Genomic DNA, 57,671 nt, shown 5'->3' with positions numbered 1-57,671 from the left:
CTAAATTTCCTCCCGAAGATAAACCGATTTTTGAAGAAGCGATTTCAAAAGTTCCCGCTCTTGTGGAATGCTATTTCCGTTTCGGCATGGGAAAGTGCATGGAACGCTATAACGGAAAGTGATTTTTTTGTGCTATTTGTCCTTTTTTGTCAAAAAGGATGTATGCTTATAAATACGGATGAGGACGAACTTTAAAAAGGAGAATCTTCATGGAAATTTATAAGCTTTTGCCGAATAAGGACGGACTTATCGCTTTCCAGAAAGACGGACAGACGATTTTGGTTGATACGGGTTTGGCGGATTCTTTTGGCGGAGCGAATGCGCCGCTGGAAATTTGCGGTGTGACGGTGCCTTTTCAACGTGATCTTTCGGAATTGCCGCTTTGTGGAAGGAATCCGGAAATCGTTTCTCGGATTTTAGACGGTGTGGCGATAGATCGAATTTTGGGACTTTCTGGGCTTTCTCCTTTTAAAATCATTGTCGATGCATCGGCGCATCGCATTCAATTTGATACCGAGGATATATCGCTTTCCCACGACTGGCATTCTGTGGAAATAGAAATGGTGGGAGGATGCCTATTTGTTTCGATTTGGCTGAATGGAGTTCCTCGTAAACTTCTTCTGGATTCGGGAACGCCGACTTCTTTTGCGGATTCTTTATGGTTGGACGCTTGTGTACGCAAAGCGGATCGTCAGGATTTTCATTTGCTGTCTGGCGCAGAAACGGCTTCCGTTTATCGGGCTCTTTCAAAAATCGCGGGATTTACATTTCCCATTCGTTACAGCGTATTGTCCGATGCCTTGCGGAAAAAAATCGAAAGCCAGAATCATTTGCCGGCAGGAACGGTAAACGGCATTTTGGGCTCTGCGCTTTTGGAGAATCATCGTGGCTATCTCGATGTGGCTTCGGGCATTTTCAAAGTGATGCAGTAATTCCTTCCCACAGAAACGAGACATTCCGCTTCCTTTTGGCCGCGTTTCTCGTTTTACTTTTTTCCAGCGACAAAATTTTCTATCTTTTTTGTGCAAAAAGAGGTCCTTATGAAACTACTTCCCGAAGCTTTGACATTTGACGATGTTCTTCTTGTCCCTGCGGAATCCTCGGTCTTGCCGACCCAAACGGAAATCAAGACGCAGCTTGCGCCCAATATCAAATTGAATATTCCCATTATCAGTGCTGCGATGGATACGGTGACGACCGCCCCTCTTGCCATTTCAATAGCCTTGCAGGGCGGTTTGGGAGTCATTCACAAAAATATGTCGATAGACGCCCAGGCAGAAGAAGTTCGTAAAGTGAAACGCTGGCAGTCCGGAATCGTTTTGAACCCGGTGACTCTCGATGCGGATCAGCCGTTGAGCGACGCCTATCAGAAACGTTTGGAAACCAAGGTAAGCGGATTTCCGATTCTTTCCAAGGGCAAGGTCGTCGGTATGCTCACGAGTCGGGATCTTCGCATGATTTCGGATCGCAATGCTAAAATTAAAGACGTGATGACGAAAAATCCCATCACGGCGTCCCCGAAAATCAGCTTGGCCAAAGCGAAGGAAATCTTGAACGAGAACCGGATAGAAAAGCTTCCTCTGGTTGATGCGAATGGCACTTTGAAGGGGCTTGTCACCATGACGGATATTCAGAAGCGTGAAATCAATCCAAATGCGAGTTTGGATAAAAATGGACAGCTTTTGGTTGCCGCGGCGGTCAGTACTTCGGCGAATACTTTGGAACGTGTTCATGCTCTTGTCGATGCCGGAGTGGATATGGTGGTTATTGATACCGCTCATGGTCATCATATCGGCGTTCGCAATATGGTGAAAACGGTTCGCAAGAAATATCCGAAGCTCACGATTTGTGCGGGCAACGTGTGCACGCCGGAAGCGGTGATGGAACTTGCCAAATGTGGAGCCAATGTGGTTAAAGTGGGAATCGGTCCGGGTTCCATTTGCACGACTCGCATTGTGGCGGGAGTGGGCTATCCCCAGTTCTCGGCGGTCGTGGAATGCGCCAAGGCGGCTCGCAAAGCGGGCGTGAAGATTATTGCCGACGGTGGAATCAAGTATTCTGGCGATATCGTAAAAGCGCTGGCTGCGGGCGGCAATGCGGTGATGCTCGGCAGTCTCTTTGCCGGAACTGAAGAAAGCCCGGGCGAAGTGATTCTGGCGGATGGACGCAGTTACAAGAGTTATCGCGGAATGGGTTCTCTTGGCGCGATGAAAGCGGGTTCTGCGGACCGGTATTTCCAGGGCAGCGTGACCGAGGAGAAGAAGTTCGTCCCCGAAGGCATTGAAGGCCGCGTTCCTTACAAGGGACCGCTTCGCGATACGATTTATCAGTTGATCGGCGGCATCCATTCGGCAATGGGTTACGCTGGAGCTGCAAATCTGGACGAGCTTTATAAGAAGGCGACCTTTGTGCGCATTACGGGTGCGGGTCTTCGGGAATCGCATCCGCATGACGTGACGATTACGAAGGAAGCTCCGAACTATCACGCCTAGTCTGTGGGAAGCTACAGAAATTTAAAACAGTTCGCAGCGATGCGGGCTGTTTTCGTTTGTATGAAATCGCATAGTCATCGTAAGTTTTTTTTGGGGGGGGATTATATACGATCTTCCACCAAATACTCTCAATTAAAAATTTTTTCAAAGTGTGAACATCTTTTTCGCAAAGTGGAACTCTTTTTTTTCAATACAGGAATTTCTTTTTCACAAGGAAAATTTCTTCTCGCAGACTGCGAGGTGCTCGCTTACGCCCATGAGCCTTGGAAGCTCCGCTTCCTTTAGGCGAATTGTGCAAAGCCCCATGAGTCTTGGGAACTTGTTCCCTTAGACGAATTGTCCCTTCCAGGGATACTTCAACTACGGAATCGGAGATTCCTAGTTTCAGGGATGCCTTGTAGGCCAGCGGGCGGAAGGGATAAGGGGGCTTCAGAGTTGACGCGTTGCGTCCGCGGCTGCGGCTCAGTAATGCCTGCAAGCAAGCTTGCGGCGCAACATTCGCCTTGCACGCTTTTGCGAAGGCTCCCTTCCAGGGACAATTCGTCTAAAAGAGTAAAACTCTTAAGACTCATGGGCAGCCCCTTTTCCCTTCACCCTATCCCCCGCCACGCTTGGCGGTGGGAAATTTTAAATTCTGGGGCGGAATGAGATATGTTACTTCGCGAAAGGGGATATAGTCTTTTTCACAAGCTGAACTCCCTTTTAAAGAGAAACGTTTTTTCATAAAGTGATTTTTCTCGCAGGTTGCGAGGTGTTTTGCATTTTGGCTAGCCGTTTCTCCTATATTTCCAACTCCCCACTACCTTCTGATCACTAGTCGCTAACCATGGTTCGACTAGTTCGACAAGCTCACTAACCGACGGTCCCTGAGTTTATCGAAGGACATCAACCAAGCAAATCGAGGTGGAATTTTATATATAAAACCCTTTTTTTTCAATGCGGGAACTTTCTTTCACAAGGGGAATTCAGTTATCAGTTATCAGTTTTCAGTTTTCAGTTCCAACTTCCAACTTCCAACTAACCACTTCCCCCTAATCCCTAACATCACCCCCGCGGGTGCGCCTTTTTAAAACTTTCCTTGAGTCGTTCTGCGGAAATATGCGTGTAAACTTGCGTGGTGGCAAGGCTTTCGTGCCCGAGCATCTCCTTGACGCTCATCAGGTCGGCTCCGTTTTCGAGCAGGTGCGTAGCAAAGCTGTGGCGCAGTACATGAGGACTCGCTTTTCCCTCCCAACCGATGCTCCGAAGTAAATCGTGAATGTCCCGACGCAGAGTGCGGACATTGTGCGCTTCTCCCTGCTCATTTAAAAATACGGCTCCTTTTGCGGAAACAAGGCGACCCGCTTCGGCAAGTTTTAATTTGTACGTATTAAACCAGTCGATGGATTCTCGCGTCAGGGGAACTTCCCGCTCTTTGTTGCCTTTTCCGATAACCCGGACGGTGCGATTTTGAAAATCCAAGCGCAACCAAGTAAGGCTCTGGCATTCCGAAATGCGCAGTCCGGAACCGTAGATAAGTTCCAGCAGAACGCGCGCCCTGATCATCGGTAGTGGTGGATTTTCAATCTCCTGAAAGTTGATTTTGGCCAAATCTTTTTGAGAAAGGAAAGAAACCAGTCGCTTGGGCTGCTTGGGCATGGGAACGGATTCTGCCGGATTGCTGTCGAAAAGATGCTTGCGCACCAGATAGTGCCCAAAGCTCTTCAGGCAGGCGATGTGCAAATCGATGCTGGAAATTTTCAGAGCTTCCTGTTGCCGCAGATTCCAAACATAAGTGCGGATTGCATGGGCTGTGAAGGAATGCAAATCAGCATTGGGAGGCAATGTCGCAAGAAATTTGGCGAGGGATTCCCGATAGGTGTTTGCCGTGCGGGGGGAAAACCTGCGTTCGAGCAAAATATACCGGATGAAATTTTCTGCGTGTTCCGAAAGCAATGCCATTCCGTTTAAATCTACAAGTTTTTTCACTCCATGTTTGACGAAAATTTTATCTTGTGGAAGATGTTCCGCAAAATTTTGAAAACGGTTTTGCTTGCTTGCCTGTTCGCTGTTTTGGATGCGTGGTCCATGGAACGTGTCGTTGGAGCGAATGCTTCTTTGGACATTCATGCGGGCGCACGTTCTGCCGCTTTGGGTGGGGCTTCCATCGCTTTGGAAGGGGATTTGCTGGAACTGACGTCGAATCCGCAGCAACTCTCGAATGCGGAAAATTCCTGGGTAGCGTTTAGCCACGTTGCTTACTATGAAGATACGCGCTATGATTATGGAGCGGTGCAATTTCCTTTAGGGGAGTTGGGCGGCTTGGGCATCGCGTTTTCCCGATTCGGAGCGGACGATATTCCTTGGATTGCGGAAGGCGATCCGATTCCCGAAGGTTCGGACTATAAGACGCTTTCGATTGCCGATTATGTTTTTTCGCTGGCGTGGGGACGGCATTTTTTGAATGGACGCTTGAACGTCGGCGTGGGCTTTCACGGGCTCTATCGGGAACTGGATCAAAGCGGTTGGGGCTTTCGTGGAGATTTGGGCGCAAGCTATCGCATTTTGCCGAGATTTGTCGTTTCGTCTTTTTTAAAAGGCTGGACCTCGTCGGCAACGACCTGGGAAGAAGGAACGTTTGAATACAGTTCCCCCGAGTGGTATTTGGGCTTGCGCTTTGAACAGCCCGTCTCCTATTTTTACGGGACTTTTGGCGCTTATTGGCAAAGTGCCGGTATTTTGCATCGGGAAAATCGGGATGAGGATTGGGATGGCGGCGTTCGCGGCGGAAGATTTTGGGAGCATCCGCTGGATTGGTTGGGCGGAGGGCGTGCCGGTTTGGAGTTCCGGTTTGATTTTGGTTTGTCGCTTCGCGCAGGGCTTTCAAGCCTTTCGGAATGGGAAAGTTGGACTGCAGGCGCTGGATTTGCTTTGTCGAACTGGCTCCGCGTAGATTATGCGTTTGAATCCCATCCGACACTTTCCGCGGTGCATCGCGTCAGTTTGGAAGTTTCTCCGGGACTGTTTCTTTTCCCCAAGAAAAAAACGGCGAAAGCGCCTGTTCAAGAAGAAAAGTCGATGGAAGAAAAGGAAGCGATTTCGGAATTGGAACCGATTCCCGAAGAGGAAACGCCAGAAGAAGATTCCGCTGGTGGAATTTATTGGGAAGAATAGAGGTATATTAGAACTATGAGCGAATTGAATAATTATCGTGCTGCCGGTCTATTTGATCTGCTTTCTGCGCCTGTTACGCCTATCGGCGCTTTTGATGCGGAACAATTCAAGAAAGATGTGGAGCCTTTATTGGAAAAAGGATCGGTTTTTATTGCCGTCGATTTGAGCGGCCTGGATTTTCTTTACAGCGACGCTTGCAGTGCATTTAACATCGTCCGTCAGGAACTTGCCAAAAAGAATGGCGTTTTTGCGGTTCTTACCGATCACGATATTGTGGAAGATTGCTTGCGAAAAGCCGGTTTGGACAAGACTTTGACCATCTTTCGGAAAGAGGCCGACATGATGGCGTTCTCGATGAAAGAGGATATGTTGAAAAATGAGGAAGGCGAAGTGAAGATGGCTGCGGAGGTCAAGAGCGAAAATCGTCGTCCTTCCGGATCGATGCATTCGGTTCGTCGTCGTGTGACGGGACGCTTCACCAAAAGTTTCAATGCGATTCATAAGGATACGACCATCAAGGGTATGGACAATCCGTTCAAAGAAGAAAAACGCGGTTCTTCTGTGTGGACTTGGACTTTGCTGGGAATTGCGGCTGTTGCTGCCGTTGTTGTTTATATCGTTCTGCGCTAATGGATTCGTTTCGCGAATACAAATCTTTCAAGTCGGAATGGAAGTCGAAAAAACGGATCCCTATTTTGCGGGTTCTTTTCGTCTTGATTTTGCTTTATGCGGGCTATGCCAGCGGAACATTTTATAAAGCCTATTCGGCTGTCGAAAATTTTTTTCGGCATGAAGAAGAAAAGGCATATATAGATGTTTCTTGGCGGGAAGGCTGCTCCATGACGACGGGAGAGGCGTTTGTCATCAAGAAAAAGTTTTGGGGAGGTTGCGCTTGGACGGTGCCTTCTTCGCGAGCGTCGGTTTATTTGCCGGACAACCCCTTTCTCCGGTATTTGGCCAGCGTTCCCGGGACTTCGTATCCGTTGAAGATTTACTGGATTGCGGACACTTCGGATTTTTGGAATCCGGGCATGGTTGGAGTGAAACGGGATTCTCTTTTGTCTTGGTATTATCATTTCAGGATGGAAGATTCTTCTTTTGCTTGGGTGACGGCGGATGGTTGCCGTTATCCTGGCGCTTGTCCGCGAAATCCGCTTTCTGGCGGCGCTCTGCCGATTCCCGATGATTTTGATTTTCACGGGCGAGAGAATCTGCTTTTGAAAGATCTTTTTATGGGAATTGGAGAAGCTCCGGTATTTCCGATTCTTCCGGCCAGGGTTCTTTCGGTGTCCGAGGACTCGCTGGGATACAAGTTATTTTTGGATCATGGCGGAAATTTGTTTTCGCGGATTTCCGGGTTGCCGTATTTAAAACCGAATGTGGTTGTCGGCGCGCAGATTGAATCTTCCGAGCCGATAGGAAGCCTTTCGCCCAAAGACGAATCCTTTTTCTTTTTAGAAGTTTTGCGCAATGGCCGTTTTGTTCGCTGGGATGAGTTTTATAGGGAAACGCATCTGGTCGAGGAATGCGACGTGGAACGTTTTCGGATGGATTTAGGGATTTAGCATGAAACGTCTGCTGTTGCTTTCTTTATGGCTGTTGCTTTCCTGTTCTCAATCGGATGATGGGCCAATCAGCATTTATCCGGACGATTTTGAATTGAACGGTTACGGTTATGTTCTTTCTGCGCAGCTGGATTCCGGGCACCGCTTTCATCTTTACGGCGATTCTTTTGCGCTTTCTTTGGACAGTATGTGGACTTTTGGAAACTGCTTTCTGAAAAATATCGAACTGAATCTGCAATACCCGAATGATACGGTTGCGACAATTCAAGTGAAACTGGCTTTGGGAAATACGGGAAAAACGGATTGTCCGCAGCCGTTTTTTCGACCGGATACGGTGCTGCAAATCGCATTCCCCGATTCTTGGAAAGAAAGGAATATCCGGGAAATTCGGGTGGAAGGAAATGCGCACAACGAATTGTTTGCGGAAAATGTAGATACGTCGGCAGCGGCTTCGGCTACATTCAAGGATTCCATTTTGGTTCGGCGTGGAACTTTACAGGCAGAAAGCCTTTCGGTGTATTTGGATTCGGCGTTTGACGATCCGTATGCTTTGCCGCGTCGAACATTTGATGAAAAAGCAGGCGTGCTCGCGGTAAACGATTCGATTCAAGTGGATTCTTTTGCGTATCGTTTTGTACAAGCGAAGTGCCTGGAAATTCATGACTCCTGCGAAACCATTCCCGATACCATTTGGAATATCTCTTGGCGACTAAAGGATACGAATGCGGTTTCGATTCGGGCTGTGTGCGCGGATACATCTTCGGATTCCCTGGTGTTTTGTCTTTCCAAAAATTGGGAGGTGGATTCATCGTCTTTTGAAGATTCCGTTCGGTTGCGACTGGATACGACGTGGTTCAATTCCAAATATTTTGTCCGGCAAATTCCTCGGTGCGCCGCTTTGCAGGAAGGCGATTTTTCGGGAAATGCGTCTGCCGGAAGATTTTTTAATGCGAAGTATGTTCTTTTTATTCCATCGGCGGAAGAATCGGGCTGCGGCCCAGCAGCCTTATCGGAATGGATTTTCTACAGTTTGACCCAGAACAAAGAAATGCTGGATTCGGCTCAAGCGGAAGGCTTGCGCTTGGCTTGGAAAAATGCTTCTATCGGACATGAAGAGGAAAAAGAATGATGCCCATTGAATATACTTTTTCTCCGGAAATTTTGGAAGAAGATCGAACGGTGATTTTGGAGAGTTCGCTTTTTCAAACATGGCTTGTTCGTTCGCAAAAAAAATTTGTGGTTTCAAAAATCCATTTTTCTTCGGTGGATTTTCGACAGAAAAAACATTCGCCGCTGTTTATCAAATTGACGGCGACGGCCTTGCTGCCCGATGGAAAACCTGTCCATGGAATTGTTTTGATTCGCGGCAATGCGGTGGGAATTTTAGTCGTGCTGTGGTGCGAAGGCAAACCGTATTTGCTTTTGGTGCGTCAGCCTCGATTTGCCATCTCGGAACCGGAATCCTTGGAAATTCCCGCCGGCATTTTGGATTGGTCGAGCGATTATCGCCAAGTGGCTTTGTCGGAATTAAAAGAAGAAGCGATGATGGACGCCAAAGATGAAGAACTCATCGATTTGACGGGATTTTACACAGATGGAAAATTGGACGGTCATGCGGGCAGCTGTGGACTTTTGGACGAAAGAATCCGCTTGTTTGCGATTGAACGGACGGTTTCCTCTGAAGAATTGAAACGATTGGACGGTCGAAAGCAAGAATATACGGATGAAAACGAGTGGATTCGCACCGTTGTCCTTCCTTATGAAGAGGCGGGCAAGTCGTTTATCGATCACAAAAATTTGCTGGCGATGTTCATGTATGAACGTTATTTGTCGGCGCAGGGCAGGCACTTGTAAGGGCAAACCGATTTATTTCGGTTTCGGCTTCCGCTCGGATGTAAGCGTAATCGCCAAAAGGAATTTCCGCAGAAAATTCAAAATCTGAAAAACGAGTGGCAGAGATGTCGATTTGGCGTTCTCGAATTTCCGTTTTCTTTTTTCCAAAAAAACATAGCGTTTTTAAAGCCCCAAAGTCCGTTGAACTTTTGAAGTAAAAAGTGGCTCCGCTTGGAGAAAGCTTCCACCAAAGTGCAGGACCGTTTGTTACATACAAATTCATCCCTCGATGGAGGCTTCTGGGCGATTCGCTTTGAATAACGGTGCGGACGTAACCGAAAACGTGGGCATGGGAACGCTTGAGCTTGAACAAAGGAATTTGAACGCCTGTGTATTCATTCAAATCGCCGTGGGCGTCGTTTCCGCCAAAGGGAAGAATGTAGTTCCCTTTTTCCAATTCGGATATCCAAAATTTTCGTCCAAGAATAAAACCCTTGTCTCGGGAACCATTCCAAAATTCCAGTGCGACAATCGGATTCTTTGAATTTTTTTGCAGATCGCATTCCTTCCATTCGCCTCGTCGAAAAATAAAGCGCTCCAGTCGTCCCATCGGTTCTTTGGGGTGGGCGGCAATGCAGGGGAGTTCGACTTGAGAAACGATGTTGGCAATCGAAAGCGTGGGCGCATTATTCAGCCATTTTCGTCCGCAGTCCCCTTCGCCAGGGATGTAAAAAGCGTTTCCGGGAACTAAAAGATGGACGTTGCGATTTTCGGCATTTCCTGCGGAAATTTCTTCTCCCGCAATCATTTGGGGATAGGGAGGAAGCTCGGCAATTTTTTTTTGGAGGTTCTCGTAACGCGCGTTGGCATCGGTGCGTTGCATATAGTCGGATTCGCTAAAAGCAAAGTCGTAGGAATGGTCCGTGCAAAAAACAAAATCCAAACCGACAGCCTTTGCCGCTTGTTGTAAAACGGCTGGGGATGCGCCAAATTCAACGGGATCCGCGGATAGGCTGGTGTGAACGTGAGTGTCTCCCGCAAGATAATCCTTGGGCTTGGGGACGGGTTCTTTGAGTACGGTAATGCAAAGCGGCGAGGGATTTAATCCGGTGAGGTTGAATCGGCGAATGCGCTTTTCAGATTTGCCGAATTGCACATGGAGCACGGCGTCCACTTTGTATTTCCCCGGAGGAATTTTCCCGCAATCTACGCTCCGAAAATAGAATGGCGAGCTGATGGATTCGCCGATGCGTTCCTCTTTTTGAAAACGTTCTTTGTCGCAAGAAAATGTCGCCGTTAAAGAATGTACAAAAACGGGGAACCGGTTGGCTTCCCGGATGACGACGAAAAGCTTGACGGGTTCATCGGGAACGATTTGGAAAGGCGCGTCGATGAGGATTTCCGGCTCTTTCTTGTAAAGAAGGGACCAGGGAAGCTTGAACTTGTAATGGATTTCCGCATATTCCGGCATGGCCGCTCTTGTTATTTCTGGTTGATGACGCCGAAACTGAATCGGAATTGCAGCATGAGACCGCCTAAATCCCATTTGGCTTTGTCGGTATCGGTGTCCGGGACTACTTTGGAAAACGGATCGTCCGACTGAACGATAATGCGGGAGTATCCGATATCGCCGTAGATGTTGATGCTTTTCCAGGTGGCGACGAGATAGCCCAAACTGACTCCGAATCCATTTCCCCACGGCTTTGTTTCGGCTTCGATATGCCCCCAGCTGGAATATATTTCTGTCCCGGGAAGCATCCAGTACCAGCGTACGGCAATGCTAAAAAGGCTCGCGTTAGAAAGGCTGATCAGATTGGGAGAAAATGCCATACGGTATTCCAGATACAAGGGAAATCCTTGCAGCGTATAGCTGTAATCGTGGATTTTATCTTTGCGGTCGGTGACGATGACGGATTCGTTGTCGTAGATGAATCCGAAACCCGCGCTGATAAAATGCCCGGTTCGCCATTGCCATTGAATGCCTGCGGTAATCGGGAAGCAAAAATTCACGTTTTGAAAATCCTGCTTGGCGACGTAGGCGGATTCCGCTTCGGTCAAAGCATCTTCCCGAAATTTCTTGTAGATGGTGTCTATCTGGGATTGAAATTTATCGCGGTTGTCAAATCCCAAAAATGAAATGGACGGCTGAATGAAAAAAGAAAGAATGCTTTTGTCGTCTCCGGATTTGGATGATGACGTTTCTTGGGAACGGGTGGAATCCACCGTGAACGCAATGGATGAATCCGCGGCGGAAAGGCTTGCGCAGAAAAATGCCAAGGCAAGCAGAAACTTTTTCACTCGTCGTCGTCCTCTTCTTCGTCATCCGGGTGGGCATCCGCTTCTTCTTTCGCTTCTTTTTTGGCGAGCAGTTTTTCGGCCTGTTCTTTTTGAATCCGTTTCTGGAATTTCTTTTCCAATTTGGCGATGTATTTCTCTTGGCTTTCTACCGATTCCAGGCGCTTTTGAATGCTGTCCGGAACAGTCGTGCGGTAATTTTCCAAATAGTAGCGTGCGGATTCAAATTGGTCGAGTTCTGCGTAGCTTTCCACGAGCAAATAGAGAGCTTCCGGTCTGCGCTTGCTCTGTGGGAAAAGATCCAGAAATTCTTTCATGTAGATGACGGTAGATTGGGGGTGGCCGAGTTTGCGATATAGGCGGGCTGTCCGAAAATCCCGTTCTGCACGGCGCTCCAGCAACAAGAGCATGTAATGATTCACGGAATCCAGCAGCGGAGATTCCGGATAGTTGGAAATGAATTTTTCAAAATCTTTCATGGCGAGGGTCGTGTTGGTTTCGTCCCGGTCGATGTTGTATTCGATATTGAACGAGGAGACCGCCTTGCGAAATTCTGCGGTTTCTATGAACGGGGAACTGGGAAAATTGTTGATGAAACTGCCGTATTCCCCTCTTGCTTCGAGCCATTCTTCCAGATTGAAATAGCTTTCGGCAAGCAGAAATTGCGTCTGCTCCATGTAGCCCGTGCCAATGCAAAGGTTCAAAATTTCTTCGAGAGGTTCTTTTACCCGTCCGTAGCGTCCGGCTTTAAAATCCTTGTCTGCGCTGTCGAAACGGTTCTTGCACATTTGCGTGCGGTCTCCGCCCCCTTCCGGGGCGCAAGCAGAAAAAAGAAACGCGAATATGGCGAAAAATCCTAAGAGCGAGATGTATTTGTTTGTGCGCATTGGTCCGTCTTGGAAAGAATGGAACGGTTAACAAGTTACTAAATTAGCAAAAAAATGAGTTTAGAAATTTTATGATTCTGGTTCGGTATGTGCTGAAAGAACATATAGCGCCCTTTTTGCTTGCGCTGTTTGTCATCACATTCCTTTTTGTCGTGGATTTTCTGGTGACTATTCTCGACAATGTTCTGTCGAAAGGGCTGCCGATTTCTACCGTGCTGGAAATTTTTGCGCTGAATATCGTCTGGATGCTTTCCTTGTCGATTCCTATGGCGGTTCTTGTAGCCTGCTTGATGGCTTTCGGGAGGCTTTCTGGGGATCAGGAAATCACCGCGATGAAAGCGGCTGGGGTTTCGCCTTTGCGGATGATGCGACCCGTGTTGCTGGTGGGCGTTTTGATTTCGGAACTTTTGATCCTTTTTAACAATTGGATTTTGCCCGAAGCGAATCATAAATCGGTCGAATTGATGAGTGCCGTTTCGCGGAAAAAACCGCATGCGTTTATCGATGCAGGAAAACTCACGACGCAATTTCCCGGAGTGCAGCTTTGGGTCGATAGGATTGATCCGGTGACGGGAACGCTCTATGGAATCCAGATATTTGAAACCGAAGGAATGGGACCGCCCCGGGTTGTTTTGGCGGACAGTGCAACGATGGATTACGCCGATCACGGCGCCACGCTGATGCTTCGCTTGAAAAGCGGAGAAAATCACATGGTGGAAAAAGACGATCCGGCACAGTATTTCCGCATCCGTTTTTCGTCGGAGGATTTTGCCGTCAAAAATGTCAATGACCGTTTGGAACGCCGGGATCGCAAGCATCGAAGCGATCGGGAAATGCCCGTGGAAATGATGTTGGACGTGATACACGAAGCGGAAAAAAATGAACGGGCAATTGTTCAGGAATCGCGAGGTTCGCTATTTCCAGATCTCAACCGGTTGCGTTCCCTTGTTCTGGGGGATTCGATTATTCCTCGAAACGAAAATTGGGAATTGACTTCGGATTCTTTGCGCCACGTTCGCGCTTTGCGGGATGTTTCTATTGCGGAACGAACCCGATTGCGTTTGGTGCATCGCACATCGGAGCGTGTGCTGAATGAAAGGAAACGGCAAGCGCAGTATTGGGTCGAAGTGCACAAAAAATTCAGTACGGGAGTTGCTTGTTTTGTCTTTGTACTGATTGGCGCACCTTTGGGAATTATGGCTCGCAAGGGGGGCATTGGAACGGGAATCATTTACAGTATCGCTTTTTTTGTGCTGTATTGGGTGTGCCTTATCGGAGGCGAAAATCTGGCGGATCGCTTGATCGTTTCGCCGGTTTTGGCAATGTGGATTTCAAATGCGATCATCGGAACCGTCGGCGTTATTTTCATGTGGAAAATGTATCGGGACCGCTATTCGGGCACGTCGCCGCTGGGGCAATTCAAAAATGGCGTTCTTGTTCTGTGGCGAAAAATCCGCCGAAAAAAATCCCTGTCGGAGAATACGCCATGAAATTTTCCCGCTACTTGATCGGCAATTTTTTGCGGATGTTCCTGCTGGTGCTTTTGGGCGCCGTCTTCATGTTCATCGTCATCGATTTTGTGGGGAATATCCGGACGTGGTTGCTTCGGGATATGGCGGATGTTCGAGAATATTACTTGGCGTATTTGCCCTATATCGTGTATCTGGTTACGCCTGTTGCTCTTTTTATCGGAGTGGTCGCTTCCGTTGGCAATATGTCGCGCCATTTGGAAATCACGGCGATTCAGCAATCCGGGCGCAGCCCGTTTCGCGTCCTTGTCCCTGTTTTTGGCGTGGGCGTTTTGGTCACCCTTTTTTCTTTTTATCTCGATGCCAAAATTCTTCCCGACGCCAATCACGAGCGTTATAAAATTATGGAACCGCTTTCGCAGCAGCGTCGCGATCCGAGAATCAAGGACAAAAGGGATTTCGTGTATATTTCCGGCGATAGAACCAGCTGGTTTATGCGCTCTTATGGAGGCACGACCAAAGTCGGAAGAGATGTCGTTCTGCTGATTTACCGCGATGGCGATCTTTACGAGCGTTATGATGCCAAGCGTTTGCGTTGGATTGAACCGGATACGAGCGAGCCGAAATCGCAGGGTGCTTTAAATAAAGTTCGGAAACACGCCGTCCGTCGGGAAGAAGGAAAATCGGTGGAAAAATCGGAAAGGACGGAAGTCGCTCCGGATTCGTTCGCTGATTCTTTGAAACAGGATTCCCTTTTGGAAAATGAAGAAATTTCTTGGAAACAGAAGTTGCTGAAATCGGCTGGAGCATTTTGGGAATGGGCGGCGAACGGATTTAAGGCCGACGACGATTCTGTCGCTTTGCTGGAAGAGGGCTATTGGCGTTTGGAAGAGGGTTTTCGGCGTACGTTTTTGAAAGAAGGTGTGGTGCAGATTCGGCATTTTGTTCGAGAAAGCTTGAAAAATAAGACGACGTTGCTTCCCGAAGATTTTTTGGATGAACGCCAGCGCGGCGATGAAATGGACGCCAAAACCATTTTGCGCAAGATCGAAGTGCAAAAGAGATCGGGAGAAAATACGAACAAATTGGAAACGGCGTATTTTTTCAAGTTTTCCGGTTCGGTGATGAATTTTATCGTACTCCTCATTGGAGCCGCTCTGGCTCACCGCTTTAGTCGGAATGGAGGGCTTTCTCAAAAGTTCGGGGTTGGTATTCTTTTGGTGTTTAGCTATTATGTAGTTATCAGAATCGGTCTGAAGATGGGAGAAAATGGTGCGCTTTATCCGATGCTGGGTGCTTGGATTGGGCATATTGTTTTTGCGATGATTGCGATATGGATGCTGTATCGATCATTCCGTCTGTAAAATGGATTGTGGGTGAAAGTTATGTCTGATATTTTATATGTCGTTTCCGGTTTGCTAGTCGGCCTTGCGTTCCAAGGAGGGCTCTTTCTATTTGCTATTCCGTTTGCTCTTGTGGCTCTCGTTTTGGCTTGGTTGAATCGACCGAGTTTGCCGGTTGCCGGAGGAAAAAGTCCGACGGAGGCGAGTCCCATTTTGCGCCGCCCAACGATTGCCGATGCGACGACAGTTGGCCGTATTTTGCGCCCCGCCGCAACCCAGATTGCTCCGATTCTCTCTTCTCGGGATACGTTTTCCGCTTACCCTGGTGAGGGAAATTCTTCTTTGGACAAACTGAAAGGGAATGAAATCTGGAAAAAGATTGATGACGAGTTGGATTCGGTTTTTCGCCCTATTTTGCGTGCTTTAAAAACTTTGTTGCCCAAGGCGCATTCGGTGCTGCTTTTTTTCAAGACGGGAGACGGAAAATCGTTCGCGATTCGCCAGTTCGCTTCGGATTCGGAAAATTATATCCATAAATTTTGCTTGATCGCAGACGGTGCCGGTGTCGTCGGGCTGCTCTCTCGCCAGGATACCAATCGGATTTTAGAAGGGAATTTGCCGAATGGAAAAAGCCTCGGCTATTATGTGTCTTCGTCGCTTCTTCCTGTGCACTCTGTCGCTGGCGTTCCTTTATGCAACGGGAAAAAGCAGCGCATAGGTGCTTTGGTTGTCGATTCTTTGGAGCAAAATGTTTTTACTCCCGAGATTATCCCGATTTTGGATTCTTTTGCGTCGATGTTCTATATGCTTTCCTACAAGAGTTACGTGTCGGCGGCGAATTATCGGGAAAAGAAGAAATTTTACGAGCTTGCCGCTTACCAGCAAAAATTCTTTACGACCACTCTGCTCAAGGACACCTATAAGGAAATTTTTGAATATGTGAATCAGAATTTTATTTCGGATCGCATCATGATTCTTGTGTTTGATGATCCGGAACATGAGCAGGGAACGGTAGCGTTTTGTCGCGGCGAAGAGGAAAAATGGTTTGAAGGACGCCGTTTTTCGCTTTCGGACAAAGGCATTTTGCCGCTTGCGATGCGAACCCATTACCCGACGGAACGAGTGCTGAATCGCCGGGAATATGTTCCTCGGTTGAATGACGATGAACCGCAAAGCAATATGCTTCACTATCTTTTTGTGCAGCCCTGCTCGATGACAATGCGAAATTTTGCGCAGAATGAACCATCGGAATTGGCGATTTGCCTAGAACGCCGAAGCGAAGAAAAGTTTGAAACGCTGGAAAAGGATTTGCTCCGCTTTATGGTGAATATCGCGTATTTTGCCTACCAGCGGGGAATGCAATTTGAACACGAACAGTTTGAAATTTACCACGACGCTTTGACGGGGCTTTTGAACCGTCGCACGATTGACGAACGCATCTTGGAATTGGGCAGGACCAATCAGGAAAAGAATGTGGGCATCATGATGATGGACATTGACCATTTTAAGCATATCAACGACACTTATGGGCATCAGGCGGGCGATGCGATTCTCAAAGGAATAGCCGCGCGCATATCATCGGTTGCGGACAAGGGTGAAAATCTTTTGGCCCGTTATGGCGGGGAAGAATTTTTTGTCGCGATTCCCGGAGCGACTTCAGAGATTTTAAAAGAAACCGCGGAACAAATCCGGATGGCGGTCTGCTCGTCACCTTTTGATATCCACCAGACTGCGCCGATTCCCGTTTCTGTAAGTATCGGTTGCTATTTGGCTGAAAAGGGTTTCCGTGGAGAAATCAGTCGGGCCGTTCGCTATGCGGATGACGCTCTTTACCGCGCCAAGGAAACCGGTAGAAATCGGGTTGTCGAATACCAGGAACGGCCTTTTGATTTGAATGAAAGCGTCAAGTCGGATGCCGGTTCGGAAGGAACTTCGGATGTTCACGATTCTTGATTGGATTGTTCTTGTCTTTTACATTCTCTTTTCTGTCGGCGTCGGTATGTGGGCGTCCCGGGGAAGCAACAAAGGATTTGGCGAATATATGCGTGGCGGCGGTTCTATGCCGTGGTTCGCTATAGGCATTAGTTTAATTGCCACATCGGTGAGCGCAACGACTTTTCTCGGAAATCCGGCGGAAGCTTATTCTGCCGATATGAGTTTTCTGATGAATAATATCGGGGCGTTGATTGCCATTATTGTTGTCGGCGTTGTTTTTATTCCTCGGATTCGCCGCTCTGGAATTTCGAGTGCTTATGAACTTTTTGAAGTTCGCTTCTCTCCGATTGTGCGGCGTTTGGCGGCGATCTTTTATAGCCTGCACTTGCTGCTTCGGATGGGCATTCTTTTGTATGCGCCGTCGTTGGTTCTGGCACCGATTTTAGGAATAGACATCCATTTGGCCATTTTAGTTACGGCGGTCGTCGCCACGATTTATACTTGGTATGGGGGATTCAAGGCGGTCATTTGGACGGATGTTCTGCAATTTGCCGTGCTTTTTGGCGGCGGCATCATCGCCCTTTATATTTTGTCTCAAGGTGTCGGCGGTTTCTCGGAAATGTGGAATCTGGCGTCTGCTTCGGGCAAAACCCGATTTTTCGACGCTTCAAATTGGAATCCGGCTAATGCGCGCAACTTGCTTTCGGCTGGGCTCGCGTATGCCGTTATTGAAATTTCGATTCGGGGTTGTGACCAGCAATTTGTGCAGCGTTATTTGAGCTGTGATTCCATTAAGTCGGCGAATGCGTCAAGTATTCTCAGCATGATTCTTGGCGTGTTTGTTTCTGTTCTTTTCTTTTGGGTTGGTGCCGGGCTTTTTGTTTATTACCGGGTTTCGGGCGTAGGAGAACTTCCTGCAGGCGTTCCGTTGAATGGCGTTTTTCCGTACTTTATTGTTCATGTGATGCCGTCTGGGGCGACGGGACTGGTGATTGCGGCGATTTATGCGGCAGCGATGAGCAGCTTGTCTAGCGCTATCAACGCCTTGGGCAATACGACGGTCAAGGACATTCTACTCGTTCGTTCCGAGAATGCGGCGGCTTTGGCTAAGGCAAAAAAGTGGACGATTCTTTGGGCGGTACTCAGCACGCTTTGTGCATTCATTGCTGCGGATATGCAGAGTTCGTTGCTTTCAAATGCCCTTTTCTTTACGGGGCTTTTTACGGGTCCGCTTTTGGCCCTGTTCCTGCTCGCCTTCTTTTCGCACAAATTAACATCTTCAGCGGTGATCGTCGGCGTTCTCTTTGGAATGGCATCCATTTTGCTTTTTAATCCGATTCCATTTATACCCGCTTACCATCCGCCATTTGAAGGGGTTTTCTGTTTCTTTTGGAATCCGGTGATTTCTTGTGTTTCCACTCTGGTGGTGGTATCTATTTTGCGATTTGTGTTCCCCAAACGAACAATGAAAAAAGAGGAAATTGGATGACAGATGCAGAAGATTTGCGTTGGATGGACGCCGCTTTACGGGAAGCGGAAAAGGCGTACGATTTGGGCGAAGTTCCTATCGGTTGCGTGATAGTCAAGGACGGTCGTTGCATTGCCCGCGGTTACAATCAAGTGGAAACGCTGAAAGACGCGACGGCTCATGCGGAAATTATCGCCATCGGTGCGGCTTCTTCGGCTTTGGAAAATTGGCGGCTTTCCGGGGCGACTCTTTATGTGACTTTGGAACCTTGCCCGATGTGTGCTGGAGCCATACTGAACAGTCGGATTTCTCGGATTGTGTACGGCTCGCCCGATACGCGTTTCGGCGGTTGTGGAACGACAATTGATGTGATAAAAAATAATGCGCTCCATGCCGAAGTTCAGGTGACGGGAGGCGTCAAAGCCGAGGAATGTCTGGGAATTATCAAGGCGTTCTTTATGGAAATGCGCCAAAAGAAGGGAGATTCCGGCGCAAAGCTCCCCAAAGAATTGCTCTCTTAAATTATTTTTAGATTATGAATCGTTTTGCGTCCGTCTTTTTTTTAGCCGTGATTTCTGTGGCGTTCATCGCCTGTAAAGATTCCGTTTCTTTAGGATTTAATACGCAGAATCCGTCGCCGGAAGATTATGAACTGCGGAGTTCTTTGCGGGTCTTTTTGGAATTGCCCGATACGGTTTCTGCCGAAGCGCAGCAGTCGATGACGGCCAATGTTCAAGTCCGCATCCATTCCGAATTACTTTCGGCTTATGATGACGGATCGGGACGCTTTTTGTTGCGGGTGGATTCCGCTTCGTATTTTGCGGACAATCGGTCTGTAGAAGAGGTCGATCACATTCGTCGGTATTTGCAGACTCAGGCGGTGCAATACAAGATGGGAGTCGATGGGGAAATGAGTTCCGTACGCTTTGACGAAATGGTTGCCTGGCCGGATATCGGCGACGTGGATATTCGTCGCATCTTTATGAAAGTACAGCCGGTATTGCCTTCTAGTCCGCTGGCCAAGGGCGATTCCTGGGAACGCCAACAAGTGATTGCCAATGACAAAGGCAAGCAGAGCATTGTTTATAAAAGATTTGAATTGGACGATGTTTTTTATCGGGATGGCGGGCGAATTGCCAAGCTAAAAATGAACATTCGCTATAAACAGAAAAGCGAAGACGAAGCGCAAATTATGGAAAGTCCGGATTTTATTCTCGGTTCGGGAACGATTCTTTTTGATATCGATGCGGGTAAAATTCTGGAAGGGGAATTGAATATCAACGGCAAAATTCGCGTGATAGAAAGAAGTCGGGACGACACGATTCCGGAATTGCGGGTACTTCAAAAAATTTCGTTGAGGAGACTTCGCGAATGAAAAAATCTCTTCTGTTCCTTGTCCTCTTTTTTGCGTTTTCCTTTGGAGTGACGCCTTTTCCGGCAGCGAAGCATCACAAGGTGACCTTGCAGGCAATCGCATCGCCATATTTATTGGAAACGGGCTTTGTTTTGAGTGCGGACGATACTCTTGAAATCGAGCCCGGCGTAGAGGTCTTTTTTAGTGAATATGCCAAGCTCTATTTGCGGGGAATGGTTCGGATTGCCGGAACGGCACAAAAACCGGTTTCTTTTTTGAGTGCCGATTCTGCGGAATCCTGGAATGGACTGTATATTTCGACGGGAGAGAATTATTTTCATGTCAAACATTTGCGCATTGAAAATTCTTTTCGCAACACGGTCATCCGCTCGCAGGGGCTTTTTGAAAATGTCACTTTTGTGAATAATTACTATGGGCTGTGGGTTGAAAATTCTCCCCATTTTGAACTGGCGAGTTGCGAATTTGTCCGCAACCGGTTTGCGCTTTCGGTGGGTGTGGGAAATGTCCGATTTCGCAATACCAAAATCCATAACAACGTTTTTGGGCTGTATCTGTATTCGGGAACCTCTTTCGATGGCGATCCGAAAGCCGTTTCGAATAATTTGGAAGCGGATATTCGCAGGGAATCCGATGAGCTTATCGGCAAGGGCCGCAAAATTTCAAAAAGTGTCTGGCAACGGATTGAATCGGAATTTTAAGAGGTATTGACTGTGGACGAAAAATTTCGCCGAGCTATCCGAAGAATGACGGGCACGAGCCTGTTGGGTCTGGGTTTTCGCCTGGATCGAATTTCGGAATTGGCAAGCCTTTCGCAGTCGATGGATATTCGTTGGTCGATAGCCCTTTATGAACATTTGGACGCAGCGGAATCCAAACCGGAAGAAATGATGTCGGGGAGCGAAATGATTTCCTACGGGAATGCCGCATGGAAATTGGCTTCGGAAGATTTTCCCGCCATCCTCGAAGAATATCGGCAGAAGTTTGAAGAATTTCGGGCGAAGTGGATGCAGCGTTTTGCAACGGATGAAATTTCCCGTCTGCTTTCGCAGAATCAGTATGTTTTAAAAGATGACACGGGCTGGTTTTATTCTGCTCCGGCGGAAAAATTGAAAACCCTTTACTATTCGACGATTCACTTGATGGAAGGAGATGCGGAAAAATTACTGGTCAATTTTTCGGGAAGGATTGAACACATGCAGGATATACTCTCCCGTATGTGGTATCGGGAAAGCGCCGTCGATGCCGTTTCCAAGATACTGCCTTCTTTAGAGGCCGCATTGCGTTCGAGCGAATATGAACTGGTCGCGAGGCTCCGGGCATCCCTCACCGAAATTTCTCGGAAACGTTTTTTGGCGGAATTTAAACCGGCCAGAGAAAAGGCTCGCCACTTTCAGACGATGCGCGCTTGTGCTAAAAATGTGGGAGCGAATGCGTCGAATATCGCCTATGAAAACGCTTTTCTCGCTTTTACGGATGATTTCTGCGATTATGTTCAGGGCATTGCGCTTTTCATCGGGAAGTGGTATCGCGACAAATGGCTTTTGTATCTGCGTGGATTTTCGCGTGGACAGTTGGATCTTTTTACTCATAAAACCGTGGGATGAAAATGAAAAAATCATTTTGGACTTTAATTCTTTCTGGAATCGGGGCGATAATTCTCGCAGGGAGCGCTTTTTATTTTGGAGCGCCTCTTTTTGGCTGGCTGATTATGGCGGCGATTTTTGTCATCTATCTGATGTCGGCGTGGAAAATTTTTCGCGGGATTGCCTCTGCGGAAGCGGAACGGAATCTTGTGGAAAAATGCAGGGAGGCGTGTGATGCCGGCAAGGAGCCTTTTGAAAGCGACGTTCAAGCGGATGGTCTGCTGTCCGCCAGAATTCGCTTTATGAAGAATTTGGTCGCTCGGCGTGTTTCCTTGACGGCGCAGGATTTGCCCATTTTAAAATCGACCTGGAGCGCAGCGGAAGATTCTCTTGTCAAAAACAACAGCGGGATTGTGGTGCTGCTCGGCTTGATGGGAACGTTTTTTGGATTGATGCTTTCCATCAATGCGGCAGGAGGAGCCATTGACGCTTCGGCAACTTCGGAAACGACGCTGGGAATTATCCAGAATATCTTTGCGAGCATGAAGGGCATTTTCGGTTCTTCGCTTTGTGGGCTTTGGGCGGCTCTCGTTCTAAACGCGGTCCATGCGACCTACCAAAAGGAACATGACGATTTGATTGGCGAATTGGACGAATTTACGCTTTTCTATTTGATCCCGAAGACGGCTCCGACCCAAAATTCCGCCGTGGATGAAATTCGTCATCTGATGGATGCTTTGAAAGCTTCGGATTTGGCTCGTGCTGAAGATTTCCGCGGAATGATTGAAGCGTCGAAATCGGCAGAAGCTTCCCGAACGCAAGCACTCGCCGAAAGCATGAATGTATTGCAAACGGCTCAACAGCAGGCGTTCGCGGAATGGCAGCAACAGCAAAAACAGAATTTGATGGACTTGCAAAATTCCTTTGCAGCAAGCGTTTCCAAGGTTGGCGAACAGGCTGTTGGCGATTTGGCATCAGCACAGAAAACGGCGCTGGAAGGCATGCTGTCTGTTGTTCAAAAATCTGCCGAAGACTTGTCCGCTATTCAAAAGAAGACGTTGGAAGAATTTTCTGCGTCGGGCAAAAACGCTTCGGCGGAACTTTGTGCTTCTCTTTCGCAGGTTACGGCAGGGCTTGCCGAAGAAATGCAAAAATTGTCCACGAGCGTTCGCTCCATTGAATCGGGAGTGGTCGATGGATTGGAAAAGGAAATTTCAAATCTTTCTGACAGCGTGGCGACATCGATTTCAAATCATCTGGAACAGCAGATGACAAATTCCGAACAGCAATGGAGTTCGTTTATGCAGTCCCTGAAGGAATCCATGGAACAGGTGGCGGCAGCTGAAAAGAATGGGCTTGAAATTCTTCATGGCGTCGCCGAAGAAGTGGCTTCGCGGGCGAACGACTCTTCTGTCGGGCTTTCCGAAACGGTAACTCGCGAAATCGAAAATCTTTCCCAAAAAGTGCAATCGTCGTTTACGGAACTGGCCAAGTCTTCGGAAACGCTTGTGGCTTCCGAGCGGGATTTGATTGCCGGCATTGAAAACCGGGTGCAAAAGCTCAACGAATCCACGGATTCGCTGGGAACGGGAATTGAAGAAACCGCAAAGTTGATGCGCGTCAATCAGTCGGAATTGGCTGCCAATTTGGAAATGTTTGGCAAAGGAATCGAAGCGGTTCTTTTGAAACTTTCTGGCGATATTCCCGAACGGGAAAACGAACAGAATTTTATCGAACAGTTGAACGCGTCGTTGCAATCCTTCCAGGAACGCTCCGGCGAAGTGCTGCTTGAAAACGCCCTTAAAACGCAGGAAATCTTGTTGGAAATTTTGGATCAGGTTCAAAAGACTCCCGCAAAGAAGGCTGAGTAATTCATGCGTAAACCGAGTGAAGAAAAACACTGGCTTGTTTTTACCGATTTGACGGCGGGTCTGTTGGCGTTGTTTATTCTGGCCTTTGTCGCCATGACGACGATGAAAGAAAAAAAAGCCGAAGCTTTGACCCGAACGGAACAAGAAGTGGTTAGCTGCCAAGAAGAGATGCGTCGGGTTGCCAAAGAACGGAACGCCCTGCTTTCTCAAAGTTTAAAGGCTCCGTTGGAAAAGGGAATCATCGCTCTTGAAAACGGAAACATTTTAATCCAGACTTCGGTTTTGTTTCCGCGAAATGGAGCGGACTTGACCAGCGAAGGGGAAAACGTCATCAGTTCCATTGGCGCGGGCTTGCAAGATGTGCTGGACACGGGCGATGCCATTATGGTTTCCGGATTTACCGACGATACGCCGACCAATTCGCCGACTTACACCAACTGGAATCTTTCGACGGAACGCGCCGTCAATGTGGTAAAGGCTTTGATTCGACAAGGCTTTCCCGCTGAACGCGTATTTGCCGCAGGCTTTGGCGAAAACCATCCGCGAGTGCCGAATACCAGCGAAAAAAATCGCAGCCTGAATCGCCGCGTAGAAATAGGCGTGACTCCGATTCGCCGCTCCAATACTTTTGAGGTTCCGCAGGAATGAGCGAAACCGTTTTAGCCGAATATGCAGCTTTGAAAAATAGGGTGGACGATCTTCGCAAAAAGGAACGTCTGCCTTATTGGCGTTTGGTTTATGCGGATTTTTCTCTTTCGCGAATTGCGGAATACCTAACGCTGGAAAAATCGGGAGAAGCGCAGGAATTGTTGTGGCGTTTAAATCGCTGGGTCGAGGAGCATGAACGGGAACTGGATCGGACGGCCAAACCTGAACCCGCTAAAATTTCCATTTGGAATGCGGATTTTGTTCAAAAGTTGCTGGATGCTTTGCAGGCGAAAATTACCGCAAAAAATCACTTGATTCCGGTGGCGGAAAGAATTTCATTTTCTAAAAGTATGGAGCTGGCGAAAAAACGGTTTGCCGAAGGAAATTTGGACGGCACTTATTCGGAACTTTTTTCGTTGCGAAATCTGCTGATTGCTCGATTGCGCCGTTCTTACCGGGCTCGCGCCGCAATGCTGCTTTATAGTCGACAATCGACGGCATTTGGGCGTTTGCCTACGGGTGCTGTGGTCGGTTTGTATAATTCGGAGCGAACTCTGGAAAATGCTCTTTCTTTGGTGGGAGAGCGTGACGCCATTTGGGTGGAAGACTTTTTGGAACTCTACAACTCCCTTTCTAAAATTACGGAGCGTTTGGCTCCTGCGGCGAGAAAGCGGAGGTAGAAACGCTAAGCGGCGTCATATAAAATGAAAAGACTGTGTTGGCTGTTTTGTTTCATGTGTGTCATCGGTTGTGCTACAACGGAAATTAGCGGATTTTCAAATCCTAACGTTGATTTTAGTTTGTACAAAAAAATAGCGGTCTTGGGAAATGTTCGCGATATTGCATTTCGGAAAATACTTGAATATGATTTGGCAAATTCTTTTGATTCGGAAAAAATAGATGCAATCCCAGTGATATCAATTGCATCTCCGATAAAAAATTATACCAAAAAAGAATTTGTCAAAATAATGAGGAAAAATAAAAGGCTCTGTTCTCCCAAAGTGTTGCTAAACTCCTTAAATCTGTCATAAAATGACATTGTGGGGTCTCTATATTTGTTCGTGAGGAACAAGAATGGCAACCGTCAACGTAGTATACCAAATGTACAGGGAACTCTCCCCGGCCGAGCGGAAGGTTTTCGCCCGCCTGGTCTACGGCAGGAAGGTGCTCGACTCGGTCGACATACCGGGGGCAGGCGACATCGACTCGTTCCTCACCGAACTTCGTTTCGGGGGCAAGATACCCTGCTGCGTCCACTGCGGCTCGGAGAGCGTGAAGCGGAACGGCCACAAGGACGGCAAGCAGCGCTATCTCTGCAAGGACTGCGGGAAGACCTTCGGTGCGTCCACGGGAACCGTGTTCCGTTCGGCCAAGAAGCCGCTATCGACCTACCTGCAATACGTCCACTGCATGATGCGGGGCATGTTCGTGCGCGAGACCGCCGGAAGCTGCGGCATGGGCGTCGCGAACGCCTTCTACATGAGGCACAAGATTCTTGACGCGCTGCAGAGCATGCAGGATTCGGTAACCCTTGACGGCGTGGCCCAGGCTGACGGGACCTTCTTCGCCATATCCTTCAAGGGGAACCACAGCAGGTCTGTCCGTTTCACGTTGCCGAGGATGCCGCACCACCGCGGCACGCCCGCCTCGAAGAGAGGCCTTTCAAGCGAGAAGGTGTGCGTCGAATGCGCGGTGAACGGAAGCGGGCTCTCCATCGCCTCCATAACCAACCTCGGAAAGGCGTCGTGCGCCGACATATCGCGGCTGCTGGACGGCCGCATATCCGAGGGTTCCGTCCTCTGCACCGACAAGAACTCGGCCTACGTCGACTTCGCCGACAGGAACGGCCTGGAACTGGTCCAGATAGACTCCGGGAAGCACGTCAAAGGGGCATTCAACATCCAGCGAGTGAACTCCTACCACAGCCGCCTGAAAAAGTTCATCGGCCACTTTACCGGTGTCGCCACGAAATACCTGAACAACTATCTCGTATGGTTCAACCTGACGCACATTGCCGAGGGAGACGACGACTTCCTCGAGAAAGTCTGGCAAAGGCACAACGCACGCGCCCGTTACTCGGGCACGAAGCGCTCCTATATGCTCCGCCCCGCCATCCCCGTTGCCGCGTAGGCTTTCCCGATGCCTGCTCTTGCATGAAAAACATGTCCGGTCGTATTCACTACCGTCTGAAATCTGTTGAAAAAGGAACAGCCCCGCAGCAGCGGGGCTGTTCAAGTCTTTCCTGATGAAATGTTCTGTTCAATCTACGCCCTACCCGTCGCAATGCGACGGGGTCGAGCAATACAATGGGCGAACAGAGCCAAATAAAATTGATGCGTTGTTGTCCGTTGAGGTTATTTCTTCTTCTAAAGAGACCAGTTATGTCCAAATAGGAAATGTTTTTTCCCCAGTTTCTTCCCCACAAATAAGTTTTGAAATTATTTTAAAAGATGTAAAATCCGGTAAAATTGCATTTAAGTTGACCGCAAATTCGGAAGGGGATTCTATGTCGGCAATTTCCAAATCGCTTGCTGAAAAAATTGTTGAAATATATATGGCAGAACTTTTTGATGATTCTGGTGTATTTGAATAATTCATAAAAAAGACCAGCCAATGGCTGGTCCCGAAAATTTCCGTCTATTCTTTTTTCAAAATCGTTTCCGCTTTTTTGAATTCTTCCTTTACCGAGTTCAAACCGGTTCCGCCTTCGATGTTTCGTTTGCTCACGGAATAAGCGAACGTCAGCCGCTTTTTAACGCTCTTCGGATTGGGAACGCCTTTCGCGGCCCATTCTTCATCGGGCAAGTCCGTAAACTGCTTTCCGAGTTTTGCCGCTTCGCCAACCAAACTGCCGACAATGCGGTGGGCGTCCCGGAAGGGAATGCCGTCTTCGACCAGAATGTCGGCAAGGTCCGTGGCCAGCAGGGCGGGGAGCATCCTGTCTTCCATATTTTCAAAATTCCATTTGGCGGTGGCAATGGCCTCGTTCATGACGCGCAGGATTACATTGACGGTGTGAACGCTGTCGAATACGGGTTGCTTGTCTTCTTGCAAGTCGCGACTGTAAGAAAGTGGTGCGCCTTTTACCAAGGTGAATAGGGCGCTGAAATTGCCAAGGGTGCGTCCCGATTTCCCGCGGATGAGTTCCATCGAGTCCGGATTCTTTTTTTGCGGCATCATGGAAGACCCGCTGGAGAAGGCGTCCGAAAGATTCAGGTAGCCGAATTCGCTCGAACTCCAAATCACAAAATCTTCGGCGTAGCGGCTGAGGGTATTGGCGATAATGGCGAGGTCGCTCAAAAATTCCAAAGCCATGTCGCGATGGCTGACGGCATCAATGCTGTTGGCACTGGGTCGTTCAAATCCGAGTTCTTTGGCGACAAGAGAACGCTGGTAGGGGAATGCGGATCCGGCCATGGCTCCGCTGCCTAGAGGCAATTCCACATGGAGCTGTAAAAAATTGTCTAGGCGTTTCACATCGCGAGAAAGCGCAAAGAAAAGACTCATCAGGTAATGGCTGAAGAGAATCGGTTGAGCTTGTTGCAGGTGCGTGTAGCCGGGCATCAGTTTGCCGAAATTCTTTTTAGAAACAGCGAGAACGGTCTTTTGCAGTTCCACGACTAGTGCGCGAATTTCTGTTGCCCGATGGCGCATATAAAGTTTGAAATCCGTGGATACTTGGTCATTGCGGCTTCTGCCCGTGTGGATTTTTTTGCCGAGGTCGCCGATGCGTTCTGTCAGAACCCGCTCTACCGCCATGTGAACATCTTCGTCTGTCGGCAGCCAAAGATTTTTCCCTGCACGAATGTCGGCGAGGATGGATTTCAATCCTTTGCTGATTTTTGCATAATCCGCTTTGCTCAAAACGCCGGATTCAACCAGACCTTTTCCGTGTCCGAGAGAGCCTTGAATATCCTCTTCCAAAAGTTCCTTGTCGAAATCCAGACTGAAGCTGAGATCTATCATGCTTTGAGCCATGCCGCAATCAAAGCGACCGTCCCACATCATTTTTTTGCCGTCTTTCTTGGCCATGTAAAATCCTCGTTTTTGCACAAAGATAAAAAATCAGAATTTTCTCGTTGGGATTGGGCGGGAGAACGCGAGCGCTTGATGGTTTTAAACGGCAAAAAAATCGGCCTTTGCTCTGGTTCTTGAGAAAGGCCGATTCGTTGATGGGAGTTAGCAGTAAACTTTATAGGGCAATGCTGGCTTGAGGTTCGTAAAGCTCTTGCTCGGTAAGAGAACAATCCTTCGCTGGATTTTCTGCGGAGTCCTTGATTTTTTGAAATGTATTGCGATAGACGATTTTTCCATTGATTTCGATGGCATCCCTAGAAATGCTTGCCATAAAACTGCGCCCCTTGCGATTTTTGAGGCGTACAATGTAATGGGCGGCTTTGGATGTCGCTTTATGGATGAATGCCGTCCAGTCTTTGCTGTATCGGAAGATGTCCCGAATATAATGCCATTCCACTTCTTGAGCCTTGTAACCGAAGAGGCTGCAAAATTTTTGATTGGCGGCGAGCAGACGCCCGTGAACGTTGATTTCGCAAAATGCGGATTTTTCGCTTTTCATACGGACCTCCTATTCTTTATAACGGTGTGAAACATCGATGCTTTCTAATGCCGCCGTGGACAATCGAACGTCATCGATGCGAAGGGAAAGATTTTCTTTGCCAAAATAAATGGGGATGCTGCTCGGGGCGGAAAGAGTGGCAAATGGAGTCGGAGCAGAAGCGACTTGTTTTCCGTTGATAAAAAGATTTGTGGAGTCGCCATTCCAGGAGGCGGCGAGATAGTACCAGATATTGTTTTGAACAGGCATTGTGGAAATGGCCGCATTCTTGCAAAGCAGGGAATCTCCGTTCCCCGAAGCCATAAAGAACGCGAAGGCGGATCCGCTGATATTGCAGGTGTCTTGCACTAGAGCTACGCTGAATACGGCGTTTCCCTGGAATCCGAGTTTGCCGACGATATTTTTAATTGCGGCGTTTTCCGCTTTGAAGTCGTCGATGTTTACCCACGTTTCGATGCTGAAAGCTTGTGCGCTATCCAGAACGCCGTTGTCGTTTTCAATGACGGCGAAATCCCCGGCATCATTTAGTTTTAAAGCGTTTCCGCTGTTACGTCCCTGAGAAATTTCCGCATTGCCGTAGAGCAAAGCTTTGCCCGAGATGCTGCGAATATCGCTAATGGAATTATCGCTTGCCAAATAATCAAAAGTCCAATAGCCGGCGATTTGATATTCTGTTGAAAGCGGCAAAATCCAGGAGTAAGAAGACTGGGGTTGCGTATTTGCCGTGTCCGCCGGAATGGCGTATTCCTGATTGAGAACAAAACTTTTGTCGGGGGAGTTTACCGCAATCGATAGGGAAGATTGGGGAACGTCCGTCAGAATAAAATAGCCGCTGCTGTCCGTGCGAGTGAGCCATGGGGAACCCGGAATTTGTACGACCGTTTGCCCGGCGGGAATTTGCTCTCGTAAATAGACGTGTCCCGAAATGTCGAAGGTTTTGGAGAGACTCGCTTCCCGACGAATGGAGTGCCCGTTTAGGGAAACCGTATCGTAAAAGGCGAAACTGTCGGCGATGGCGCTGATGCCGTAGAGTCCTCTTTCTTTGACCGTCATCGAAAAATTTCCGGTGCGGTCCGTTGTGTCCGAGAAAATCGTCGAGTTGTTGCCGGTGATGGATTGCATTTGTATGGCGGCATGAGCCGCAGCAGTTCCGTTAGGAAATTTTAAAATGCCGGCGATCGTGTTGGTTTCTTCGGAGCTGCCACCTGCGACATCTGTAGAGCAGGAAATGAAAAAAAGAACAGCGAGAACGGAGAGGAGCGTTTTGAAAAATTTTTGCTTTTTCATGGCGAGCCCTCCTCGGCTGTAGAAAGTTTATGCGTCAGCGGAAAAAATTGGATGTTGAGGCGGTAAACCCTATCTGTCGTGGCGCTTTCGGTGGCGATGTTGGTGATGCGCCTGCGAAAGTCGGCAATTTCGTTTCGGATTCTGGTCAATGCGGATTCGGGAATGCCCAGAGTCAATCCCGAAATGTCTCGCTCTTGAACAGGAACGGCGTCCAGAGATTGAACGGCGAGTTCTCCCATTTGGCGGTGCATATCGCGCACTGCTAGGGACGGGATTTCCAGATTGCCTGTGGAAATTTGTCGGTCCGTTTGTGTGAAGCGATTGTCTTTTTGGGTTAAAAATCCCGCTTCGGTTAAAATACGAATGGCTTTTCGGATTTCGGTTGAGGATTTCTTGAAAGTTAATTTGTCTGCGATTTCAGGAATTTTAGCTGATGGCATTTGCGGAAGAGCTTCTCGAAGAACCGGGGACAGCCAGGATTCGTAATAGTCGTATTGCTCTTCGCCGACGATTTTGATTTTATTTGACTTGGCGATTTCCCGCAGAACTTTGAACTTGGCTTTTTTTTGTGAAGCGTCCTTGCTTTGATTCATGGCGACTAAAGCGCGGAAGTATTCCACGTCTTTTCCGATAAGGCCTGTCGCATGGGCAACGCGTTCTGTTCCCGCTTCGGAAAGATTGGCTTTGCCTTCCATCACAAGTTTTATAAAAACCGGGGAACTGTAACCGGCAAGGCGGGAAAATTCGCGATAGGAAAATCCATAGGGCTTGCGCTCGGCGTAGAAGTCCTGGAGAAAAAGGCGAAAATCCGTATAGTGCATTACCGGTTTCATCAAGATGAATATAGCCATTTTTATTTCAAAAGGCAAATGTTTTATGATACAAAAAATGCTTAAAATGGAAAAATTTGCATATTTTTGAAAAATTATTAAAAATATCAAAATTTTTATGATACGATTGCGAAAACTATTTTCATTCTCCGCCGTGTTTTTGTCGTAAAGAATCTTTTAAATGTCTTCAAGCAGCGTGAACAGAAGAAATTTTTGTCTAAAATGCGTTCATAGGCAAAACGGCCTTCCTGTTGTTTTGCTTTTAAAAGTGGCGGAGGATAAATGGAAAAAGGGGCGGTCCTTGCCAAATTTTACGGAAAGTTTCAAAAAAAGTCATTTTCCCTCTTGACTCGTCCCTTAGGGCATGGTGTATCTTTACATCGTAACCGTTTCGCGAAAAGGATACAAAGTGAACAACAACAAATTCAAAATCGGAGAATTTTCAAAACTCAATCGGATTTCGGTAAAAACGCTGCGCCATTACGATGAAATCGGGCTTCTGAAACCCCACGAAGTGGACGATTGGACAGGCTATCGCTATTACGACGCCTCCCAATTCCAGAAAGTTTCCGCGATTCTCTACTTGAAAAAATTGCGATTCTCTTTAGAGGAAATTCGCGAAATGTTCGAGAGAAACGCGGCGACGCCTTCGTCGGAAAAAATCCTAGAAAAAATTCAGGAATGCGAGCGCGAAAAAGCTCTTTTGGATTGGCAGCTCCGCGAACTATTGGAATTGGAAAAGCACCTCCGAAAAGGAATCTCCATGAAAAAAATTTCTACGAAAACTTTGCCGGCAATGATCGTCGCCAGCTTCCGAAAAGTCCTGAAGAATTACGACGAATTGAGCGATTTGTGCTGCAATGTCATTGGGCCGGAAATGGTGCGTTGCGGGTGCACATGCAACAATTACCCTCATTGCTATACCGTTGAACACGATCCGGAACATCGGGAAACGGATATTGATGTGGAGTATTGCGAAGCGGTGGACGCTCCCTTTGCGGATTCGCCGATTTTAAAATGCAAACGCGTCGCCGAAGTAAAAACCGCTGTATGTATAGAGCACATCGGCAGCTATCATCTGTTCCAGCAATCGATGGGCGCTCTTGTCGAGTATATCGAAAAGAACGGTTACAGGATAGTTGATTTACCACGCTTTTGCTACTTGGACGGTCCTTGGAACAAAGAGGGCGAGTCCGCCTATCGCACGGAAATTCAAGTGCCGGTAGAAAAGGCCTGATGCGTTTTTAGAAAATTCTGAATTCCTTCTCCAAATTTATCTGTCGGGATTTCGGGGACTTAATCGCCCCGGAAATTCTTGGATTTTTTGGGTGGGGGCAGTCTCCCCCTGGCTACAGCCCCGGTGCTTTATTTCCGAACGTTGAGATTGTCACCGGGTCTTCCGCACACCCCCTCTCCTAGGGGACACCCCTAAAACCCCGATCGCCATCTTGTCCGCGATTTACGTCAACGATCATAATGCACAATTCGGAAATTCCCGACAGCCTCGAAAAAAGGGCGGCCTATCGCTACTTGGCCCGCGCCATACAGAACCAATGGACAGCCTTCTATGAAAATCCGCAAATGACTTACGAGGAATTGCATCCGTATGAGGTTTTAATATCTCTTGGTATATCTTCGCGAGTTTTCATCGCCAATGCAACGGATTTAAGATAATCCAGAAAAAAACTCCAGGGGTTCGGCGGCGTTTTCTATATTTGAGCTATGAATATGATCGTCGTTTTTGAAAATCCTAGCTCCCGGTACTTGAATGCTTGCTACAACGCGGGCTTTATGGCGGTTGAAAATAGGCATCGAGAAGGGCGTGGTGCGGTATAAAAGTAGATACAGACGGAAAAATTTGAACCTCTTAAAATCAGTTGAATTCTTATGTCGGAAAGCAAACTTCAGTTTATTTTTACTGAGGATTCCTTTGTTGTAGATAATCCCAACGCGGAAATCCTTGAAGCAGAAAAGAAACTTCGTGACAGTTTTTTGGATGGCAGGTACAATGCGCTTTACCAGATAGGTTTTGATGAAGGCGATAAAGCCGAAAGTCCTTCGCTTTCTTTTTTGCGGGAATTTTCATCGAAATTTTATGCGGCGCTTACGGATTTGCCCGAAATCGAATTGCTCCGTGAAAAGGCGAAAGTCCGGCTTTCCGACGATACTACCGAAGGCATCTTGCGCTCTGTGCCGTTTGGTCCCGGAACGGAAAATGTCAATAGGGAATGGATTGAAAAGAATCTCGAGAGACTGAACGGAATTTTTGCCGCTGAAATTCAGAATTACAAGGGGACGGTCCAACTGTATCTGACCGAAAAGAGCCAGAGCCTCCGTGTTCCCGAACGCATATTTTTCCATCTGGTTGAAAGCAAAGAGGAGGCGCACCCCTTCGCTTTCGTTGCGACTTACGCGACTTGCGACAAATCGGGGCTTGTAAGGCATTTGCCGCTGTCATACGCCCTGACGGAATTTAAGAACAGGCGGGGGCCCCTTGTCGCGATGCTTTCTTGCCTGAACAAGGTCGCCGAAATTTCGCCGCTCATTTCGGGCTTCATGGAGTCCGGGGAACTTTTCCATCCGCTTTACATGAGTTCTTCCGAGGCTTACGAGTTTTTGAAACAGGTCCCCCAAATCGAGGAAAAGGGGATTCTCTGTCGCGTTCCCAACTGGTGGAAAAAGCAATACGCCAGCGTTTCTATGGAACTGACCCTTGGCGGAAAGAAGGCTTCGTTTCTTGGGTTCGATACAATCGTTTCGGTGGTGCCCACGCTTTCGGTCGGTGGCGTTCCGCTTACAAAGACGGACATTTTGAATTTGCTCAAACAGACCGAGGGACTTGCGTACTTGAAGGGCCGTTGGGTTGAAGTGAATCATGCCCGTTTAAAGCGCTTGCTTGAAGATATGGAAAGTCAGCGTTCCGAAATGACGCTCTTGGAAGCTCTCCGTGCGCAAACGGGAATGAACGGCTCCATTTCGCCAGATGTGGGGGTGAAGGTCACCAACGGCAAGTGGCTAAACGATATGCTCACGGCGCTCCGAAAGCCGGTAACACTATCCAAGGAAAAAGTTCCTGAAAATATCCATGCGACGCTCCGCCCTTACCAGGAAACGGGATTCAACTGGCTTTTGTACATGCAAAAACTGGGATTCGGGGCCTGCCTTGCCGACGACATGGGCCTAGGGAAAACTTTGCAGATTATCACTTTGCTCGAAAAAATGCGTACAAAGTCTAAAAGAACCCGCGTGCTCTTGGTCGTTCCCGCCTCTCTTTTAGGAAACTGGAAAAACGAACTTGAAAAATTCGCTCCAGGGCTAGATTACAACATTCTGCATGGTCGCCCGCAGGCGGAACTGGAAAAGGAAATCAAGGCCAACAGGCATTTTTTGAACATCACGACTTACGGCATGGCCGTGCGCATGGAAAGCCTGCAGAAAATAATTTGGGACAGCCTGATTCTGGACGAAGCCCAGGCTATCAAGAATCCGCTTACCAAACAGACCCGGACTCTCAAGAAAATCCAGGCGCGGCACAAGATTGCCATGACCGGCACACCCATAGAGAACGACCTTACAAACCTCTGGTCGCTTTTTGACTTTTTGAACAAGGGCATCCTCGGAACGTCCAACGAGTTCAAGGAATTTTCGAACAACTTGGAAACCGACCGGGAAGGCTACCAGAAATTGCGCAACATGCTTACGCCCTTCATTCTTCGCCGTGTCAAGACGGACAAGTCCATCATATCGGATTTGCCCGAAAAATTGGAACAAGTGGAACATGTGGGACTTTCCAAGAAACAGGTGGTCCTCTACAAAAAGCAAGTGGACGATTTGGCTTTTGCCATCGAGAATTCCGACGGCATGAAACGTCGCGGGCTAATCCTTTCTGCAATTACGAAACTCAAGCAGATTTGCAATCACCCCGACCAGTATTTGGGACAAAATACTTTCGACCCCAAGGAAAGCGGAAAGTTCCAAATGCTTAGGGACATTTGCGAAACCATTTACGAAAAGCGCGAACGGGTGCTTATCTTTACGCAGTACAAGGAAATTACAGACAAACTTTCCAAATACCTCGAAACTATTTTCCATGGAAAGGGCCTTGTGCTGCACGGTGGCGTAAAACCTGCGCAACGAACCGAGATGGTCAAGGAATTCAACTCTGAAAACTATGTTCCCTATATGGTGCTTTCGGTAAAGGCGGGAGGCACCGGCCTCAATTTGACTGCCGCAAACCACGTCATTCATTTTGACCGCTGGTGGAATCCGGCAGTCGAAAACCAGGCTACCGACCGAGCGTTTAGAATCGGTCAAAAGAAGAATGTGGTTGTTCACAAGTTTGTTTCCGAAAAGACCATCGAAGAAAAAATTGACGCGATGATTGAAAGCAAGAAAGAATTGGCGGCAAATGTAATCGGTTCCGGAGGCGAAAACTGGATTACCGAAATGAGCAACGCCGAAATTCTGAACCTGATGCGATTGGAGGCCTAACCGATGAAGATGTACTGGAACAACAGCTTTATGCAGTTCTCTCAGCCCACCATCGAGGAACTTCGCCGCCGAATCGAAAAAAGCGAGAGCAACGCCGAAAAGAAGGGACGTGTGCTGGAACCGGTTGCTCCGTGCCGCGATCGCGAATATTGCAAAAGTTGGTGGGGCCGCGCCTGGTGTGCGAATCTGGAACAGTATGCCGATTTCGCAAGCCGTATTGATCGAGGCAAACGCTATGTGCGGGCAGGAACCGTTATCGACCTGCAAATCAAGGCTGGCAAGGTGCTTGCCCGCGTGCAAGGTTCCAAGGCCACGCCGTACAAGGTGGAAATCAAAATTAGCCCCTTGACGGTAGAGGAATGCGACCGCATGGTCGAAAAGTGCGGCAACAAAATCGAGAGCATGGAAACCCTCATTAACGGAAAGTTCCCCGATGAACTCCAGGAAATGTTTATCGGCAAGGATGGACTTTTCCCGAGCCCCAGGGCCATCAGTTTCAACTGCAATTGCCCCGATTGGGCTATCATGTGCAAGCACGTGGCCGCCGTCATGTACGGTATCGGCAAGCGTCTGGACGAAAATCCGTTCCTCTTTTTTACCCTGCGCGGATTGAACGCCGACCGCCTTATCAACGTGGCGCTTGAAAACAAGGTGGAAAAGATGCTCGAAAATGCAAGCAAGAAAAGCGACCGCATTATCCCCGCAAATCGCCTGAACGCCCTATTCGGCGTGCTGTAGGATTTGTGCTGTCTCTCTGATAAAGTCCGGAAACGCCCTTGTACATTTCATTTCACTCTGGCGGAATGCACTTTGAAAAGAGTATCGCCTTTTTGTAGATTACTTTTACTGTCCGGTAAAAGTTCCATTTTCCGTGATGCTTTTGAACTGGTTTTTGAAGCAAAGGAACTATAGTCAAAAACGGTGGATCCTAGAATCGGACGTCGCTTTTTTGGTGGGGGAGGCCTCCCCCTGGCTACAGCCCCTCCCGGGTCTTTCGCGCACCCCCTCGCCTAGGGGGCTCGCCCCCTAAGACCCGGGAAATTTTTTACGTTTCTTTCAGTTTTTTATTTGTACAAATTGCCAGAAAATGAATGTCACCATCGATTACTACGATAAGAACGCTGCAGAGTATTCTGCGGATACCGTCGGTGTAGATTTTTCTGCTACACAGAAAAAATTTTTGGAGTATCTGCCGCCGTATGCGAAAATACTAGATTTCGGATGCGGCTCAGGACGCGACACGAAATATTTCTTGAGCAAAGGATTCTTTGTGGATGCAATGGATGGTTCCGAGAGCCTCTGCCGAATCGCTCGCCGTTATACGGGTATTACTGTCAAACACATGTTCTTTGATGAACTTGTCGCTAAGGATAAATATGACGGAATTTGGGCGTGCGCATCGATTCTCCATTTACCATGGGACGAATTACTGGTTGTATTGCACAAAATGGCTGATGCTCTGAAAAAAGATGGCGTGATTTATACGTCATTCAAATATGGTGATTTCTCTGGCGAACGCAATGGCAGATTTTTCACCGATTTCACTGAAAAATGTTTATTTGAAATGCTTGCGGAAGTTCCCGAACTTGTCTGTAGAGAATATTGGATTTCAATGGATGTTCGGTCAAATAGGAGTGAAGAAAAATGGATGAACTCAATTCTTTCCCGCAAAGTTGCGCACTGAATTTAGATTCTAACTATTGCAACCAGCTTGATGTTGAGTGTTTTTCACTCATGATGAAGAATCCAAGTTATTGCTATAAGTTTTATTGGCTTGAAGCGCTCGTCAAGATTGTTGACGAAGACGTTGTTCAGGTGACGTTTGATGCAATCATTAACGAGATGATTGCCAATGCTTGGTACACGGTGCTGGAATATCATATTCATTTGAGCGGGATGCTGAAAGGTGAATTTCGAGATTCTTTGGAACTTGCTGTTGTTGAACTGGCTGCAAAAAGCGGATTGTCCTCGAATGCGTCTAAAGTTGAAATTAAAAACGCCATCGGGCAATACCATGCCGATATAAAAAAGTACAAAGAAGCTTTGACCAAACACGTGCCGTATCGTGCATTGGCTGGTTTCTACAATCGTTTCGAAGAGGGCGGCGGTGCAAAAATTAATTGGAACAATGTTTCGACAATCGTTGAATACACGAAAACGGTGAATAATCGTATTTTGTTGCCATATATATTTGGTGAAAATTCGCAATTGAATCGTACAGTTATTTTTAACCCTTTATGGAAACAGTATATTCAAGACAATTCGGTTGCGCTTCTGGGATGGATACAATATGAAAAATCCAAGTGGTTACAAATCAATAATCCCGAGGTTCCCGGAATTGTGTATAAACTTTTTCCGACGGATGCGAATACTCGAAAACTTAAGTATGTTCGTGAACTATGGGAAATAGTATTAGAACGAGAAACAGTTTTAGACATCTATACAAACAAGCCTCTTGATAAATCGAATTACGACATAGACCATTTTATCCCTTGGTCATTTGTAATGAATGATGAACTGTGGAACTTGCTTCCGATGGAGCCATCGCTCAATTCTTCGAAGAACAACCGTTTGCCACCTTGGGAGTTTTTTAAACGTTTTGCGCAAAATCAATATGAAATGTATTGCTTAATGTGGAATGATGAATTTGTTCGTGAACGATTTGAAAAATGCTATCGGGATAACATTCATTCGATATGGGCTGAAACTGAACTGTTTAAACCCGAAAATAGCGAAGAACAGTTTGTCAATATTTTGAGAAAGAATATGCAACCCGTATACGATTCTGCAAAACGGCAAGGGTATGAGGTGTGGAAGTTTAGATAAGAGAAATGATTGTTAATTAAATGATCGTGATGTTCCAATGGAGAGCTAAAGCATTACCTAATTTAGGGCTATCTGCAAAAGTCTGTATTTTTTTATGAATGACAAGGAACTTGTTGATTCGATTACCACAGCAATTCGTGAAATGCGGCATAAGGGTGTGTCAATCATGATTGCTAGCCAAGATCCGATGAGCTTGCCGAGTGAGATTATAGAGCTTAGTTCTATTGTGATTATGCATAAGTTTAGTTCGCTTGCGTGGGTAAAACATGTTCAAAAAGCTATTGCTGCTTTGCAAACGCTGACACCTACGGCAATGTCATCGTTGACTTCCGGTGAGGCCTATTTATGGGCAAACAAAGCTACGGATAGGGCTTTTACACAAAGACCTGTAAAAATACTAATTCGACCGCGGGTTACTAAACATGGCGGCGATACGATAAATGCGATGAAGCTGCCCCTTTGAAATTATTGCAAGAATTTCTAAAACGTACAAAAAATTGCAGCATTTGTATGAAAATTTGTGTGTGTTTGGGCTTGCGGGTCTTTTATTACTAGATGAAACACAGTGAAATTTGCATTTTCGCGTTAGGGATAGTGACCCCTTGGGGCCGAGACTCGCGGCTGTCTTGTGTTACGGTTCTTGGGAGCGAGGCTCCGTTGCAAGAGCAACGCGGGTGTGCCGAAGGTGCGCACGGGTTGCCTTGCAATATAGCCCGACCCGCACGGAGTGCGGGGAACGCCCTAAAAATATGATGCTTCAAACGAAAATGAGTTGTGCCAATTTCAAAATGTTTTTTTTTGTGTATCTGCAGTTTTGGAAAATCAAATTTTGTTTAGAAAAACCAAGAGGTTCAAACTTTAGTCCTTGAGGCAGCGGACGGAATGGCCTTGGATTTTGTAGGTGTAGCCAAAAGAGACGCTGCTGGGGCTCGAGTACATAAAGTAAGCGTCAGATTCGTCGAATGCGGAGGACGACCAAAAGTTTGCGTATTGGCCGACATACATATAAAAGACTCCGATGTCGTTGAAGCTGCTGTAGCCTGCGGGGAGAGCGGAAAAACCAAAGTCGTCTGTGCCGCCGTTAGTCCAGCCAGTGATGGAGTTGAGCGCTTTGGTGGTAACGTTGTTGGTTGCTCCTGTAAAGGTGCGTAATGTTTCTAATTCGCTGCCGCTGGGCAAGTGCCAGCCTTCCGGGCAAACGCCACGAACGGCTCCGCTGGGGTTGCAGGTTGCTTTGTATCCGCAACCTTTTCCGGTTGTAGAAAATCTCGCTGCGGAGTCCATGGCGGCACTCCACAGGTAGAGTCGTCCGTATTTGGCGCAGGAATCGGCGCTGTTGTTGTAGCAATAGCTTTTGGCGGTGTTTTCGCTGTAGGGGTAGTTCAGGTTTTCTGCCATCCAAGTCTGGTAGCCGATTTTGACGGTCTTGTAAATTTGTCCGTCGCGGGAGTCGGTCATTTCGCTGTATGAAATTTCGGGGTTCAGATATTGCCAGTTCGCTTTTGCCAAAGAGCTGGAGGAAGGGGCTGCCGAGCTGCTGGAGATTTCGTCGCTAGAGCTGGAAAGAATTGCCTCGGAACTGGAAGATGGGACGTGGCTGGATGAGGATTCCGGAATTATCACGGAGCTGGAGGATTTTTCGTTTGCGCTGCTGGAGACGCTTGATGCCGCGGAACTGGATGGTGCGGCTTCGCTTGAAGAGGATGCGACAACGGCGCTGGAAGATTCCTCCATGCCGGAAGAGGATTCCGCTTTTGCCGAAGAACTGGATGAAAGGGTGGCTGAGCTGGATGACAATGTTTCCTCTTTTCTGCCATCCGACGAAGAGCTTGGCGATATGGAGCCGCTGGATTCTGGATTCGTTTCTTCGGTGTCTAATAGGGTCCATTTGCCGTCGGAGCAGATGAGCGTGGCTTTTTCGCTTTCCACAAATGTTTTGTCGCCTTCGCGCTTCTCTGTGCAAGTTAAAAGGTCATCAATGGTCGCCACGGAGTCGATGATAGAATAGAGGTGTTCCCAGCGCCTGTCCTCGCAAACATAGATTTTGTTGTTTTCCTGGATGAATGCGGTGTCCTGTTCGTGTTTTGCGGTGCAATTGGGCAGGTCGTCGAGAGTTTCCACGTTGAACGCGAAGTCCGATTCGGAAGCGGAATCGATGGTGTTGCTGGAGGAAGAGGAGGTGTCGTCGCTACAGGCGGATAAACTGAATGTCGCTACTGCAATAAGGAAAAGTAAAAATGAAAAGTTTGATGGCTTCATGATTTTACTGTTTGGGGAAAGATTTTATTCAACGTGAAATCTAGCAAATAAGGCTGTTTCTGGTTTTGATGGAGACTTGGGAGTCGGCGTCATCGTTGTGGGAGTTTATGTTCCCAAAGGCGTAGGCAATTTCCTCAAAAGCCGGAGTTTTCAAGTGCATAAATTTCTAGGGCGGAAATCTTTGGAAGGTCTATTCGTTTTCTGTTTGCCAGAATCCTGCGATATGGAGAAAAGGAATGGCAAATTTTCGGCTGGCGATGTGAACTCCAAGGAAGGACGGCCAGCCGGCAGTCAGGACGGTCTCCCGACCGTCCAAAGAATTTGGTGCGCCAAGGAAAATTTTCTGCCAAATTCAACGGTCTTATTTTTGCTTGGGCAAGTAGTGCCAAGCGGCGACTTTGCACACTGAATACTTGGAAACTTTGTTTCCTTAGTATGAAGGGGACTCTCTATGGCCAATTCGTCTAAGGGAACAAGTTCCCAAGACCCATGAATCTTGGGCTCTTTGAGCACTTAGATGAATTGTGCATAGCCTCATGGGAGAGGCCCGATGCTTAATCGCTCAAAATTTTTCAAAAGCCTTTTGACAGTCCGGTTTTCCCATATTAGATTTATAGTGAACAAATGTTCATTACACAAAACCAAAGCCGTCGCTTTCTAAGCTTGTAGCGACAGGAGAGAGAAATGAAAAGATACGAAGACCTGGACATCACCGACAACTTCATGTTCGCCAAGGTGTTCAGCAACGAGGACGTGGCGAAGGACTTCCTACAGGACATCCTGAAAATCACCATCGAGAGAATCGAAGTCGTCACGGAGGCCTCCGCCCAGGAGGACCCCTTCCACAAGAGCGTCCGCTTCGACGTTCTTGTCAGGGAGGAACCTTTGAGCGCATCGGAATCCGCCAGCGAATTGAAATCCGCAAGTCTGCCGAAATCTCCGGGAAATCCTAACTCTTGGATCTCCAAGACTCCGAGAACTGCATCGGGGACAGGCCGCTACTTTGACATCGAGCTGCAGATGGACGACACGGGCGAGCTTCCCAAGCGGGCGCGATACTACCAGGGGATGTGCGACCTAGACGCCCTAGGCAAGGGCGCGAACTACGAGGAACTCCAGGAGCAATACATCCTCTTCCTGTGCTCGAAGGACATCTTCGGGAAGGGCAAGCCCATCTACTGGTTCCAGAACCGCGAGGATTCCGACCCGGGCATCCTGATGGGCGACCTCTGCTACAAGAATTATTATATCTTTAAGAAGTTCGACGAAATCAAGGACGCCTCCATCCGCGAGTACATGCAGTACTTCGCCACCCAGGAACACCGGTCCGAGAAGATGGAGCGCATCCACCGCCTGGTGGAAAGGTACCGCCAGGACCCCGTCACAAGGAAGGCATATATGACACTGGAACAGGAACTCGACATCCGATACAAGAGGGGGCTCGAAAAAGGCCGTGCCGAGGGCGTTGCGGAAGGGCGGGCTGATGAGAGAAAGGAATTAGCCAAGGCGTTCCGCGATCAAGGCGTAAGCATCGATGTTATTGCTACTTCCACAGGCCTCACTTCCGAAGAAATCCGGGCGCTGTAGGGAAACCCTGATTTGAAAGATACACCGCCTGGTGGAAAGGTACCGCCAGGACCCCGTCACGAGGAAGGCATACATGACACTGGAACAGGAACTCGACATCCGATACAAGAGGGGGCTCGAAAAAGGCCGTGCCGAGGGCGTTGCGGAAGGGCGGGCCGAAGGAGCTGATGCAAAAAATAGGGAATTGGCCAAAGCCTTCCGCGATAACGGTTTCCCCATTGAAGCCATTTCCCAAAACACAGGCCTTTCACTTGAGGAAATCCGGGCGCTATAGGACGGCATAATGCTCTAAGTTGGATAAAAGACCAAGGAGGGCTTCAGGGTAGGCCTATCAATAGGGGAATGATGCTTTTCGGTAGAACTTATTGCATGGATTGTTTCAAAAACGCAACAACGATGAGGAATTTGAATGACTGCTATAAAATTTGCGAAGGTTGTCGGACTTCTCATTAGGCGAAATGTACATGGTACAAATCCCGGTCACGGAATGGTACGAACTGCGGAGGGAAAAACGGAAACTCCGCGAACAGGCAGGAAGACTTCGGAACTGCGCAAAAGACTGCAATATAGCCCAAGGCGATTCGGACATGCTTGAAAACGGTGGAAAATGGCGTTGTGAAGAGGCTTTCTGTCGGTAGGACGGGGAGATGTTACTGCTGGGACAAAGTATGCGCCAAATGGCTCTACGCAAAAAAGAATGATAAGCTATGATGGGAATTGTATTTGATATGCCGACAAGGAAGAGCCTTCTCAAGTGCTGGACATGATAAATTGTGTTCTAATCCGCTGTATGGCTCCAATATCGAGGACATTAGCGTCGGGAATTTATCCGTTTTCATGGAACTTGTCGAAAATGTCGCTTGTCTGGCGACCTGGTTTTTATGCTGAAAGTTATGTTTTTTTATGAAAGATTTCATTCGACTGGAACTGGCGGGCTGGAAGCCTTGGTAGGTGGTATGGTTGTTGTTTGCTCTCCTTGCTGTCGTTGCTATTTCTCTCATCTAGGGAGAAACCTTGCTCGGCATCATTTCTGCGACTACGGGAACTATCTGCGTGATCCTTACGGGCAAGGGCAAACTGTCCGCTTATGTTTTGGGCTTGATGAATGTGCTGCTTTATGCGGATATCGCCTATCGGGCGACTCTTTACGGAGAAACGATGCTAAACCTCTTGTATTATCTGCCGATGCAATTTGTCGGCTGGTTTTCTTGGAAAAACACATGGATTCCAATAATGGAGAAGTGTTGAAACGCCGCTTGACAAAAACAGGCCGTTTGATTTCCTTTGTTGCAATTCTTGCTGGAACGATTCTGTACGCTTTTATTCTGAAGAAAATGGGGGACTCACTCCCCTTTGTGGATGCTTTCACCACAATCGCGTCGATTTATGCCTTGTTTGCATCTGTAAAACGTTTTGCCGAACAGTGGATAGTTTGGATTATAATTGATGCTGCTTCCGTATATATGTGGGCGATGACTTTTGTGAATACTGCTGAATATATCGCCACATTGGTAATGTGGTGCGTCTATCTACTCAATGCTGTCATCATGTTTATTAAATGGATGAGGGGGAGTCGTGAGCAAGTATAAGGTTGGTATGTTCGGAGGCGCTTTTGATCCGCTGCACAAGGGGTATCTCCATGTTATTGAAAGGGCGCGGGCGGTTTGCGAGAATTTATACCTCGTTCTCTTCTATTCTCGTTGTCGCGATCGGATTCCCGTTGAACTTCGGTACCGCTGGCTTCGGGGAACCCTTGAGGATATGGGTAGCCGGGCTTCGGTAATTCTTTTAGAAGATGGCTTAAAAACAAAAAACTCTAGCTGGGAAGAATGGGAAATAGGCCGGGATTATGTGATGAAACAAATCGGAGCTCCCGTTGATGTTGTTTTCGCCGGTTCTGACTATTTGGGAGCTAATATCTACGAACGCTTGTATTCTTGTCCAGTGGAATATGTTGGACGAGAAGAAACGGATAACATCAGTTCGACGGCGATTCAGAAATTTCCTTTGGGCACGGGCTGGAACGCCATAGCGCCTCGATTCCGCGAGTGGTATCGAAAACGCGTACTTATTGCCGGTGTGGAAAGTACGGGCAAGACAACGCTGACAGAATTTCTTGCCAAACATTACAAAACCCGTCGCCAGCTGGAATTGGGCCGTGAAATCTGCGAATCCTGCTATGGTGAAACGCGGATGCTTCCTGCCGACTACATCAAGATTCTGCATCGCCACGCAGCCGCAGAAGAGCTGATGTTCGAAAGGGCGGAAGGCAAGGTTGTTTTCACCGATACGGATGCTATTGCGACATTGTGGTTTGCCAAATTGGCGCCATTTTTTGACAAAGAAATAAAAACGATAGAAAGATTGGCTTGGGCGACGATTTATGCGAATAAATATGACCTCATTTTGTTTTTGGAACCAACAGTCCCCTTTGTACAAGACGGCTGGCGAAAAGAGATTTCCAAGAGGGAACGCATGGCCAATAGCGAAAAGCTGAAGCAAATGTATCTAGACGGCTACAAAGGAATATGCCCTATTGTATTCATCGATGAGGTTTCTTACAAAGATCGCGAGAGGGCTGCTCTTTGCCAGGTGGAAAAATTGCTGGGATCCGGCAGCTTGTAGAAAGCGGCTATTCGACTTTAGCGGATTCGTTTTGTAGGCGTGTCGGTTTGCTTAAAAAGTGTCAACTTCCCGATATAGCGAGAGTGCGTTCGGTTGTCCGGGGACAACTGATAAATAAAGTCTCTCTTTTGTTGAAGGAAGAATCGGAATATCTTTGCTTGTGAACAGAATTTGAAGAGGTGTGTATGTTCAGATGGGAAAAAGTAAAGTTTTTGACGTTGGCGTGTTCGGCGTTGGCATTTGGCGCTTCTCCGTCTTTTAAAGTGGATTTTGACATGAGCGGACGTCAGAGCAACGAGGTTTCCGAACCGAATTACACGGCGTGGGTGGTCAGCGGCGTCTCTTCCGCGGAAAATACATTCAGCGGCGTGAAAGTTCGGATTGCCAAAGCGGGTTCAGGAACGGAATTGCGCAGCACCTATTACAAGGTGGCGGTGCAGGCTCCCAATTATGCGCGTCTTGTGGGCGACGGCGTCACGGTGGATGGCGGCAACAACGGAGGCGAAATCGGACTGAGTTTTTCCAATTTGCAGAACGGGGAAAATTCGCTTTTGCTCTATTTGAACCATCCGGATGATTATACGACAAATAAACCGAGTGACATCGACGTTTATGTGAACGGGGTAAAGCAGGCCTCCGTAGCTCCGACGGTACGGGTGCTTGCCAATGACAAGGCCGCTTTTGCGTATGTGACTTTTAACGTGACGAACGGAACGGTGGACATTGCGTTAAAGCCCCGAGGAAACAATACGATCAAGAATGTGATTTTGAACGGTTTTGAATTGAATGTTCCCAATGCGGCAGCGCAGGCGAAATTTCCGAATCCTTCTGACTTGAATATGCACGCGGCGCATACAAACGGCGCTTTGACTCTTTCATGGACAGCGGCGAACGGAGCCCAAAAGCATCGGGTTTATTTTGGAACGGATTCTTTGGGCGTTTTGAACGCGACAACATCCAGTGCGGAATACAAGGGCGAACAATCGGGGACGACGTATGCGCTTTCCCAGACGACACCGCTTCAATCTTATTTTTGGCGGATTGACGAAGTGGATGGAACCGGCAAAGTCACTGCGGGAAATGTGTGGAAATTTCAGCCGGGGCGACTCGCTTTTGAAGACGCGGAAGGTTACGGGCGTATGGCGGTGGGCGGTCGCGGCGGAAAGGTCGTGTACGTGACCAATCTGAACGATTCCGGCGAAGGGAGCTTGCGGGAAGCGTGCACCGCGGACATTGGGCCTAGAACGATTCTTTTCAAAGTATCGGGAATTATTAAACTGAACGATCGTCTGGTATGCAATCATCATTTCACGACGATTGCGGGGCAATCCGCTCCGGGTAAGGGAATCACCATTACGGGTGCGCCTATCGGTTTTACCGGCAACGATTTAATTGCCCGGTTTATGCGTGTGCGCTTGGGATACGGCAGAACTTTTGACGGAATGGGTTTGACGGGCGGGGAGAATGCCATTTTGGACCATGCGAGTATCAGCTGGACGATAGACGAAGCGTTCAGCAGTCGCGGCGGAAAAAATCTGACATTGCAGCGGACTTTGATTTCTGAAGCATTGAATATCGCTGACCACAAAAATTATCCATCGGGAACGGGGCATGGTTACGCGGCGACCATCGGCGGCGACATCGGCAGCTTTCATCATAATTTGCTGGCGCATAATGCGGGCAGGAATTGGAGCATGGGCGGCGGTTTGGATGGCGATGGCAATTACGCAGGGCGTTTGGATATTTTTAATAATGTCGTTTACAACTGGTACAGCCGCGTGACGGACGGCGGCGCGCATGAAGTGAATTTCGTCGGTAATTTTTACAAAATGGGTGCGGCGACCAAATTGAAAGACATCACGTTAAGCGCGGATTTGGAGGGGACTGGCGGCGGTTCGCAGTCCTATTACTATCACAATAATGTTTTGCAAAATATGAATGGCAGTTTTACCTGCGATGGATCAAACGATGAATGCGGAAGAAGATACACGCTTTCCAACAATCAGGTTCTGGATTGGGAAGTTTTTCGTTCCAAACCGTTTTTTGCTTCCTATGCGACGGTTCAAAGTGCCAAGGCCGCTTACAAGGACGTGCTTTCCGATGTAGGACAGAGTATGCCTTTGCTGGATGATCACGATACCCGAATTATTCAAGAAGTCAAAAACGGCACCTATACTTATACGGGCAGCGTCGGCAATCTTCCCGGCATTCCCGATCGGGAATCCGATGTCGGCGGCATGGAAAATTATCCGAGTACAAGCTGGGCGGACGATTACGACAGCGATATGGATGGGCTTCCGGACTTTTGGGAAAAAATGTTCGGCTACAACCCGAAATCCGCAAAAGGAGACTTTAGCGATGCCAACAATGACCGTTTAGGCGACGGCTGGACGGAACTGGAACGCTTTTTGGAATGGATGGCTAAAGCGCACGTCGTTTTGGAAAAGGGCGAAACGAAAACGATTGACCTTTCCCAATGGACGAAGGGCTACGATGGCGGCTCTTACAAGGTAACGGCCCCAAATGGCGTAACGGCGTCGGTGAGCGGTTCCAAACTGACCGTCGAACTTTCTGAAAATTTTGCGGGAGTCGGCTATGTGACCTTTACGCTAACCGATAAGGAGGGCGATACGTTTACGCGAAAGATTGGCGTTTCGCAGGGGCTTGCCGTTTCTTCGGGTTCCAGCTCTTCGAGTGTTGCGGGGAGCAGCTCTTCTTCTGCCGAAAATCCTTCGGGATGGGTTTATCAGGCGGAGGATGGCATTTTGAACAACGCTTCTTTTGAAAATAAAAATGGAGGCTTTCACGGAACGGGTTATGTGAACTACGCCGGAGAAAATGAAAGCTCTGTAGAGATTTCGGTCCATGTGGATTCTCCGGGTGAGTATGTCGTTGTGCTGACCTATGCGAACGGCAAAGCGGAAACCCGAAAGCTGTCCGTTTCTGCGGACGGGAATGAGGAACAGATGATGGAATTTGAAACGACGGGCGCCTGGACGAATTGGGAAACCAAATCGGTCTCGTTAACTCTTTCTGCGGGGGAGACGGCGATTCGAATTTCGACGGTGGACGGCGATGGACCCAACCTCGACCAGATAGAACTCCAAAAGCAGGGAACTTCGGCAGCTTTTCCCATAGCGGGCAAGTCTTTCCGCAAGCGTATCGCCAATCATATCGTGTATCTCGAAGGCTTTCCCGAAAATGCAAAAATATCGGTTTCCGACTTGAACGGCAAACGGCAGGCGATTTCGAAAACATTTGGGGACGGCAATGCGGAAATTTCTTTAAAATCCTTAAAAGCGGGAATCTATCTGGTGAACATCCGTGGGATTGGGAAAAATCGGGGCTTTCAGCGGTCTTTTAAAGTGATTCGCCAGTAGTTTTGTTCAAAAAATCGGCGTCTTTATGAAACGTCTTCAGAAAAATTTCCGGAGGCGTTTTTTACATTGTGGAAAATCGGGAGAATTTATGAACGACGAACGCTCTACTCTTGTCTATGTCAGCGGTCAGGGCCGCATTGAACAGCCAAAGCAGCAACCTGTGCGCCCAAAAACCGATGGCGTTGTGCGTATTGCCCTGAAGCGTCTGGGCGGAAACAAAATGGTGAGCGTCGTTTCGGGTTTGGATCTGGAAGAAGCGGAATTGTCGGCTTTGGCGCGCGACTTAAAACGCAAGTGCGGAACCGGCGGAACGGAAAAGAATTTCCAGATAGAAATCCAAGGGGACAAGCGGAACGTACTCAAAGCGGAACTTGAAAAGCGGGGCTTTACTGTAAAACTCGCCGGCGGTTAAAATTTTTCCCCTCGCTTACTGTGCAATGACGGAATTCTAGCAAAGTACTCCTAGGAATAACGGACTATTCTTCGTTATTGCGAGGATGGTTCGACAAGCTCACCAACCATGTACTTTGTCATTGCGAGCTGCGTTAGCAGCGCGGCAATCTTAGGCACATTGAAACACGAAAAAGCCTCCGGGGAGAATCCCGGAGGCTTGAAATGATACTTTCGACTGTTACTTCACACGGATTTTCTGGACTTGAGAATCTATGCGGATGATGTAGGCACCGGCGTTCTGCAATTCCATGGAAAATTCCGGGGAGTTCACCACGCCGCGACGCAGCACGCGGCCTTGCAAATCCAGCACGGCAAAGGCGGAGCCGATGCGGGCGTTCTGGATTTGGAGAGTGCGGTTTTGAACGTGGAGATTGAAGCGGGGATGCGCGCTAAAGTGGAGAGCATCCGGATCTTCGGAACTGGAAGAACTCGACACTCCGCTCGAAGAACTAGGAGCTTCCGAGGAGCTGGATGCAATCACGCTCGAAGAACTCTGCACCGCCGAAGAGCTGGATTGCACAACCGCCGAGCTGGACGACATAATGCCGAACGAACTCGATGATACGGAAGAACTGGAGGCTATCATGCTCGAAGAACTCTGCATCGCCGAGGAGCTGGAAGCGATTGCACTCGAAGAACTTTGTGCTACGGAAGAACTGGACCCCTGCGAAATTGCCGTGCTGTCGAATACCGCCGTATAGATCGCATTACCGGTAACCGGCACAATACTCGGACTCCAGCCTTTAAATGTGTAGTCGTATTGAGTGGAAGAGGGCTTGGTTGGAGTGTTGCCGTTGTATGCCGGAGTTGCTCCGTAGCCAACCTTGGTACTTTGTAATGTCGTGAAACCATTCCTGAAAGTGACCATGAAGGTCTTCAGGGAACTGTCGAATACCGCTGTGTAGGTCGCTGGCTCCGTAGCTGTCGCAAGGTTCGGGTTCCAGCCATAGAATGTGTAGTCGTATTCTGTGGTGGAGGCCTTGGTCGGCGTCTTGCCCATATATTTAGGAATACTGCCGTATTTAGCGACTGAATTTTGTAAAGTGTCGCCGTCAGCATTCAAAAAGACGATAGTAAGCTTGCTATACTTGGCTGACAGCGTGGTATTTCCCGTAAAGACGGTAGTCGGTTCTACCCGTGAGTCAAGCGAATCAAACCAGCCAATGAAATAGAATCCCGAATCGGGAGCGGGAGGTTCCGGGACAGAGTCCAACCCACCAGCCACATTTGTCGGACGGCTTGCCCAAAGGTTGCCTTCGGTGTCCATAAAATCAACAATATATAGTCGTCCCTTAAAATCCCGCCCAGCCCGCATAACTGTTGGGAAAAATTGATTTCTACCCTGTGAAATTATTGCAAGGATTTCTAAAATGGGATTAAAAACCTTGCAATTTTTCCCATGTATAGACCTCCGAAATCCCACGCACAGACAAGCCTTTTCTGTTCCCTTGAGGAGCAGTTGAACCACAAGCATCCCCTTTACGTTCTTGCGAACAAGATTGACTGGAACAAGTTCGAGACCGAGTTTTCGAAACTGTTTGACGACAAAATGGGTGCGCCGAACAAGCCGATCCGTCTCATGACCGGGCTCATCATCCTGAAGCACATCCGCAACGTATCGGACGAGTCCGTCGTGGAGCAGTTCCAGGAAAACGCCTATTACCAGTACTTTTGCGGAGAACGGTTCTTCTCGACGGAGCAACCCTGCGACCCGAGCGAACTTGTCCACTTCCGGCATAAGATCGGCGAGGAAGGCTTGGACATGATCCTCAAGGAAAGTATCCTCGTCAACGATGACCACGATAAACAAGGACCGACAGGATGCGGCACGGTCTTTCTTGACACGACCGTGCAGGAAAAGAACATCACGTTCCCTACAGACGCCAAACTTGCGAACAAGATAATAGAGCAGGTGCAGAAAATCGTGGAAGAACGCGGCCTTCCGCAGAGACAGTCCTACAAGAGAACCTTGAAGAAGATTCATCGTGACCAGCGTTTCCGCAATCACCCGAAAAACGCCAAAAAGGCTCACAAGGCGGATCGCAGGTTGAAAACCATCGCGGGACGGCTCGTCCGCGAAATGGAACGGAATCTTTCGAAGAAAAATCTGTCGGGTACGTACAAAGGAAAAATTGAACTTTTCTACAAAGTTCTGGCACAGAAGAAATGCGACAAGGACAAAATCTATTCGCTACACGAACCCGAAGTGAAATGCATCGGCAAGGGCAAGGAACACAAGAAATACGAGTTCGGCAACAAGGTGTCAATTGCCCGGAGCTACAACGGCATCATCGTCGGCGCAGTCGCGTTCAGGGACGAGTATGACGGACATACGATAGACGATACGCTTGACCATGTTGAACAAATGCTTGGATTCAGGCCGAGCCAGGCCGCATGCGACCGAGGCTACCGCGGACAAAAGGAATCCGGAACGACAAAGATCGTGATACCGGACGTTCCGAAGAAAAACGCGACTTACTACCAGAAGAAAAAGGCTCACAAGCTTTTTTGCAAGAGGGCTGGCATCGAACCAATCAATGGTCACTTGAAGAGCGACCACCGCATGGGTCGCAACTTCTACAAGGGAATCTTTGGCGACATGCTCAATGCAAAGCTTGCAGCAGCGGCGTTCAACTTCAAGAGGGCCATGAGGCGCTTTTTTGTCCTGTTGGAATGGCTATACTGTTGCTTCCTTTGCCGGGAAGGGGTGAATAAAAACGGCGAACCTCCTTATCCTGCGCTCGCGAAGTGACTTTTTAAGGGGCAACTATATAGAGAATCGGACTCTAATGCATAATAAGGCGTTGCCTTTTTGTCGCTGGAAAGCGTGGACTTTTCCGAGAATATATTGCCGTCGGTATCGAGCCAGGCGACAAAGACATAGCCCGAGGCGGGTTCGGGAGCTTCGGGGAATTGAACGACCCCTTTGTTGTTGGAATAACGGTTAGTGGGTACGCCTTCGTCATCGAAAACAACCTTATAGATGGCCTTGTTCTGAGCATCGGCAAAAATGGGATAGCCGCCGTCCCGGCTCCAGGCGCCGCTGTTTTCTGTTTTGCCGTTAGCCGTGTTCAGCAGCCAGGCAAATTCGACGGTTTGCATCTGGGCGGTGGGAAGACCATCCACATCGATAGCAATTCCTCCATTACTACTGTCAATAGCGGAAACGCCGGGCAACCTGTCGGCATCGTAATAACTGTTAACAACTATTCCAAAGTTGATGCCGACCACGCCACCAACGACCACGCCACCACTAGTGAGGATCCCCGACACGGAGTCCGCTACGGAATAGGAATTCTGGACATACCCATCGTTGACGCCCGCGATGCCGCCGGAGTTGTAGTAGGAGTAGGAGTAGGAGATACTGCCGCTGTTCGTGCAGTTGCTCACCGTGCCCGCATTGTGGCCCGCGATACCGCCAGAGCAGTCGCTGGAGACGTTGCCGCTGTTCGTGCAATTGCTTATCGTGCCTTTATTATTACCACCCGCGATACCGCCAGAGTAGTAGAGGGAGGAGATACTGCCGCTGTTCGTGCAGCCGCTTATCGTACCACTATTAATACCAGTGATGCCGCCAGAGTAGGAGTAGAAGGATTCGGAGTGGGAGGAGATACTGCTGTTGTTCGTGCAGTTGCTCACCGTGCCCGCATTGATGCCCGCGATGCCGCCTGATTCGAAGGTGCCGGAGACGCTGCCGCTGTTCGTGCAGTTTGTAATGGTGCCGTAATTGTACGCTACCAGCCCTCCAGCGTAGTCGTTGGCATTAATGGAATCTTTTTTTATGTTTACATTCCGGACTATGCCTTCTTTCGCCAAAACGCCAACCAATCCCCCATAGGTCAAATCTTTTTGGGTATAGACACCATAAATGCTGTATCCAGCGCCGTCCAAAACTCCCTTGAAGGTATGCGTCGTATCTTTCCCGATGGGTGTCCAAGGGTGGGCGGTATAACTTGTCATGGTATCCCCGAATATAATGTCATTGTCCAGCACCGCGTTGATTGCCGTGCTGCCCCCATTTACCTGTTCCGCGAACCAGGCAAGCTCCTCTGGCGTGGTAATCTCGTAAAAAATCTTCCCGCCGATTTTTCGGGTCGATTCGGGTTCGCTGGTGCCGCCCGTCCAAGCGGCAAAACTATAAGACGTAAGCAACGTCAGCAAAAGGAACAAAATTTTGTGCAATCTCATTTTTTTACCTCCTGTTAAAGCCGTTTGAAATACCCCAAAGGCTTTCCTTCGGGGTATTCATTTTATTTACAGTGTATTCAAGTTTTTGCCATCATTGTTGAACGCAAGGAAAACCGGCATCAGCGCAGCCAACTGTTTTTTCAATTCCTGGGCATCGCCGGTCGAGTTGCAACAAATGCTCAAGTGTCCCTGCAAGTCGGCATCCGTAATCGTTTTTCCCTGAAGTTGTATGGCTCCGTCTTCCGTAAATTTGACGTCCGACATCAGATGACAATCTTCGCCATTGTAAAAAGAGAACGGGATTTGTTCCGTACTGAATTTTTTAGCGGCTTTTAACGCCTTGGCAAAGTCTTCCAAAGTGTGGGCATTATTTTTACCTTTTGAATAGCGAAGCGTGACAAAGGCATAGAAACTCCTAGGTGTTGATTCGTCCTCTGAATTGACTCCGAAATAATTTTGAAAATAGGGCTTGGGCATCCCCTTGCCCCAAATATCATTATTGGAAAAATACAGCCCATACCAATTTTCATAAAGATTGTAGCACTTATCCAGAATCTCGTCTTTATGGCTGGAAATCAGGCTGTAGTTTTGGGCGCATTCATCGATGAAATTGCCGAAGACGTTTAGCAGTTGTTGTATGTTCATTGTTTTTCCTTGTTAATGGGTGAAAAGTTTGAGAACCGCGATTTTTCGCAGAAGTGCGCTTCTGCGAAAAAAACATCTCGGGAAAAGGTTTTGAATGCGGCCTTTTCCCGACTCGGAGCCGCCGCCGAGCAAAAAGGGGACAGGTTGGAACACTTTCGGCAGGGAAATCCGCTTGCCGGGGTTAGGATTCGTCTCCTCGGAGTTGATTTCCATCAAATCCGGGCCGGTTCTGCAAAGATTTTCACGTTTTTTGTATTGCAATCTTTACAAATCCGAGTTATATTTTGCTTATCGTTGGCGGAAACTTTCGCAGAAGCGCACTTCTGCGAAATTCACCGTTGGGCCGGCTTGCGCCCGGAACCTCCCGATTTTCCAAAATTTTCGTACCAATAATCACAATTTCTTTGCGGAGCAGGATTTTGCTTCCGCTTCGGGTTCTTCACGAATTTCCAGAACGCTTCCTGCACGCGCCGCTTGCTCTCGAAAGTCGGGTGCACGTAAAGGTCGAGAGTCGTATGCGTGCTGGCGTGACCGAGAAGTACCGAGAGAGTTTTCAGGTTCGCATCGGAAGTCAGCGCATGGGTGGCGAAGCTGTGCCGCAGGGTGTGGATGTGGGCGTCCACTTCAATTCCCGCCGCCTTCAGGAACTTCTTGAAGTGGTCCTGCAAAGTCCGCTGGTCGTGCTTCACCAGAAAACTGTCCGGGGGATTTTCCCTCGCCATTTTCTTCAACCATTGGAGCAGATTTTTCGGGATGGGGATTTCCCGATGGCCGCTTTCGCTTTTCGGCGGGCAGAGCTTGCGGACGGTTTTTGGGAGCTTGGCATTTTCCATTTCGGCGGCATTTACCGTTTCGCCTTTTTCATTGGGCAAGCGTTCCAGCGTCCCATGAATTTTGATGGTGTTCCGCACAAAGTCGAAGTCCGAAAGTTTCAGGGCGCAAGCTTCGCCAAGGCGCATCCCGGTGAAAGCGATCAGCAAGAGGTTTTGTGCCGAATTTTCGTATCGTGGGTTTTTGTTCTCTTCCAGCGCATCAATCAGCGCGGCCAGTTCCTCTGGCGAGAGGGGAACCGCTTCCCCTTTCCGTGTCGTCCCAGCATGGGGAAAGTCCAGCGCGCCAAAATCCTCCGGCGAAAGTGCCGATTTCAAAATCTGCTGCAAGGTCGCCAGCACGAAATGCCGCGTTGGAATTGCCAAATGTCCGAGAGCGCTTTCCGCAAAATCCCGCACACTTGCCGAATCAAAACCGACCAGCTCCACTTCGCCAAAATACGGCAACAGATACTTTTGCAAAATATTCCCGTATTTCGCCCGGGAACTCTCGCTCCAGCCCAAGCATTTCTTTTCAAACCACTTTTCCGCCGCTTCCTTGAACCGCATCGTGTCTCCTTTGTTGTATGACGGTGCAAAGTTTGCAAAAAATTCTCGGAAAAGAAACAGATTGCCACGTCGCTCTGCTCCTCGCAATGACGGGTGGGTCGCAGAGATTGCTTCGGCTTGCTCGCAATGACGGACTCTAGCGACAACTTGTGTTCTCTTCGGGGAGACTGTTAGTATTCGTCATTGCGAATTTGCCAAGGAGAAAATCAGCCACGTTTGAAAGCGACCGTCATTGCGAATCCGAAGGGTGAAGCAATCCTTTTTTTTGCAGATAGGATTGCCACGGCGCTATCGCGCCTCGCAATGACGGACCGCGCTGACAACTAGTGTTCCATTTGACAAAGGCCGGCTTTGCGTCGAAACAGGCATTTTTCATTTAGTCAAAACCCCAAAATGCGAAAAAAATGGCTTTGCTCGTTTAGTTGAAGCTCCAAAATGCGAAAAGATGCCTTTGTTCATTTAGTCGAAGACCCAAAATGCGAAAAGATGCCTTTGCTCGTTTAGTTGAAGCTCCAAAATGCAAAAAAGATGCCTTTGTTCGTTTAGTCGAAGCTCCAAAATGCAAAAAGATGCCTTCGTTCGTTTAGTCAAAAACCTAAAAAGCAAAAAAAATGCCTTTTTTCATAATCACAAACTTGCCGCCCCAGCCGTTTTCCGACAAATATCAAATGATATTTCGCACCCACAGGCATTTTCCGGCAAATATCAAACGATATTTCGCACCCACAGGCGTTTTCCGGTAAATATCAAACGATATTTCGCTCCCACAGCCGTTTCCCGGCAAATATCAAATGATATTTCGCTCCCACAGGCATTTTCCGGCAAATATCAAACGATATTTCGCTGCCCAAGCGTTTTTCCGGTCGATATCAAATGATATTTATCGTCCGTACCACGCATAGCCGCAGAGGATGAATAGGCGAGCACCTCGCGACTCGCGAGAAAATTCACCTTATGAAGAAGCATTCCACTTTGAAAAAGAGTTCACCTTATGAAGAAGCATTCCACTTTGAAAAAGAGTTCACCTTGTGAAAGAAAATCCTCCGTCTGAAAAAGAGTTCCCCCTTTATAAAAAGAAATTCCCGCTAAAATAAATGACCTGCCTTCGTCACGACGAGAAGACCGCAAAGCGGCAAGAAACCGATTCTTCCAACTTCCCTCTGCCCACTAATCACTCATCGCTAGTTATGGTTCGACAACCGGTTGCTGAGCCTGTCGAAGCACACCAACCGTGGTTCGACTAGTTCGACAAGCGGTTACCGAGCTTACCGAGGTGCACCAAGCAGCGGTCCCTGAGCCTGCCGAAGGGCACTCGCCATTAATCCCTAATCTTGTAATCGTACACTCCAAGCGCATTCAACCGGTGTATTTTCCCTCCATAAAACAAGAAAGACTCCGATTTCTCGAAGTCTTTCTAGCTGCTTCAACTGGACTCGAACCAGTGACAACCTGATTAACAGTCAGGGGCTCTACCAACTGAGCTATGAAGCAATTGGTGTGCAGCAAATATATAAATGCAAAAAAAACTTGTCAAGGGGTATTTGGCGATTTTTTTTGTCTTTCTTTGGCTTTTTGGCGAGCGGTTTTGCCGATAAGGTTGATATTTTTCCAGTGGATAAGCTTGACTTTGTTGCCGCTGGAGTCATAAAGGGCAATCCCTTTGGTATTGATGGATTGAATAAATTCGTTCAGCTTTTGGTGGAGGGCGTTCACGCTTTGGACGGTTTCTTGGGTTTCCAGCAGATTTTGCAGGGTGGGATTCTCTTGCGCTGCCCGTGTAATGGCTTCGATTTTTTCCAATTCTGTAGAAAGTTTTGCAAAGGCCTTTTGGGTAGAAGAAATGGCGTTTTTCGCCAGAACAGTGGCTTGCCCAATGCTGGAATCGGCGGTGTTCGCCGTTTGGTCAAGGGTTTGGGCGGCGGCTTCCGCTTGTGCGAGAATTTCTTGAATTTTGAATCCGGCGGTGGAGGCGGTCTTGTCGAATTGATTCAATAGATTTTCCACATTTTGCATGGTTTCGTTGTATTTTTGAACGACGCCCGGGTCGGATTCGGAGCCTTCGAGAATGGCGAGAATGGCATCCCGGGAAACTTTGGCCTGCTCGTGGATGGCGGAAATAAACCGCAGCGATTCGGTGATTCCGGGGACAAATTCCCCGCGAAAAACGTGATCGGGCGGCAAGATTTCCCCTTCGTGACTTCTGACCAATTCAATGCGGCGTCCGCCCATTAAGGCAAAGGAAGTGTTCCGAAAATAGGAACCTTCCCGGAGGGTGAGGGGATTGTCGAAAATCACGGTGACTCGGGAACGGTCTCCGAGCCATTCCACCGAAGCGACTTTTCCGATTTCGTAGCCATTCTCCGTCATCGGGTCTTCTGGGGAAAGCGCGCCCAGTTCGTCAAAGTCGATGATGGCTGTGGTGGAGCTCCCTTTGTGGGCGTTCCACATTCCCAAAGAAACGCCGACGATAATCAAAACGATGGCGACGAAAGAAATATAGCCGATGGCTTTGTCCGAAATTTTCATAGGCGGTTTGGGAACATTAGCGAATGCAAGTGCGGTTGCGTCCGGATTTTTTGGCGTCGTAAAGCGCTTTGTCCAAACGGATAAAGAGGCTTTCTGGCGTTTCGTTAATGCGGGCTGCGGTAATGCCCAGGCTGATGGTGACTTTGGGAACTGGCGAAAAATCGGTGTTTTCCACTTTTTCCCGGATGCGTTCGGCCAAAATTTTCGCCCCGTTCAGCGGGGTATTTGTCAAAATGCACACAAATTCTTCGCCGCCCCATCGCCCTAGAACGTCGCAAGCGCGAATGGATTCGGCAACCAAATTGGAAAGCTTTATCAAAACGCGGTCGCCTTCGCTATGCCCGTAAGAGTCGTTGACGTTTTTAAAGAAATCGATGTCGTACATCAAAATGGAAAGTTCGTCTTCCCGACGGCGTTTGCCCAATTCGTATAGAAGGATTTTGTCGAGCTTGTGCCGATTGAAAAGGCCCGTCAGCTGGTCGTGTTCCGCCAAGTTGGCAAGCTGGTTGATGGTGTGCCGAAGTTCGTCGGAAGTCGCTTCCAAAAAGGAAACCAGCCTGTCGGCAAGGGAAAGATTGTTCTGCGCATGGCGAATGCTTTCATCGTCGATGGGAACAAAGCGTTTTTTTGACTTCGCGCTTTCTCGAAAACCGACGGCGACCAGCGAGGAATTCAAAACGCCACCGCCTTCGCTGGTCTGTA

At 48.3% G+C, this 57,671-nt stretch carries 51 protein-coding genes, 1 tRNA gene and 2 pseudogenes (2 of these 54 cut by a window edge); 38 read left to right on the top strand and 16 right to left on the bottom strand.

The genetic code is table 11. From position 1 onward, the window contains the following. The 3 genes from pth to guaB form a co-directional block, all read left to right on the top strand. Positions 1-122: the 3' end of an aminoacyl-tRNA hydrolase gene (gene pth, locus BGX14_RS04750; RefSeq protein ID WP_095879219.1), read on the top strand. The gene continues 433 nt to the left of window position 1, outside the view; the window shows 122 of its 555 coding nt (coding positions 434-555); the start codon falls outside the window, past its left edge; the stop codon is at positions 120-122. An 87-nt stretch (positions 123-209) separates the two neighbouring features. Then, positions 210-932 carry a hypothetical protein gene (locus tag BGX14_RS04745; RefSeq protein WP_095879218.1) on the top strand — a complete coding sequence of 241 codons (723 nt, stop codon included), beginning with the start codon at positions 210-212 and terminating at the stop codon, positions 930-932. 108 nt (positions 933-1,040) lie between these two features. Beyond that, positions 1,041-2,492: an IMP dehydrogenase gene (gene guaB, locus BGX14_RS04740; protein ID WP_095879217.1), complete on the top strand. Its 1,452-nt coding sequence runs from the start codon at positions 1,041-1,043 to the stop codon at positions 2,490-2,492. Between the two features lie 1,044 nt (positions 2,493-3,536). Here the strand turns inward: guaB and BGX14_RS04730 are convergent. After that, complete coding sequence (locus tag BGX14_RS04730; RefSeq protein WP_276990396.1) at positions 3,537-4,460, bottom strand: tyrosine-type recombinase/integrase; 924 nt, start codon at positions 4,458-4,460, stop codon at positions 3,537-3,539. Between the two features lie 3 nt (positions 4,461-4,463). Here BGX14_RS04730 and BGX14_RS04725 point away from each other — a divergent pair, with 3 nt between their 5' ends. From BGX14_RS04725 to BGX14_RS04705, 5 genes are read left to right on the top strand one after another with little or no spacing between them, the layout of a single operon-like run. Continuing rightward, entirely contained in the window at positions 4,464-5,645 is a 1,182-nt protein-coding gene (locus BGX14_RS04725) for a hypothetical protein (RefSeq protein WP_095879215.1), read from the top strand. Between the two features lie 15 nt (positions 5,646-5,660). Then, positions 5,661-6,275, top strand: a complete 615-nt coding sequence (locus tag BGX14_RS04720) for an STAS domain-containing protein (RefSeq protein ID WP_095879214.1) — start codon at positions 5,661-5,663, stop codon at positions 6,273-6,275. Continuing rightward, positions 6,275-7,210, top strand: a complete 936-nt coding sequence (locus BGX14_RS04715; protein ID WP_095879213.1) for a hypothetical protein — start codon at positions 6,275-6,277, stop codon at positions 7,208-7,210. The genes BGX14_RS04720 and BGX14_RS04715 overlap by 1 nt, the downstream gene beginning before the upstream one ends. A gap of 1 nt (position 7,211) precedes the next feature. Beyond that, the gene (locus BGX14_RS04710; protein WP_095879212.1) at positions 7,212-8,339 is read left to right on the top strand and encodes a hypothetical protein; all 1,128 of its coding nucleotides are present in this window, start codon (positions 7,212-7,214) and stop codon (positions 8,337-8,339) included. Further along, on the top strand, positions 8,336-9,064 hold the full coding sequence (locus tag BGX14_RS04705; protein ID WP_233126406.1) for an NUDIX domain-containing protein: 729 nt from the start codon (positions 8,336-8,338) through the stop codon (positions 9,062-9,064). Before BGX14_RS04710 ends, BGX14_RS04705 begins: the two co-directional genes overlap by 4 nt. Here BGX14_RS04705 and BGX14_RS04700 read toward each other — a convergent pair. Genes BGX14_RS04700 through BGX14_RS04690 form a run of 3 tightly spaced genes read right to left on the bottom strand, consistent with a single transcriptional unit; the run spans position 9,021 to position 12,225 of the window. Further along, complete coding sequence (locus tag BGX14_RS04700) at positions 9,021-10,514, bottom strand: PHP domain-containing protein (protein WP_073303199.1); 1,494 nt, start codon at positions 10,512-10,514, stop codon at positions 9,021-9,023. The genes BGX14_RS04705 and BGX14_RS04700 overlap by 44 nt on opposite strands. Positions 10,515-10,525: 11 nt before the next feature. Continuing rightward, complete coding sequence (locus BGX14_RS04695; RefSeq protein WP_073303198.1) at positions 10,526-11,341, bottom strand: hypothetical protein; 816 nt, start codon at positions 11,339-11,341, stop codon at positions 10,526-10,528. Further along, positions 11,338-12,225, bottom strand: coding sequence for an outer membrane protein assembly factor BamD (locus BGX14_RS04690; protein WP_073303196.1), 888 nt, complete (start codon positions 12,223-12,225; stop codon positions 11,338-11,340). Before BGX14_RS04690 ends, BGX14_RS04695 begins: the two co-directional genes overlap by 4 nt. A gap of 71 nt (positions 12,226-12,296) precedes the next feature. On the opposite strand from BGX14_RS04690, the gene BGX14_RS04685 reads away from it, so the two are divergent. From BGX14_RS04685 to BGX14_RS04620, 14 genes are all read left to right on the top strand, one after another. Beyond that, positions 12,297-13,715: an LptF/LptG family permease gene (locus BGX14_RS04685; protein WP_095879210.1), complete on the top strand. Its 1,419-nt coding sequence runs from the start codon at positions 12,297-12,299 to the stop codon at positions 13,713-13,715. Beyond that, positions 13,712-15,058, top strand: coding sequence for an LptF/LptG family permease (locus BGX14_RS16005; protein WP_143394133.1), 1,347 nt, complete (start codon positions 13,712-13,714; stop codon positions 15,056-15,058). The genes BGX14_RS04685 and BGX14_RS16005 overlap by 4 nt, the downstream gene beginning before the upstream one ends. A gap of 21 nt (positions 15,059-15,079) precedes the next feature. Further along, entirely contained in the window at positions 15,080-16,990 is a 1,911-nt protein-coding gene (locus BGX14_RS04675; protein ID WP_073303190.1) for a GGDEF domain-containing protein, read from the top strand. Beyond that, positions 16,974-18,461: a sodium/solute symporter gene (locus BGX14_RS04670; RefSeq protein WP_095879775.1), complete on the top strand. Its 1,488-nt coding sequence runs from the start codon at positions 16,974-16,976 to the stop codon at positions 18,459-18,461. Before BGX14_RS04675 ends, BGX14_RS04670 begins: the two co-directional genes overlap by 17 nt. After that, positions 18,458-18,961, top strand: a complete 504-nt coding sequence (tadA, locus tag BGX14_RS04665) for a tRNA adenosine(34) deaminase TadA (RefSeq protein WP_073303188.1) — start codon at positions 18,458-18,460, stop codon at positions 18,959-18,961. Before BGX14_RS04670 ends, tadA begins: the two co-directional genes overlap by 4 nt. Before the next feature lie 14 nt (positions 18,962-18,975). Beyond that, the gene (locus BGX14_RS04660) at positions 18,976-19,815 is read left to right on the top strand and encodes a hypothetical protein (protein WP_095879208.1); all 840 of its coding nucleotides are present in this window, start codon (positions 18,976-18,978) and stop codon (positions 19,813-19,815) included. After that, the gene (locus BGX14_RS04655; RefSeq protein WP_073303184.1) at positions 19,812-20,513 is read left to right on the top strand and encodes a right-handed parallel beta-helix repeat-containing protein; all 702 of its coding nucleotides are present in this window, start codon (positions 19,812-19,814) and stop codon (positions 20,511-20,513) included. The genes BGX14_RS04660 and BGX14_RS04655 overlap by 4 nt, the downstream gene beginning before the upstream one ends. A 12-nt stretch (positions 20,514-20,525) precedes the next feature. Further along, a complete protein-coding gene (locus BGX14_RS04650) occupies positions 20,526-21,419 on the top strand; it encodes a hypothetical protein (RefSeq protein ID WP_143394132.1) in 894 nt (297 codons plus the stop codon). A 2-nt stretch (positions 21,420-21,421) separates the two neighbouring features. Beyond that, positions 21,422-23,269 (top strand): hypothetical protein, encoded by a 1,848-nt coding sequence (locus tag BGX14_RS04645; protein ID WP_143394131.1) that lies wholly within the window; start codon positions 21,422-21,424, stop codon positions 23,267-23,269. A gap of 3 nt (positions 23,270-23,272) precedes the next feature. Beyond that, on the top strand, positions 23,273-23,917 hold the full coding sequence (locus BGX14_RS04640) for an OmpA family protein (RefSeq protein ID WP_073303178.1): 645 nt from the start codon (positions 23,273-23,275) through the stop codon (positions 23,915-23,917). After that, complete coding sequence (locus tag BGX14_RS04635) at positions 23,914-24,597, top strand: hypothetical protein (protein WP_095879205.1); 684 nt, start codon at positions 23,914-23,916, stop codon at positions 24,595-24,597. Before BGX14_RS04640 ends, BGX14_RS04635 begins: the two co-directional genes overlap by 4 nt. 54 nt (positions 24,598-24,651) lie before the next feature. Further along, positions 24,652-24,948, top strand: coding sequence for a hypothetical protein (locus tag BGX14_RS04630; protein WP_143394130.1), 297 nt, complete (start codon positions 24,652-24,654; stop codon positions 24,946-24,948). Positions 24,949-24,991: 43 nt separating this feature from the next. Continuing rightward, positions 24,992-26,047, top strand: a complete 1,056-nt coding sequence (locus BGX14_RS04625) for an IS1595 family transposase (RefSeq protein WP_095879203.1) — start codon at positions 24,992-24,994, stop codon at positions 26,045-26,047. Positions 26,048-26,162: 115 nt separating this feature from the next. Further along, positions 26,163-26,510 carry a hypothetical protein gene (locus tag BGX14_RS04620; RefSeq protein WP_095879202.1) on the top strand — a complete coding sequence of 116 codons (348 nt, stop codon included), beginning with the start codon at positions 26,163-26,165 and terminating at the stop codon, positions 26,508-26,510. Positions 26,511-26,554: 44 nt separating this feature from the next. On the opposite strand, the gene argH is transcribed toward BGX14_RS04620, so the two are convergent. The 4 genes from argH to BGX14_RS04600 all read right to left on the bottom strand — a co-directional run bounded on the left by argH (position 26,555) and on the right by BGX14_RS04600 (position 30,631). Next, positions 26,555-27,949: an argininosuccinate lyase gene (argH, locus tag BGX14_RS04615; protein ID WP_073303172.1), complete on the bottom strand. Its 1,395-nt coding sequence runs from the start codon at positions 27,947-27,949 to the stop codon at positions 26,555-26,557. A gap of 160 nt (positions 27,950-28,109) precedes the next feature. Beyond that, positions 28,110-28,493 (bottom strand): PAS domain-containing protein, encoded by a 384-nt coding sequence (locus BGX14_RS04610; protein ID WP_095879201.1) that lies wholly within the window; start codon positions 28,491-28,493, stop codon positions 28,110-28,112. Between the two features lie 9 nt (positions 28,494-28,502). Continuing rightward, positions 28,503-29,780, bottom strand: coding sequence for a LamG domain-containing protein (locus tag BGX14_RS04605; RefSeq protein ID WP_095879200.1), 1,278 nt, complete (start codon positions 29,778-29,780; stop codon positions 28,503-28,505). Continuing rightward, on the bottom strand, positions 29,777-30,631 hold the full coding sequence (locus BGX14_RS04600) for a TIGR02147 family protein (RefSeq protein WP_143394129.1): 855 nt from the start codon (positions 30,629-30,631) through the stop codon (positions 29,777-29,779). The genes BGX14_RS04605 and BGX14_RS04600 overlap by 4 nt, the downstream gene beginning before the upstream one ends. A 388-nt stretch (positions 30,632-31,019) precedes the next feature. Here BGX14_RS04600 and BGX14_RS04595 point away from each other — a divergent pair, with 388 nt between their 5' ends. From BGX14_RS04595 to BGX14_RS04565, 7 genes and pseudogenes are all read left to right on the top strand, one after another. Next, positions 31,020-31,847 (top strand): MerR family transcriptional regulator, encoded by an 828-nt coding sequence (locus BGX14_RS04595; protein ID WP_198951152.1) that lies wholly within the window; start codon positions 31,020-31,022, stop codon positions 31,845-31,847. Positions 31,848-32,086: 239 nt separating this feature from the next. Continuing rightward, positions 32,087-32,284, top strand: coding sequence for a hypothetical protein (locus BGX14_RS04590; RefSeq protein WP_073303166.1), 198 nt, complete (start codon positions 32,087-32,089; stop codon positions 32,282-32,284). A 213-nt stretch (positions 32,285-32,497) separates the two neighbouring features. Beyond that, positions 32,498-35,101, top strand: coding sequence for a DEAD/DEAH box helicase (locus BGX14_RS04585; RefSeq protein WP_095879198.1), 2,604 nt, complete (start codon positions 32,498-32,500; stop codon positions 35,099-35,101). A 3-nt stretch (positions 35,102-35,104) separates the two neighbouring features. Beyond that, positions 35,105-35,839 (top strand): hypothetical protein, encoded by a 735-nt coding sequence (locus tag BGX14_RS04580; protein WP_073303162.1) that lies wholly within the window; start codon positions 35,105-35,107, stop codon positions 35,837-35,839. 349 nt (positions 35,840-36,188) lie between these two features. Then, the gene (locus tag BGX14_RS04575) at positions 36,189-36,785 is read left to right on the top strand and encodes a bifunctional 2-polyprenyl-6-hydroxyphenol methylase/3-demethylubiquinol 3-O-methyltransferase UbiG (RefSeq protein WP_073303160.1); all 597 of its coding nucleotides are present in this window, start codon (positions 36,189-36,191) and stop codon (positions 36,783-36,785) included. Next, a complete protein-coding gene (locus tag BGX14_RS04570) occupies positions 36,746-37,927 on the top strand; it encodes an HNH endonuclease domain-containing protein (RefSeq protein ID WP_198951151.1) in 1,182 nt (393 codons plus the stop codon). The genes BGX14_RS04575 and BGX14_RS04570 overlap by 40 nt, the downstream gene beginning before the upstream one ends. 91 nt (positions 37,928-38,018) lie before the next feature. After that, positions 38,019-38,390 (top strand): annotated as a pseudogene (locus BGX14_RS04565) (ATP-binding protein); the annotation flags it as partial. A gap of 395 nt (positions 38,391-38,785) precedes the next feature. Here the strand turns inward: BGX14_RS04565 and BGX14_RS04560 are convergent. Next, the gene (locus BGX14_RS04560; protein WP_095879195.1) at positions 38,786-40,186 is read right to left on the bottom strand and encodes a fibrobacter succinogenes major paralogous domain-containing protein; all 1,401 of its coding nucleotides are present in this window, start codon (positions 40,184-40,186) and stop codon (positions 38,786-38,788) included. A gap of 684 nt (positions 40,187-40,870) precedes the next feature. Here BGX14_RS04560 and BGX14_RS04550 point away from each other — a divergent pair. From BGX14_RS04550 to BGX14_RS04520, 6 genes and pseudogenes are all read left to right on the top strand, one after another. Next, positions 40,871-41,773: an Rpn family recombination-promoting nuclease/putative transposase gene (locus BGX14_RS04550; RefSeq protein ID WP_095879193.1), complete on the top strand. Its 903-nt coding sequence runs from the start codon at positions 40,871-40,873 to the stop codon at positions 41,771-41,773. A 73-nt stretch (positions 41,774-41,846) separates the two neighbouring features. Beyond that, on the top strand, positions 41,847-42,047 hold the full coding sequence (locus tag BGX14_RS04545) for a hypothetical protein (protein ID WP_073303280.1): 201 nt from the start codon (positions 41,847-41,849) through the stop codon (positions 42,045-42,047). A 779-nt stretch (positions 42,048-42,826) separates the two neighbouring features. Next, positions 42,827-43,362: pseudogene (gene pnuC / locus BGX14_RS15760) on the top strand (nicotinamide riboside transporter PnuC). Beyond that, entirely contained in the window at positions 43,349-44,398 is a 1,050-nt protein-coding gene (locus BGX14_RS04530; protein WP_095879192.1) for an AAA family ATPase, read from the top strand. Before pnuC ends, BGX14_RS04530 begins: the two are co-directional and overlap by 14 nt. 185 nt (positions 44,399-44,583) lie before the next feature. Next, the gene (locus tag BGX14_RS04525; protein ID WP_095879191.1) at positions 44,584-47,778 is read left to right on the top strand and encodes a T9SS type A sorting domain-containing protein; all 3,195 of its coding nucleotides are present in this window, start codon (positions 44,584-44,586) and stop codon (positions 47,776-47,778) included. A gap of 88 nt (positions 47,779-47,866) precedes the next feature. Continuing rightward, positions 47,867-48,190: a stress response translation initiation inhibitor YciH gene (locus tag BGX14_RS04520; RefSeq protein ID WP_095879774.1), complete on the top strand. Its 324-nt coding sequence runs from the start codon at positions 47,867-47,869 to the stop codon at positions 48,188-48,190. A gap of 219 nt (positions 48,191-48,409) precedes the next feature. On the opposite strand, the gene BGX14_RS04515 is transcribed toward BGX14_RS04520, so the two are convergent. Next, entirely contained in the window at positions 48,410-49,546 is a 1,137-nt protein-coding gene (locus tag BGX14_RS04515) for an InlB B-repeat-containing protein (protein ID WP_369833005.1), read from the bottom strand. Positions 49,547-49,630: 84 nt separating this feature from the next. Here BGX14_RS04515 and BGX14_RS04510 point away from each other — a divergent pair, with 84 nt between their 5' ends. Next, the gene (locus tag BGX14_RS04510; RefSeq protein WP_198951148.1) at positions 49,631-50,983 is read left to right on the top strand and encodes an IS5 family transposase; all 1,353 of its coding nucleotides are present in this window, start codon (positions 49,631-49,633) and stop codon (positions 50,981-50,983) included. On the opposite strand, the gene BGX14_RS04505 is transcribed toward BGX14_RS04510, so the two are convergent. From BGX14_RS04505 to BGX14_RS04490, 3 genes are all read right to left on the bottom strand, one after another. Beyond that, complete coding sequence (locus BGX14_RS04505; protein ID WP_095879189.1) at positions 50,962-52,419, bottom strand: GLUG motif-containing protein; 1,458 nt, start codon at positions 52,417-52,419, stop codon at positions 50,962-50,964. The two genes, BGX14_RS04510 and BGX14_RS04505, sit on opposite strands and share 22 nt — an antisense overlap. A gap of 66 nt (positions 52,420-52,485) precedes the next feature. Next, entirely contained in the window at positions 52,486-53,064 is a 579-nt protein-coding gene (locus tag BGX14_RS04500; RefSeq protein ID WP_095879188.1) for a hypothetical protein, read from the bottom strand. A 332-nt stretch (positions 53,065-53,396) separates the two neighbouring features. Beyond that, positions 53,397-54,443, bottom strand: a complete 1,047-nt coding sequence (locus tag BGX14_RS04490; RefSeq protein ID WP_095879186.1) for a site-specific integrase — start codon at positions 54,441-54,443, stop codon at positions 53,397-53,399. A 17-nt stretch (positions 54,444-54,460) separates the two neighbouring features. Between BGX14_RS04490 and BGX14_RS16270 the strand changes: the two genes are divergently transcribed. After that, positions 54,461-54,583, top strand: a complete 123-nt coding sequence (locus BGX14_RS16270) for a hypothetical protein (protein WP_255404477.1) — start codon at positions 54,461-54,463, stop codon at positions 54,581-54,583. A 419-nt stretch (positions 54,584-55,002) separates the two neighbouring features. After that, positions 55,003-55,320 (top strand): hypothetical protein, encoded by a 318-nt coding sequence (locus BGX14_RS04485; protein WP_095879185.1) that lies wholly within the window; start codon positions 55,003-55,005, stop codon positions 55,318-55,320. 541 nt (positions 55,321-55,861) lie between these two features. Here the strand turns inward: BGX14_RS04485 and BGX14_RS04480 are convergent. The 3 genes from BGX14_RS04480 to BGX14_RS04470 form a co-directional block, all read right to left on the bottom strand. Then, positions 55,862-55,934, bottom strand: a tRNA-Asn gene (locus BGX14_RS04480). A 39-nt stretch (positions 55,935-55,973) separates the two neighbouring features. Further along, positions 55,974-56,969, bottom strand: coding sequence for an MlaD family protein (locus BGX14_RS04475; RefSeq protein ID WP_095879184.1), 996 nt, complete (start codon positions 56,967-56,969; stop codon positions 55,974-55,976). Positions 56,970-56,985: 16 nt separating this feature from the next. Continuing rightward, positions 56,986-57,671, bottom strand: the final stretch of a protein-coding gene (locus tag BGX14_RS04470) for a diguanylate cyclase (protein ID WP_095879183.1). 1,063 nt of this gene lie beyond the right edge of the window; the window shows 686 of its 1,749 coding nt (coding positions 1,064-1,749); its start codon lies off the right edge, out of view; its stop codon occupies positions 56,986-56,988.

The organism is Fibrobacter sp. UWS1, assembly GCF_002300445.1.
Taxonomy (GTDB): domain Bacteria; phylum Fibrobacterota; class Fibrobacteria; order Fibrobacterales; family Fibrobacteraceae; genus Hallerella; species Hallerella intestinalis.
Note: the sequence above shows the minus strand (reverse complement) of the source record. Positions and strands in the feature narration are given on the sequence as shown.

Bases quoted from the DNA above. Each gene is read 5' to 3' on its own strand.
- BGX14_RS04655 (WP_073303184.1), top strand. From the start codon at position 19,812: ATGAAAAAATCTCTTCTGTTCCTTGTCCTCTTTTTTGCGTTTTCCTTT.
- BGX14_RS04520 (WP_095879774.1), top strand. From the start codon at position 47,867: ATGAACGACGAACGCTCTACTCTTGTCTATGTCAGCGGTCAGGGCCGC.
- BGX14_RS04620 (WP_095879202.1), top strand. From the start codon at position 26,163: ATGAAATGTTCTGTTCAATCTACGCCCTACCCGTCGCAATGCGACGGG.
- BGX14_RS04605 (WP_095879200.1), bottom strand. From the start codon at position 29,780: ATGAAAAAGCAAAAATTTTTCAAAACGCTCCTCTCCGTTCTCGCTGTT.
- BGX14_RS04490 (WP_095879186.1), bottom strand. From the start codon at position 54,443: ATGCGGTTCAAGGAAGCGGCGGAAAAGTGGTTTGAAAAGAAATGCTTG.
- BGX14_RS04580 (WP_073303162.1), top strand. From the start codon at position 35,105: ATGAAGATGTACTGGAACAACAGCTTTATGCAGTTCTCTCAGCCCACC.
- BGX14_RS04630 (WP_143394130.1), top strand. From the start codon at position 24,652: ATGTGTGTCATCGGTTGTGCTACAACGGAAATTAGCGGATTTTCAAAT.
- BGX14_RS04700 (WP_073303199.1), bottom strand. From the start codon at position 10,514: ATGCCGGAATATGCGGAAATCCATTACAAGTTCAAGCTTCCCTGGTCC.
- BGX14_RS16270 (WP_255404477.1), top strand. From the start codon at position 54,461: ATGACGGTGCAAAGTTTGCAAAAAATTCTCGGAAAAGAAACAGATTGC.
- BGX14_RS04660 (WP_095879208.1), top strand. From the start codon at position 18,976: ATGAATCGTTTTGCGTCCGTCTTTTTTTTAGCCGTGATTTCTGTGGCG.
- BGX14_RS04560 (WP_095879195.1), bottom strand. From the start codon at position 40,186: ATGAAGCCATCAAACTTTTCATTTTTACTTTTCCTTATTGCAGTAGCG.
- BGX14_RS04570 (WP_198951151.1), top strand. From the start codon at position 36,746: ATGGATGAACTCAATTCTTTCCCGCAAAGTTGCGCACTGAATTTAGAT.
- BGX14_RS04585 (WP_095879198.1), top strand. From the start codon at position 32,498: ATGTCGGAAAGCAAACTTCAGTTTATTTTTACTGAGGATTCCTTTGTT.
- guaB (WP_095879217.1), top strand. From the start codon at position 1,041: ATGAAACTACTTCCCGAAGCTTTGACATTTGACGATGTTCTTCTTGTC.
- BGX14_RS04500 (WP_095879188.1), bottom strand. From the start codon at position 53,064: ATGAACATACAACAACTGCTAAACGTCTTCGGCAATTTCATCGATGAA.
- BGX14_RS04675 (WP_073303190.1), top strand. From the start codon at position 15,080: ATGTCTGATATTTTATATGTCGTTTCCGGTTTGCTAGTCGGCCTTGCG.
- BGX14_RS04485 (WP_095879185.1), top strand. From the start codon at position 55,003: ATGCAAAAAGATGCCTTCGTTCGTTTAGTCAAAAACCTAAAAAGCAAA.
- BGX14_RS04710 (WP_095879212.1), top strand. From the start codon at position 7,212: ATGAAACGTCTGCTGTTGCTTTCTTTATGGCTGTTGCTTTCCTGTTCT.
- BGX14_RS04610 (WP_095879201.1), bottom strand. From the start codon at position 28,493: ATGAAAAGCGAAAAATCCGCATTTTGCGAAATCAACGTTCACGGGCGT.
- BGX14_RS04635 (WP_095879205.1), top strand. From the start codon at position 23,914: ATGAGCGAAACCGTTTTAGCCGAATATGCAGCTTTGAAAAATAGGGTG.
- tadA (WP_073303188.1), top strand. From the start codon at position 18,458: ATGACAGATGCAGAAGATTTGCGTTGGATGGACGCCGCTTTACGGGAA.
- BGX14_RS04545 (WP_073303280.1), top strand. From the start codon at position 41,847: ATGACACTGGAACAGGAACTCGACATCCGATACAAGAGGGGGCTCGAA.
- BGX14_RS04590 (WP_073303166.1), top strand. From the start codon at position 32,087: ATGCACAATTCGGAAATTCCCGACAGCCTCGAAAAAAGGGCGGCCTAT.
- BGX14_RS04645 (WP_143394131.1), top strand. From the start codon at position 21,422: ATGAAAAAATCATTTTGGACTTTAATTCTTTCTGGAATCGGGGCGATA.
- BGX14_RS16005 (WP_143394133.1), top strand. From the start codon at position 13,712: ATGAAATTTTCCCGCTACTTGATCGGCAATTTTTTGCGGATGTTCCTG.
- BGX14_RS04745 (WP_095879218.1), top strand. From the start codon at position 210: ATGGAAATTTATAAGCTTTTGCCGAATAAGGACGGACTTATCGCTTTC.
- BGX14_RS04600 (WP_143394129.1), bottom strand. From the start codon at position 30,631: ATGGCTATATTCATCTTGATGAAACCGGTAATGCACTATACGGATTTT.
- BGX14_RS04575 (WP_073303160.1), top strand. From the start codon at position 36,189: ATGAATGTCACCATCGATTACTACGATAAGAACGCTGCAGAGTATTCT.
- BGX14_RS04550 (WP_095879193.1), top strand. From the start codon at position 40,871: ATGAAAAGATACGAAGACCTGGACATCACCGACAACTTCATGTTCGCC.
- BGX14_RS04515 (WP_369833005.1), bottom strand. From the start codon at position 49,546: ATGCGGGCTGGGCGGGATTTTAAGGGACGACTATATATTGTTGATTTT.
- BGX14_RS04715 (WP_095879213.1), top strand. From the start codon at position 6,275: ATGGATTCGTTTCGCGAATACAAATCTTTCAAGTCGGAATGGAAGTCG.
- BGX14_RS04510 (WP_198951148.1), top strand. From the start codon at position 49,631: ATGTATAGACCTCCGAAATCCCACGCACAGACAAGCCTTTTCTGTTCC.
- BGX14_RS04640 (WP_073303178.1), top strand. From the start codon at position 23,273: ATGCGTAAACCGAGTGAAGAAAAACACTGGCTTGTTTTTACCGATTTG.
- BGX14_RS04625 (WP_095879203.1), top strand. From the start codon at position 24,992: ATGGCAACCGTCAACGTAGTATACCAAATGTACAGGGAACTCTCCCCG.
- BGX14_RS04725 (WP_095879215.1), top strand. From the start codon at position 4,464: ATGTTTGACGAAAATTTTATCTTGTGGAAGATGTTCCGCAAAATTTTG.
- argH (WP_073303172.1), bottom strand. From the start codon at position 27,949: ATGGCCAAGAAAGACGGCAAAAAAATGATGTGGGACGGTCGCTTTGAT.
- BGX14_RS04705 (WP_233126406.1), top strand. From the start codon at position 8,336: ATGATGCCCATTGAATATACTTTTTCTCCGGAAATTTTGGAAGAAGAT.
- BGX14_RS04505 (WP_095879189.1), bottom strand. From the start codon at position 52,419: ATGAGATTGCACAAAATTTTGTTCCTTTTGCTGACGTTGCTTACGTCT.
- BGX14_RS04525 (WP_095879191.1), top strand. From the start codon at position 44,584: ATGTTCAGATGGGAAAAAGTAAAGTTTTTGACGTTGGCGTGTTCGGCG.
- BGX14_RS04685 (WP_095879210.1), top strand. From the start codon at position 12,297: ATGATTCTGGTTCGGTATGTGCTGAAAGAACATATAGCGCCCTTTTTG.
- BGX14_RS04475 (WP_095879184.1), bottom strand. From the start codon at position 56,969: ATGAAAATTTCGGACAAAGCCATCGGCTATATTTCTTTCGTCGCCATC.
- BGX14_RS04690 (WP_073303196.1), bottom strand. From the start codon at position 12,225: ATGCGCACAAACAAATACATCTCGCTCTTAGGATTTTTCGCCATATTC.
- BGX14_RS04720 (WP_095879214.1), top strand. From the start codon at position 5,661: ATGAGCGAATTGAATAATTATCGTGCTGCCGGTCTATTTGATCTGCTT.
- BGX14_RS04670 (WP_095879775.1), top strand. From the start codon at position 16,974: ATGTTCACGATTCTTGATTGGATTGTTCTTGTCTTTTACATTCTCTTT.